Origin of the sequence: Pseudomonas sp. HMSC08G10, assembly GCF_001808425.1 — a bacterium.
Classification (GTDB): Bacteria; Pseudomonadota; Gammaproteobacteria; order Pseudomonadales; family Pseudomonadaceae; genus Aquipseudomonas; species Aquipseudomonas guariconensis.
Genome location: NZ_KV793335.1, coordinates 192,761 through 247,585 on the forward strand (window position 1 = coordinate 192,761; position 54,825 = coordinate 247,585).

Here is a 54,825-nt window from a genome sequence, read left to right on the forward strand (position 1 = left end):
ACCAACCTGCTGGCGCTCAACGCCGCCATCGAGGCGGCTCGGGCCGGCGAGCAGGGCAGGGGCTTTGCCGTGGTGGCCGATGAGGTACGCACCCTGGCGCGCCGCACCCAGGACTCCACCGAGGAGATCGCCCAGATGATCCAGCGCCTGCAGGCGGGCGTCGACGCGGCGGTCACGGCCATGGGCAGCAGCCACCAGATGGCGGCGGGGACGGTGGACGAAGCACGCCAAGTGCAACAGGCGCTGGGCAATATCCTCGGTGCGGTGGGGGGCATCGTCGCGCAGAACCAGCAGATCGCCGCGGCCGTCGAGCAGCAGACCGCGGTGGCTCATGACATCGACCTGAATATCGTGGCAATCAACCGCGCTGCCCAGGACACCACCCAAGGCGCCTGCCAGACCGAACAGGCCAGCCGGGCGTTGTCGAGCCAGGTGGACGAGCTCAAGCGACTGATCGGTGCGTTCCGCGTCTAGGCTGATTCGTGGCGACTGCTTCGCGGGTTTACCCGCGAATGGGGCTGCGATGGCTTACCAGCCGAACAGCTCACAGGCATTGCGGCTGCTGATCTGAGCCAGGCGCTCGGCGTCTATGCCCATCACCTCGGCCAGTGCGTGGGCGATTTCCGGGAGATGTTCCGGGCTGTTGCGTTCTCCGGGGAACATCACCGGCGCCATGTCCGGGGCGTCGGTCTCAAGCACTACGCTTTCCAGCGGCAACCGGGGCAAGGTCTTGCGCAGGCGCAGGGCTTGGGGCCAGGTGGCCGCGCCGCCCAGGCCCAGCCTGAAGCCGAGCTTGATGTATTCGCGCGCTTCTTCATAGCTGCCGGCGAAGGCGTGGATGATGCCGGCGCGCGCAGGCTTATAGCGCTTGAGGGTGGCGATCACCTGGGCATGGCTGCGGCGTACGTGCAGCAGGGCGGGCAGGTCGAAGTCGCAGGCCAGTTGCAACTGCGCCTCGAACAACGCCTGCTGGCGTTCCTTGTCCAGTTCCGGCAGGTAATAGTCCAGGCCGAACTCACCCACCGCACACAGACGCGGGTCGCCGCGCAAACGTTCGAGCCAGGCGCGCAGTTGTGCCAGGTGCTCGGGGTGGTGCTGGTCGAGGTACACCGGATGCAGGCCCAAGGCCGCGAACAGCCGCTGTTCGCCACAGACCAGATCCCACACTCGTTGCCAATTGGCCTGATACACCCCCAGCACCACCATGCGCTCCACGCCTCGCGCCGCCGCGTTGGCCAGCAGGCGATCGCGGTCGGCGTCGAAGTCGGGGAAGTCCAGATGGGTGTGGGTGTCGATCAGGCGCATGGTCAGCCTGCGTTGATGCGTTGCTTGAAGGTCCGGGCTACCGCATGCACGCCGGGTTCGTAGCGCTTGTCCTCGATCGCGGCCAGGGCCAGTTCCAAGGCGGTGGCCGCGATCAGGCCGTGCTGCTGGGCCATGGCATTGACAGGCAAGGGCAGGAAGTCCAGCAACTGGTTGTCGCCGAAGGTGCCCAGTTGCAGGTGGCGCGAGTCGGCCGGGCGCGCCTGCAGGGTATCGAACACGCCCTGGAGCAACACGTAGGAGGTGGTCACCAAGGCGTCGGGCAGGCCGCCGAAGTCCTCGATGAGTTGCTGCATCAGCCGCTGGCCACACTCGCGGCTGAAGGCTTCGCCTTGGTAGCGGCGCACCTGGCCGGTGAACGGTTGCAGGGCTTCGTCGAAACCGCCGGCACGGGCCTGGCTGACCGACAGCTCCGGGCGTGCGCCGATCAGGGCGATGGTGTCTGGGCGGGTATCCAGAAGGCTCTGGGCCAGCTGGCGGCTGGCGTCGCGGTCGTCGCTGATCACTGAGCAGAAATATTCCGGTGCCATCCGCCGGTCGATGGCGATGACCGGCAGGCCTTTGTCCTGCAGCTCACGATAGCTTTCGTCATCAGGCGGCAGGCAACTGGCGACGAACAGCGCATCGCAACGACGGGCGCGGAACAGCTGCTGCAACTGGCGTTCGCTGTCGGGCTGGTCATCGCTGCTTGCGATCAGCAACTGGTAGCCGCGGGCGCGGGCACCCTGCTCGAGTTGCTTGGCAATGCGGGCGTAGCTGGGGTTCTCCAGATCCGGGAGAATGAAGCCCAGGGTGCGGGTGTGCCGGCTGCGCAGGCCGGCGGCCTGGGGATTGGGCGTGAAGCCATGGGCCTCGACCACCGCACGCACGCGCTCGACGGTGCTGTTGCTGATGCGCTGCTGTTCGGCCTTGCCATTGATGACGTAGCTGGCGGTGGTTACGGACACACCGGCCAGACGGGCGATATCGCTGAGTTTCACCGAATTTTCCTTGTTATTACCGGGGCTGCCTGCGAGGCCGGACCGGGTAGTTTTACCTGGCGCCGGCGCCTTGGGCAGGCGACCATTGTCGCAATTGTCCGACAGGATGGGGCTTTTTCGTCGGAAGATTATCGAGTAACGTGGCCACTTGGTCAGGTTAAACGATTCAGCAGGCAAATTTTCTGCCCCGCGTACCGCCTGCGCAAGACCATTGAACAGACCCGATTCGTGTCATTCACAACAATACCTCAGGTCCCCGCCCCGGGGGCTGCAAAAGGAGAAGGTCATGCTGGAGCTCGCTCAGGAGCAGATCGCTATGGACCAAGTCGCTGCCGACAAAGCCGAGGCGCTGCGCCTTCTGGCCGATCGGCTGGTCGCCGATGGCCTGGTCGCCGAAGGTTACCTGCAAGGGCTCCTGGACCGCGAGGCGCAAGGCTCGACATTCCTTGGCCAGGGTATCGCCATCCCCCACGGCACGCCGCAGACCCGCGACCAGGTCTTCGCCACCGGCGTGCGCCTGTTGCAGTTTCCCGAGGGGGTGGACTGGGGAGAGGGTCAGATCGTCTACCTGGCCATCGGCATTGCCGCCCGGTCCGACGAGCACCTGCGCTTGCTGCAATTGCTGACCAGGGCCCTGGGCGAGACCGACCTGGCCGAGGCCCTGCGCCGTGCCTCCAGCGCGGAGGCGTTGCTCAAGCTGTTGCAAGGCGCACCCCAGGCCCTGGCGCTGGACGCGCAGCTGGTGGGGCTGAGCCTGGCCGCTGAAGACTTCGACGAACTGGCCTGGCGTGGCGCGCGGCTGCTGCAACGTGCCGGCTGCGTCGATGCCGGGTTTGCCAACGTGCTGCAACAGGCCGAGCCGCTGCCCCTGGGCGAGGGGCTGTGGTGGCTGCACAGCGAGCGCCTGGTGCGCCAGCCAGGTCTGGCCTTCGTTACGCCGCAGCAACCGCTGCGCTACCGTGACCAGCCGCTCAATGGCCTGTTCTGCCTCGCCAGCCTGGGTGTCGCTCATCAAGCTTTGCTCGAGCGCCTATGTGAAGTGCTGATCGAAGGCCGTGGGCAAATGCTCTACCAAGCGCCCAACAGCCGCGCCGTGCTGCAGGTGCTCGGTGGAGAGGCCCCGGCCGACTGGCCGAGCGTTTGCGTGGTGCTGGCCAATCCCCACGGTTTGCATGCCCGCCCAGCCAAGGTGCTGGCCCAGCTGGCCAAAGGTTTCGAGGGCGAGCTGCGTGTCCGTCTGCAGGACAGCGTCGAGCCGGCAGTGTCGCTCAAGAGCCTGAGCAAGCTGCTCAGCCTTGGGGCCCGGCGCGGCCAGACGCTGGAGCTGATCGCCGAACCCAGCATTGCCAACGACGCCCTGCCGGTCTTGCTGGCCGCCATCGAGCAAGGCCTGGGCGAGGTGGTGGAGCCGCTGCCCGAAGCGGCCTCGCCAAGTGTTCAAGTGCCTGTGCAGACGCTCCAGGCGCCGGCGGCCGGTAGCGTCGTCCAGGGTGTCGGCGCTGCGCCGGGCATCGCCAGCGGCCCGGCCTTTGTGCAGGTAGAGCGCCAGATCGACTACCCGCTACGCGGCGAGTCGCCTGCCCAGGAGCGGCAAAAGCTGCGCGATGCGCTGGCGACGGTGAATGCTGAGCTGCAGGCGCTGGTGGAGCGTAGCGACCCCTCGATCGGCGAGATCTTCGTCACCCACCAGGAAATGCTTGCCGACCCGGGCCTGAGCGATGAAGTCGAGCAGCGACTGGCCCAGGGCGAGAGCGCGGCGGCTGCCTGGATGGCGGTGATCGACAGCGCGGCGCGTCAGCAGGAGGCGTTGCACGACACCCTGCTCGCCGAGCGTGCTGCGGATCTGCGTGACATCGGCCGGCGCGTGCTGGCGCAACTGTGCGGTGTCCAGGACATCGCTGAACCTGAGCAGCCCTACGTGCTGGTGAAGGCCGAGGTGGGCCCTTCGGATGTGGCCCGCCTGGACCCGGCCCGGGTCGCCGGTATCGTCACTGCCCAAGGCGGTGCTACGGCCCACAGCGCAATCGTTGCCCGTGCGCTGGGCATCCCGGCGGTGGTGGGGGCCGGTGCCGCCATTCTGTTGCTGGAGGCCGGCACGCCATTGTTGCTCGATGGCCAGCGTGGCCGGGTCAGCGTGGCGCCGGCGGCCGATGACCTGCAGCGGGCCCTGGCCGAGCGCGGCCTTCGCGAGCAACGCCTGCAGGCCGCCTGGGCCAAGCGTCACGAGCCGGCGGTGACCCGCGATGGCCATGCGGTCGAAGTGTTCGCCAACATCGGCGAGAGCACGGGGATCGACAAGGTGGTGGAGCAGGGCGCCGAAGGCGTCGGCCTGCTGCGCACTGAACTGATCTTCATGGCCCACCCCCAGGCACCTGATATCGCCACCCAGGAGGCTGAGTACCGCCGCGTGCTCGATGGCCTGGGCGGGCGGCCCCTGGTGGTGCGCACGCTGGATGTGGGGGGCGACAAACCGCTGCCGTACTGGCCGATCGACGCCGAGGAGAATCCCTTCCTGGGGGTTCGCGGCGTGCGCCTGACCCTGCAGCGTCCCCAGATAATGGAAGCCCAGCTGCGCGCCTTGCTGCAGGCAGCCGATGACCGCCCCCTGCGCATCATGTTCCCGATGGTCGGACAGGTGCATGAATGGCGCGAGGCCAAGGCCATGGTCGATCGCCTGCGTGCGCAAATCCCGGTGGCTGACCTGCAAGTGGGCATCATGGTCGAGGTGCCGTCAGCGGCGCTGCTGGCACCGCAACTGGCGCGCGAAGTGGATTTCTTCAGTATCGGTACCAACGACCTGACCCAGTACACCCTGGCCATCGACCGTGGCCACCCGAGCCTTTCGGCCCAGGCCGACGGCCTGCACCCGGCGGTGCTGCAACTGATCGACATGACCGTGCGCGCCGCCCATGCCCAAGGCAAATGGGTGGGTGTGTGCGGCGAGCTGGCGGCGGACCCGCAGGCGGTCGCGGTGCTGCTGGGCCTGGATGTGGACGAGCTTAGCGTCGCGGCCCGCAGCATTGCCGAAGTCAAGGCGCTGGTTCGCCAGGCCGATCACCAGACGGCACGCGCCCTGGCGCGCGAGGCCTTGCAACAAGACAGCGCCGCGGCGGTCCGGGCGCTGGTGGAGCGTTATTGAAATGGCCAATATCCTCACCCTTACCCTGAACCCGGCGCTCGATATCACCGTCAGCCTGGATACCCTGCGACCCGGCCATGTCAACCGCAGCCACAGCCAGCACAGCCATGCCGCGGGCAAGGGGCTGAACGTTGCCCAGGTCCTGGCCGACCTGGGCCACAGCGTGACCGTGGGCGGCTTTCTGGGGCGCGACAACCTGGAACCGTTCGAGGCGCTGATCGCCTGGCGCGGCTTTGCCGACTGTTTCGTCCGGGTGCCGGGCGAGACCCGTAGCAACATCAAGTTGGTGGAGGCCGATGGCCGGGTCACCGACATCAACGGTCAGGGGCCGGCAGTTGACGAAGCGGCCCGCGTCGCCCTGCTGCGTCGTCTGGAACAGGTGGCGGTGGGGCACGATGCGGTGGTGGTGGCCGGCAGTCTGCCCCGAGGTGTCGATGCGCAGTGGTTCCATCAGCTACTGCTGCAACTGAAGCAGCAGGGTTTGAAGATTGCCCTGGACACCAGCGGCGAAGCCTTGCGTGTCGGCCTACAGGTCGGGCCCTGGCTGGTCAAGCCCAACACCGAGGAACTGGGCGAGGCGCTCGGTGCCAAGGTGGACACCGCGCAAGCCCAGCGCCTGGCAGCCGAGCGGCTGCTGGCCAGCGGCGTCGAGCACGTGGTGGTGTCCCAAGGCGAGCAGGGCCTGAGCTGGTTTGCCCAAGGTCGGCCACCCCTGCATGGGCGACCGCCGAAGGTGCAGGTGGCAAGCACTGTCGGCGCCGGTGATTCGTTGGTCGCGGGCATGGTCCATGGCCTGCTGCTGGATGAGCCGCGCGAGCACACGCTACGCCGGGCCACGGCCATCGCCGCTCAGGCGGTCACTCAGGTCGGCTTTGGGATTCGCGATCGCGAACAGCTGGCGCGCCTGGAAAACGCTGTGCAACTGACAGAACAACAAGAGGGTTGCCGATGAACATCGCCATCATCACCGCCTGCCCCAACGGCCAGGTGTCCAGCGTTCTGAGCGCGCGCTTGCTGGCGGCTGCCGCCCGGCAACGCGGCTGGAACCCCGTGGTCGAGGTGCAGGATGTCGAACGTGCCGAGGGACGCTTGAGTCCGGCGCAGATCGCCGAGGCCGACTGGGTACTGGTGGTCAGCACTGGCCCTGTGGATCTGGAGCGCTTCGTCGGCAAGCGGGTCTATCGCAGCACACCGGCCCAGGCCCTGGCCGATCGGGAGCGTTTCCTGGATGAGGCGGCGGCCCAGGCCCAGGTGCTGGAGGCGCAGACGCCTGCGGTGCCCACGGCGATCGGTACGCTGCCAAAGGTCGTTGCTGTCACTGCCTGCCCGACCGGTGTGGCCCACACCTTCATGGCCGCCGAAGCGCTGCAACAGGCTGCCAAGGACTTGGGCTATCAATTGACGGTGGAAACCCAAGGCTCGGTAGGGGCGCGCAATCCGCTCTCGGCCGAGGCCATCGCCGACGCCGATGTGGTATTGCTGGCCGCCGACATCGAAGTGCCCACGGCGCGCTTTGCCGGCAAACGCATCTACCGCTGTGGTACTGGTATCGCGCTCAAGCAGGCGCGCACCATCCTCGACAAGGCCCTGGCCGAAGGCAAGGTCGAGGTGGGGGGGGAGGCTGCCACTGAAACCGTGAAGAAAAGCGAGAAGAGCGGTGTCTACAAACACCTGCTCACCGGTGTGTCGTTCATGCTGCCGATGGTGGTGGCCGGTGGCCTGTTGATCGCTTTGTCGTTTGTCTTCGGCATCGAGGCCTACAAGGAACCTGGCACCTTGCCTGCGGCCTTGATGCAGATCGGCGGCGAGGCGGCATTCAAGCTGATGGTGCCGCTGCTGGCCGGCTATATCGCCTGGTCCATCGCCGACCGCCCCGGGCTGGCGCCGGGCATGATCGGTGGTCTGCTTGCCAGCACCTTGGGGGCGGGCTTCATCGGCGGCATCATCGCAGGCTTCCTGGCCGGCTACAGCGCCAAGGCCATCAGCCGCTGGGCGCGTCTGCCGAACAGCCTCGAGGCGCTCAAGCCGATCCTGATCATTCCGCTATTGGCCAGTCTGTTCACCGGTTTGGTGATGATCTACGTGGTCGGCCAGCCAGTGGCGGCGATGCTCGAAGGCCTGACGCGCTTTCTCGACAGCATGGGCACCACCAACGCCATTCTGCTTGGGCTGTTGCTGGGCGGCATGATGTGCGTGGATCTGGGCGGGCCGATCAACAAGGCGGCCTACGCCTTCTCGGTGGGGCTGCTGGCCTCGTCCAGCTATGCACCGATGGCGGCGACCATGGCTGCCGGGATGGTGCCGCCGATCGGCCTGGGCATCGCCAGTTTCCTGGCCCGGCGCAAGTTCGCCCAGAGCGAGCGCGAGGCGGGCAAGGCGGCATTGGCCCTGGGGCTGTGCTTCATCTCCGAGGGCGCGATTCCGTTTGCCGCCAAGGACCCGCTGCGGGTGATCCCGGCCAGTGTCGCGGGCGGTGCGCTGACCGGGGCGCTGTCGATGTACTTTGGCTGCAAGCTGATGGCGCCCCATGGCGGGCTGTTCGTGCTGCTGATCCCCAACGCGATCAACCATGCGTTGCTTTACTTGCTGGCGATCCTGGCGGGCAGCCTGCTGACGGCGGTGGTGTATGCGCTGATCAAGAAGGGCGAGCGTGTGGAGTTGGCGATAGCGCCGGCAAAAGGCTGAAGAAAGCTGGAGCCTGGGGCCGTACCGCGGCTCCAGGCGGGTTCAGCGGCGGTGTTTCTGGCGCAACGGTGTCAGCAGTTCACCCAGCCCGTTGTGGTCGATCTCGTGCATCAACGCCAGCAATCCACCCAGCTCCCCAGGAGGGAAGCCCTTGCGGGCGAACCAGGCCAGGTAGTCGCCGGGTAGGTCGGCGATCAGGCGGCCTTGGTACTTGCCAAAGGGCATGGTGCGGGTGACCAGCAGTTGCAGGGTTTCAGGTTTCATCGCTAGCCCTTACCGAACAAAGCGCCGACCATACTGCAAACTGCACGAACACCCAAGCGGCGATCATGCAGAACGCCGCCCAAGGTGTTGCTCGGCAGTTTCATAACTCATTGAATTAGCGAAGAATTATCCTTTTGGTCGATTTGGCACGATGCCTGCTCCATTCCAAGTGACTATCACCTGCCAAGGAGTTCGCGCCATGAGTCATCCAAACAACGACGTGATCGATGTGCTCAACGACCTGATCGAGTACAGCAAGGACGGCGAAAAGGGGTTCAAAGAGTCGGCCGAAGACGTCAAGAATACCGAGTTGAAGGCATTCTTCGTGCAGCGCGCCGGTGAATGCGCCAGCGCTGCCGCCGAGCTGCAGAGCGAGGTGCGTCGTCTGGGCGGCGACCCGGAAACCTCTACAAGCCTCAGTGGCGACCTGCATCGGGGCTGGGTCAACTTGAAGTCCATGCTGACCGGCAAGAGCGAGGAAGCGGTGCTCAACGAGGTCGAGCGCGGCGAGGACTTCGCGCTCAAGGCCTACAAGGACGCCCGCGAGAAACTGGTCAAGCTCGGCCGCAGCGCCAGCGACCAGACCTACGCGTTGGTAGAGAAGCAGCTGCAAGGTGTGCAGCGTAACCATGACCAGGTCAAAGCGCTGCGCGACGCCGCGCGCGCTCGGTCCTAAACCTCCGGGCCCTCGACACGGTTGCGGCCGTTGGCCTTGGCCCTGTAGAGCGCCTCGTCCGCACTGCCCAGCAGGCCCGTCAGGTCCTGCTGGGTGCCAGGGACGTGCACGCCGATACCAATGCTGACGGTCACCGGTCGTTCGTCGCCTGCGAAGGTCGGTAGCGCCTCGACCTGAGCGCGGATGCGCTCGGCGAGCAGGCGCGCACCGGCCAGATCCGTCTCCGGTAGCACCACCTGAAATTCCTCCCCACCATACCGCGCCGCCAGATCCGCCGGGCGGCGAATACAGTGTTCGAGCGTATGGGCGACTTCACGCAAGGCATGATCGCCCCCAGCATGGCCGTGGCGCTGGTTGAACGCTTTGAAGTGATCCACATCCACCATGAGAATGGCCAGCGGCTGACGATTGCGCTGGGCCCGCGCCCATTCTTGTCGCAGCACCTGATCGAGATGCCGGCGATTGGCCAAGCCTGTGAGGCTGTCGGTGGCCGCCAAAGTCGCTAGGCATTGTTCGGCTTCGTGACGACGGCGCAATTCGCGGCCTAGCAGTAAGGTCAGCCAAAGAATGCCGATGCACAGCATGCCGGTCGCTACGCTGACCAGGATCGCAGTGCGTCGCCAGGACTGAAACACCTCTTCGGCCGAGTCCACCACCAGGACGATCAACGGCAGGTCGGCGACCCGGGCGAACGTATAGATATGCGGCGTGCCGGCCGACCCGGAGCGCGCGGTGAAACTGCCGCTGCGTTCGCTGAGGATGCGCTGGAAATTGGGCCGTTCGCGGTAATTGCTGCCGATCATCGGGTCTTGCGCCCGGGAGGGCTGGCGGGCCAGTAACTGCCCTTCGGTGTTAAGCAGGTTGATGCTGCTGTCGTTGCCGATGTCCAGGCGTTCGAACAGCTCGCTGAAATAGGACAGGCGCAGGGCACCGGAGGCGATGCCGGCGAATTCGCCATCAGGGCCGGAAATGCGCCGGCTGAAACTGATGCACCAATCCAGATCCCCCAAACGCGCTTTGAATGGCGGGCTGATGAACAACCCAAGGCCAGGGCGGTCGCGATGGGCCTTGAAGGCAACGCTGTCGCTCAGATCTCCTTGCCTTGGCGGCATGCTGAGCGAGTCACCGAGCACCTTGCCCTGGGCATCGACCCAGAGGATATCGCCCCGTACGGGGGCGGCGAAGGTCTGGTTGAAGAGGATTTGTTGGCGCAGCTCAGGCGAGGTATCCAGCAGTTCAGGGTGCTTCACCGCCCAGATCAGGCCGTGCAGGGTCTGGTCGTAGAGTTCGACGTTGCGCAGGATATCGCTTTCAATGAGCTGGACGATGTTGCTGGAGGAACGTTTGGCCGATTGTTCGACACTGTCGCGTTCGCGGCTCAGCAGGTAGCTGACGATCGCCACGATGGCGAGCACGGCAAGGCAACTGCCCAGGTTGAGGATCAGTTCGGGGTGCGACCTGTACAGGGTAAAGCGCGATGATCGGGTGGGCATGTTCGCTACTGCACAGGCGGGGCCATTATGCGGCGGCGGTATTCTAGGGAAGCCAGGATTGTCGGACAAGATTCGTTCGACGGAAAAACGAGGCCGGCCGCTGTACGGCCTATCGTAGGTCTGGCCCGCTCCTGCAGAGGCTACGGTGTCCTTTGCAGGTGCGGGCTTGCACGGCGAATGAGGGCCAGGCCCTCGCCAGATCTTTAGGTCAGAAGATGTTCAACGGATAGTCGACGATCACCCGGACTTCATCGTTGTCGCTGTTGCCATCGATGGCGGCATAGCCCTGGCTGCCGCGATGGCTGGCGTAGCGCAACAGCACCGACAGGTCCTTGAGGCTGCCTTCCTGGAAGACGTACTTCACGTCCAGGTCGCGTTCCCAGTGCATGGCGTTCTTGCCTTCGGGGTTGTAGTAGGCGTAGTGGGTGGTGTCCTGGTCGGCCTTGGTCAGGTCCGCTTCACCGCGCGAGTACGACAGCGAGGTGCTCAGGCCGGGCATGCCGAGGCCGGTGAAGTCATAGTCGTACTGCAGTTTCCAGGACCGCTCGTTGGGCGCGTTGAAGTCCGAATACATGCGCGAGTTGTCCAGGTACACGCTGTCGCCCAGGTTGATGTAGTCGAACGGCGTGTTGCCATTCACGCGCTGGTAGGCGGCCGTGATGCTGTGGTAGCCGGCATTGACCGTGAAATGCAGGCTGTAGGTGTTGTTGTCGATGTTGCCCAGCAGTGCCTGGCCGGTGTCCTGGGTGTGATAGAAGTGCAGGCCCGGGTTGAGGCTGACCAGGTCGTTGACCACATAGGTGTAGTCGAAGTCGACGTAGTACTGGTTCCAGATGTCCTTCAGTTCGGCGGCATAGAGATTGGTGGTGACGTTCTCGGTACCGCTCCAGGACAGCCCGGCCCAGGTCAGGTGGTCACTCTTGGTGCCATCGTCCAAGCTGCCGTAGTAGGTATCGATACGACGATGCCCGCTCTGGTTGTACGGCTTGGTGAAGCTGGCCTGGCCACCTTCGAGCAGCAACCCGTCGATGCTGGTGTTGGTCAGGCTCACGCCGCGGAAAGTCTGCGGCAGCATGCGCGACTCGCCACCGGCGATCACCGGGTTGGTGAGGAACAGGTCACCGGCCTTGAGCTCGGTGTCGAAGGCCTTGAACTTGACCGCTGCGCCTGCAGTGGAGAACGAATGCGGGGCTGCCCCCGGTTCGCCATCGTCTTGTACGTGTTTGGGCAGGATACTGGTGCCGGAGTGGCCGCCACCGCCGTCGAGCTTCAGGCCCAGCATGGCATGGGCATCGACACCGACGCCGATCACGCCGGGGGTATAGCCGGACTCGAAACGCGCAACGAAGCCTTGGCCCCATTCACGCAGGTCGCGCTCTGCGGGGTTGAGGTTGTTGCGATTGAAGTAGGCATTGCGAAAATGCAGGTTCAGGGAAGAACCTTCGATGAATCGATCAGCCTTGTCTTCATCGGCCTGGACAGCGAACGGCATCGTTGCAGTCAATGCAACGAACAGCGGGGTAAAACGAAACGCGGAAGGCACCGGTACGAGCTCCTTTGATCTGGCGGTGGGGTCGTTGTTGTTCTGGGGAGTGCAAGTTTCTTGTTATGTACGCAACAGCCTGGCTGATAGTTTTGGCACATAAAAAAAGCCGCTGATCGGCAGCGGCTTTGAAAGGCTAACATATTGGCGCACGGGGCGCCCGTGTGAGAGCCAAGGGAAAAAACAGGAGCGGAAAACAGTCGATCAGCTATCGGCACTGTCGTCGGCGACGGCCTTGGAAGCGGTCTGCTGTACGTCTTTGGCAGCATCTGCCTTCTGCGCGGCATAGGCTTCGCGAGCCTGTTGATGGACAACTGCAAGTTCTGCGTTACGGGCAGCGAAGGCCGGCGATTCTTCAGCCATGGCCAGAGGCGACAACAACAGGGAAGACAGAATGAAAACGCTGGCAACACCCATACTGTTGGACATTTAAAACAACCTTCTTGCGATGCAAGTGTTAACGAGGACAGGCATAAGTTAGTCCCTTCATCCATGTAGAAACAGGCTGAAGTTGGATAAGCACTGTTACGCAAAAAGTAATGATTGGCGGCGAAAACGCTAGGATCCAACGCGCAAACCAGCGTCCTTGAGCGTCCGGCAGGCAAAATGCCGAAGGTGTTGCCGCCCTGCGCGCTGCAAACGAAAAAGCGCCCCCTGCTGTACATCAAGGCTGACAGCCCCATCGGTTTCAGGTGGTTGGTGGCCAATTGCCAATATGCTGCTCTGGATCAATGTTTTGTCAGTCATTGGCCCTAGAGTCGAACGCCCTGCCGATTTTCCCCACAACAACAACGAGTGCCTCCGATGAAGTGCAATTTGCCTGTTACCGGTCGCCAAGTGGATTACCCCGGCGATGCCAACATCCTGTCCACCACCGATCTGGACAGCCGGATCACCTATGCCAACGACGATTTCGTGCGAATCAGTGGGTTCACTCGCGATGAATTGTTGGGCCATGCGCACCATATCGTGCGCCACCCGGACATGCCGCCCGAGGCGTTCGAACAGATGTGGGGGGCGCTCAAGGCTGGGCGCTCCTGGATGGGGTTGGTGAAGAATCGCTGCAAGAACGGCGACCATTACTGGGTCAGTGCGTTCGTTTCTCCGATCAGCAGCGGTGGCAGAACCATCGAGTACCAGTCGGTGCGCACCCGGCCCAGCGCCGAGCAGGTGGCGGCGGCCGAGCGCTGCTATCGACAACTGCGCGAAGGGCGGCGCAACTGGCGCGCGCGCCTGCCGGTGCTCGGCCTGGGACTGCGGCTGTCGTTGGGCGTCGCAGCGGCGCTAGCGCTAGTGGTCGGCGTCGGACATGGCTGGCAGGGTGTGCCGGTGTGGCGTTCGCTGGCGGAAATCATGCTTGCAGCCGGGGCCAGCAGTGCGCTGTTGATCTGGCAGCTGCGTCCCTTCGAGCGCTTGCGCCAGCAGGCCTTGGCGATTGCCGACAACCCGCTGAGCCAGCAGTTGTACACCGGGCGGCGCGATGCCATTGGCCAGATCGAATTCGCCATGCGCATGCTCAAGGCCCAGCTGGGTGCGGTGGTGGGGCGCATCGGCGATACCTCGGCACGCCTGGCCGGGCATTCCGGGTCGTTGGTGCAGGCGCTTGAGGTCAGCCATGCCAACAGCCTGGAGCAGCAGGAAGAGGCGGACCAGGTGGCCACCGCCATTCACCAGATGAGCGCCAGTGTCGCCCAGGTGGCCAGCAGTGCGCAGTTGGCGGCCGTGGCCGCCAACCAAGCCGAAGATGAAACCCAGGCCGGCCATCAAGTGGTGGACCGCAATCGCTGCGCGATCCAGGACCTGGCCGGGTCACTGGTCGAAGCCAGTGATGCGGTCCATCAACTGGAACAGCACAGCAGCGAGATTTCCGGGGTGCTCGATGTGATCCGAGGCATCGCCGAGCAGACCAACCTGCTGGCGCTCAACGCGGCCATCGAGGCCGCACGTGCGGGCGATCAGGGCCGAGGCTTCGCCGTGGTGGCCGACGAGGTGCGTGGCCTGGCCCAGCGCACCACGCAATCGACCCACGAGATCCAGCGCATGATCGGCACGCTGCAGGAAGGAGCTCGTGCCGCGGTGCAGGTGATGCGCCAGAGCAGCAGCCACGCCGGGCACAGCGTCGAGCAGGCGCAACTGGCCAGTGGTGCGCTCGATGGCATCAGCGCACGGGTCAACCAGATCAATGAGATGAGCCTGCAGATTGCCGCTGCGGTGGAGCAGCAGAGCCAGGTGAGCGAAAACATCAACCGCAACATCATCAGCATCCGCCAGGCCAGCGAAGCGACGGTCGATGTCGGCCAGCGCAGCCACGCCAATGCGACCGACGTGGCGGACCTCGCCATGGACCTGCGGCGTCTGGCTGATGAGTTCTGGCGCCGTTGCCAGTGAGTCAGAAACCGATGAAGGCGTAGTAAAGCGGCGGCTCGGCGGTGGTCGACAGGCCGAGTGCGGCCAGTTCATGTATCAGAGGCGGTGCTTCGATGTGCAAGGTCCAGGTCGCCTGGTTGTCGACCGGCACCTGTTCCAGGGCCGCAGCGAACGCCTCCATGGCGGGCAGGTAGGCCGTGAAGCCGTTGCCCTTGAGGGCGCTGGTGGTCATGCCCAAGGCCTGGCAGAGGATGACCTTGGCGGCGATGTCGTCACGGTCGGCCTGGCGCGAGGCTTCGATCAGGGCGCGCAGGTGCGGGTCCACCAGTGACTGGCCGTGGATCAGTTCAGGGCCTTGGCTCCAGGCGTCGGGCGGACAGTCCTTGTTTTCCGGACGCAGGGGTAGGTGCGGGTTGATCTCGGCCGGGTAGATGCGGCAAACCAACGGGCGGGTCTCATAGATAGTGCACAGGTCGTTGTCGTCCAGGTTGCGGCAACGGCCCGGGTTGAAGGCGGCGAACGTCACCGACACGTGCAGCCGGGCTGTGCCGCAGACAACCGGGTAGGCCCGGCGCAGGACATGGTCGCGTTGTTCTGCCGGCATGCCGGGGCCGTCGCAGACGAACCCTTCGATCAGCACCACCACCTGGCCGCCGTTGGCCGCCCATTGGCGGGTTTCGTCCAGGGTCAGCGGCACATGATGGCCGGTGCAGCACTTGCCGCAACCGGTGCAGGCGAAACGAATGCTGTCGCTCACGGCGCGCCTGGGCTCCATTCGCTGACGAAGGCCTGGTGACGCTGGCGGTCATACAGGCACAGCTCGGTGCCGGTGCGCTGCTGCATGTGCTTTTGCGGGTAGATGCCTTCGATCAGCAGGGCGCTGTAGCCCACCTGGTCGTCGAACTCCGCGGGTTTTCCGCGGGCATGGGCATCCTTGAGCTGGCTGGCGGCCAGGCAGCCCTTGAGCATCTGTTGGCGTTGTTCATTCCAGGCTTGACTGCTGGAAGCCTGGGCCATGCCGCTGGCGAGGGCACAGGCGATCAGAAGGGTGCTGAGAAACTTCATACAAGGTACCGGCAACAAAACAACCGAAGGGCGCGAATTATGCCCGAGTCGTCCCGGGCAGCAAGCCAGGGAAATTGTCGCTGACTATATCAGTGCTCGGCAAAGACCACGGCCCGCGCGGCCACCACCAGACAATCGGTCAGCTCGGGCGAAGAGAACTTGGTGAGAATCGCGTTGGCGCCGGCCAGCTTGGCTTTTTCGCCGCTCATGGTGCTGTCCAGCGAGGTGTGCAGCAGTACATAGAGGTGCTGGAAGTCCGGGCTTTCCCGCAGGGTGCGGGTGAAGGCGTAGCCGTCCATCTCGGACATCTCGATGTCCGAGACGATGATGTTGATTTCCCGCTCGGTGCCTTGCAGCTCCAGCAGCACATTGATTGCATCTTTGGCGCTGCGCGCGGTGTGGCATTCGATGCCCAGGTTGCGCAGGGTATGGATCGACTGCTGCAAAGCCACTTGGCTGTCATCCACCACCAGAATGTTGGCGGCCGCCAGCAGACTGGCGTCTTCTTCGCTGAGCTCGCCTGGGTGTGGTTCAGGCTCGGGCGGGGCGATGGCATGGATAACCTTTTCGATGTCCAGCACTTGCACCAAGGTGTTGTCGACCCGGGTCACGCCGGTGATGAACGAGCGGTTGCCCGAGCCGTAGGGTGGCGGCTTGATGTCGGTGCTCAGGCAGTGAACGATGCGGCTCACCGCCTGCACATGTAGGCCCTGGCGCGAACGGCTGATCTCGGTGACGATCAGGCAGCCGCCGGATGGATCGGCCAACGGCTGCTCGCCGATGGCGCGGGACAGGTCGATCACCGACAACGGGTTGCCGCGCAGCGTCGCCACGCCTTTGACGTGCGGATGCGACTCCGGCAAGCGGGTCAGCGGCGGGCAGGGGATGATCTCGCTGACTTTGAGCAGGTTGATCGCCATCAGCTTGCCGCTGCGCAAGGTGAACAGCAGCAGGGACAACGAGTCCGCACGGGCGTTTTGCGTGGCCATGGGCAACCTTCGAGTCTGTCGGTAATAAAAGGAGGATGCCGGGTTATCGGCCTGTTGGGGCCAGGCTTTAGGTCGCGGTGCGGTCAATCGCAGGCGTTGCCTGGGCAGGTATCGCCTGCGTTGACCCTTTCGCGGGTAAATCTGGGTGCCGAAGGTCGTTTCGCGGTGGCGGGACTGGGCGCAAGGGTCAGCGCAACCCCAGGCGCTTGGCCAGGCGGCTGAGATTGGCGCGATCGAGCCCCAGCTCGCGCGCCGCTGCCGCCCAGTTGTCCTGGTGGCGCTCAAGGCAAGCGCCGATCACCTGCCGTTGATAAGCGTCCACCGCTTCGCGCAAGCCACCCTCGGACAGGTTGAGCAGTGGCTGAACCGGGGCAGGAGTGGGTGCGTGGTGGGGCGCAAGGGCGGTGTGCAGGTCCAGGTCGCTGGCTTCCAGGGTCAGAATGCGAGGACGCTCGGGATGCTGGCCGAGGGCTTTGAGTGCCGAGCGGCCAATTAGATGCTCAAGTTCGCGCACGTTGCCAGGCCAGTCGTAGGCCAGCAAGGCGGCTTGGGCGTCGGCGCTCAGGCGCAGGCTGTTCAGGCCCAGGCGGGAGCGGTTCTGCTCGAGGAAGTATCCGGCAATCAGCAACACATCCCGGCCGCGCTCCCGCAGCGGCGGGACCTGCAGCGGATAGACGCTCAGGCGGTGGTAGAAGTCGGCGCGGTAATGGCCGTTGCGCACTTCCATGGCCAGGTCGCGGTTGGTGGCAGCGATCAGGCGCACATCGACCTGGTGCTCGCGATCTGAGCCCAGGCGCTGCAACTGCCCGCTTTGCAGGACCCGCAGCAGCTTGGCCTGTACTGTCAGGGGCAGTTCGCCCACCTCGTCGAGAAACAGCGTGCCGCCATTGGCCAGCTCGAATTTGCCGCGCCGCTCGCCATGGGCACCGGTGAAAGCCCCGCGCACGTGGCCGAACAGTTCGCTCTCCACCAACGTGTCGGGCAGGGCGGCGCAGTTGAGGCTGATTAGCGGTTTGTGGGCGCGGTTGCTGGCCTGGTGCAGGGCCTGGGCCACGAGCTCCTTGCCGACACCGGTCTCGCCGGTGATCAGCACAGTCAGGTCGCTGCCGCCGACCAGGCGGATTTCTTCCAGCAAGCGTTTGTGCGCCTTGCTCTGACCGATCAGCTCTTTGGCTTGCCCGCTGGCCTGGCGATAGACCTCGGCGCGTTGGTGTTCATCCTCGGCGCGTAGGGCCAGGTCCTCGATGCGCTCGGCCACGGTGACAGTGGCCGCGGCGAGGCTGGCGAAGGCTTGCAGGGACTCGAGTTCCAGGCTTTGGAAACGCCCGGGCGTGAGGGCATCGAGGGTGACCAGGCCCCAGGGTTGTTCATCGACCATCAAGGGGCAGCCCATGCAGTCGTGCACGTGCAGGTCGGCATGCGGCGCGTTGACCAGGCCGTCGTACGGGTCGGGCAGTTCGCTGTCGCTGGCGAAGCGGGTCGGGCCGGGACGGCTGAGCAGGATCTGGAAGCGCGGGTGTTCACTGACCCTGAAGCGTCGACCCAGCGTATCGGGTGACAGGCCATCGACCGCCAGCGGCACCAGCCATTCGCCATCCAAACGCAATAAGGCGGCTGCATCGCATGGCAGCAGGTTGCGCATGGCTTGCAGCAGGCGGCGATAGCGCTCCTGGTCCGGAAGATCACGGGATAGATCGCTGACCAGAGGGAGCAGGGTGGTGAGCAGAGGTCGTGTAGTCATATGGACTCCTGTTGGTCGTTATGACTATACGCGCATTGGTGTCGTTTTGACTCGCATTGCTTGAAAACCCCGTAAACACAGGGTTCAGAAGTTGGCACGGTTGATGAAATACCGAGGGCAGACCAGTTCAAGCCCTAGGCTCAGGAGTCGTACCAAATGCTCAATGCCGAACAACGCGCAATCATCAAAGCCACTGTCCCGCTGCTCGAAAGCGGTGGCGAGGCCCTGACGACGCATTTCTACAAGATGATGCTCAGCGAGTACCCCGAAGTGCGCCCGCTGTTCAACCAGGCCCACCAGGCCAGCGGCGATCAGCCGCGCGCACTGGCCAACGGTGTGCTGATGTATGCCCGCCACATCGACCAGTTGGAGCAACTCGGTGGTCTGGTCGGGCAGATCATCAACAAGCATGTCGCCTTGCAGATCCTGCCCGAGCATTATCCGATCGTCGGCAGCTGCCTGCTGCGCGCTATCGAGGAAGTCCTAGGCAAGGACATCGCCACCGCTGAGGTGATCGCTGCCTGGGGCGCGGCCTACGGGCAATTGGCCGATATCCTGATCGGCGCCGAAGAAAGTCTCTATAAACAGAAGGAAGAAGCCGCCGGTGGCTGGCGCGGTACCCGTGAGTTTCGTCTGGTGCGTCGGGAGCAGGAGAGCAGCGAGATCGTCTCCTTCTATTTCGCACCGGTGGATGGCAAGCCGGTCCTGAAGGCCGAGCCTGGCCAGTACATCGGCCTGCAGCTGTTCATCGACGGTGTCGAGCAGCGCCGCAACTATTCACTGTCGGCCCTGTGCGATGGCGAGCAGTACCGCATCAGCGTCAAGCGTGAAGTCGGTGGCAAGGTGTCCAATTACCTGCATCACCAACTGCAGGTCGGCCAGACCCTGCAATTGTTCCCGCCGTCCGGAGATTTCACCTTGACGCACAGCGACAAGCCGCTGGTGCTCATCAGCGGAGGCGTAGGCATTACGCCGACCCTGGCGATGCTCCAGGCCGCCTTGCAGACGCAACGTCCGGTGCATTTCATCCATTGCGCGCGCAACGGGGCGGTGCACGCCTTCCGTGACTGGATCGATGGCCTGGCGGCGCGTCATCCACAGCTCAAGCGCTTCTACTGCTATGCCGAGCAGGACGGCAAGGGCGAAGCCGACGCGGTCGGGGTGCTGAGTCAGGAGCAACTGGGCCAGTGGCTGCCGGCCGAGCGTGATGTGGATGCCTACTTCCTGGGCCCGAAAGGCTTCATGGCGGCGGTCAAGCGCCACCTCAAGGACCTGGGTGTGCCCGAGCAGCAAAGCCGTTACGAATTCTTCGGGCCGGCGGCGGCGCTGGAGTAAAGCCTCGATAATCTGGTCAGTCCGCTTCGGGGGGCAACCCTCGAAGCGGACGACGCAGGATTTCCATTCCAATCGCTGGCAAGCCAGCTCTCGTATGCGGTGCTCCGGACGTGGGTAATCGAGACGAAGCGAACGCGACATCGTTCGTGCGGGGGCTGGCTTGCCAGCGATTGGACCTGTAGGTCACGTCTTATATATAAGGAGATGAAATAAGCGAGGCCAATTTCATCTTTAATCTTCCTTTAATCACTGTATCCTTCACTCCCGGGTGTCGAGGGGCGTTCGCCTGTCCGGCATCCGGGTTGCCGCTTTTTGGTGGCTGATGTTGAACCGACGTCGCCCCGGCTGGTCTGAAGACGTCATCGGATAGCCCCGCGCAGTGCTATCACGCCGCTTCCTCGACGCACGTGTAGACTGTCGCCCAGGCAGGCCATTGCCCCGACAGGCTCGGCGCTGCCTCTATCCATCGAAGGAATCGGTAATGAACGAACAAACATCGCGCCTGAATCGCGAACGGCGCTTCCTGGTTCTGCTGGGTGTGATCTGCCTGTCGTTGATCGGCGGGGCGCTCTACATGCAGGTAGTGCTCGGCGAGGCCCCATGCCCGCTGTGTATCCTGCAACGTTATGCGCTGCTGTTGATCGCGGTGTTCGCTTTTCTTGCCGCCGCCATGCCGGGAAAACGCAGCCTGACGTTCTTCGAGGCGTTGGTGGTGCTCAGCGCAATAGGCGGAATCGTTGCGGCCGGCAACCATGTGTATATACTCGCGCACCCGATGGTCAGCTGCGGTATCGACACGCTGCAGCCGATCGTCGATGACCTGCCGCTGGCGCAGGTCTGGCCACTGGCGTTCCAGGTCGATGGATTCTGCAGCACGCCATACCCGCCGATCCTTGGATTGTCCCTGGCTCAGTGGGCGCTACTGGCGTTCGTCCTCACTGCCGTCCTGGTGCCGCTGGGTATCTATCGGAACCGACGCAAGGCTTAGACAAAAGTCCCGCTTCCGACCTCTTCTGTTGCACGGCGAGAAACCAAAAGAAACTTGCCTCCCGCTTGACCCAGATCAACCACGAAGCCTTGTGCAATGCGGGCTTCAGGGCTATCAAGCGGGGTGCGACAAACTGTCGCGAAGTTGATTTTCCCTTCTGTATTGTTACCGAATTGGTAAAAGACTGTTGCGCAATAAGTCATAGTCAAGGGTGGGCGACCTATCTACAATCGCCCCCAATTTCCGTTCGGCACTGCTTGCAAGTCGCAGGATTGAAGGAAGCCGAGGCTCCTTTTTGCTGACTTCGTCAAGTTTCGCCCAACGGCGATACCGGGCGGACCCCCCTCCGCGTTTTCCCGCACCAAATGGACTTGGTCTGAAGTACAGGCCTGTTGCCTACGAAACCATAAGCACCGCTAACCCGCTTGACGCCAAGGTCCTGCAGTCGGACCTCCGGCAGGAGCGAGTACGGGCGCGAAATGCCTCACTTGGCAGGACGAAGTGTTGGCTACCAAAACACAAATTGCATTGAAGCAAGCTGATCTAGAGGTCGTGAGATGAGTAAAAAGCGTTACCCCAGACTGTTTGGCATATTGCCCTTTTTAGGCATGCTTTTACTCAGTGGGTGCAACTGGACCCTGCTCGACCCGAAGGGCCAGGTCGGCATTGAGCAAAAGAACCTGATCCTGATCGCCACTGGCCTGATGCTGCTGGTCGTCGTACCGGTCATCATCATGACCATCGCGTTCGCCTGGAAGTACCGTGCTTCCAACAAGGCTGCCACCTACACGCCCGACTGGTCGCACTCGACCAAGATCGAAGCGGCTGTCTGGATCATCCCGATCCTGATCATCATTGCCCTGGGCTACGTCACCTACCACTCCACCCACAAGCTGGACCCGTACCGTCCACTGGATTCCGAAGTGAAGCCGGTGCAGATCGACGTGGTCGCACTGGACTGGAAGTGGCTGTTCATCTACCCGGAGCAGGGCATCGCCACCGTCAACAAGATCGTCTTCCCGGCTAACACCCCGGTCAACTTCCGCGTGACCTCCGACGCCGTGATGAACTCCTTCTTCATCCCGGGCCTGGGCGGCCAGATCTACGCCATGGCCGGCATGACCACCAAACTGCACCTGATCGCCAACGAGAACGGCGAATTCGACGGTATCAGCGCCAACTACAGCGGTGCTGGCTTCACCGGCATGAAATTCAAGGCTACTGCCACCTCTCAGGAAGACTTCGACAAGTGGGTCGCCGAGGTCAAGCAGTCGCCGAAGAAGCTGGACAAGGCTGAATACGACGCCTTGGCCAAACCAAGCGAAAACAACCCAGTCGCGCTGTATAGCGAGGCTTCGCCTGACCAGTTCCAGCTGATCGTCGACAAGTACGAAGGCATGAACCGCGGTCGTCCGAGCCACGAAGAAGCAGGCAGCAAAGATCTGGCCACTACCAAGGGTGTGGAATCGAGTATGCAACCAGCTGCCGGTGCAGAGGAGTAAGAGATGTTCGGTAAATTAAGCCTGGAGGCGATACCCTATCACGAGCCGATAGTCATGGTGACGCTTGCCATGATTGCGCTCGGTGGTATCGCTTTGGTCGGTGCTATCACCTATTTCCGCAAGTGGACCTACTTGTGGACTGAGTGGCTGACCACGGTCGACCACAAGAAAATCGGGGTGATGTACATCATCGTCGCGATGGTCATGCTGCTGCGCGGCTTCGCCGACGCCATCATGATGCGTACCCAGCTGGCTGCCGCTACCGGCGGCGCCGAAGGCTACCTGCCGCCTGAACACTATGACCAGATCTTCACCGCCCACGGTGTGATCATGATCATCTTCATGGCGATGCCGTTCTTCACCGGCCTGATGAACCTGGCGGTTCCTCTGCAGATCGGTGCACGTGACGTTGCCTTCCCGTTCCTGAACTCCCTGAGCTTCTACCTGCTGCTGGCAGGCGTGCTGCTGGTCAACATCTCCCTGGGCGTTGGTGAATTTGCCAAGACCGGTTGGGTTGCCTATCCGCCGCTCGCGGGTATCCAGTACAGCCCTGGCGTGGGTGTGGACTACTACATCTGGGCGCTACAGCTATCCGGCTTGGGTACGACGCTTACCGGTGTGAACTTCCTCGTCACCGTGATGAAGATGCGCGCGCCTGGCATGAAGCTGATGGACATGCCGATCTTCACCTGGACCTGCACCTGGGCCAACGTGCTGATCGTCGCTTCCTTCCCGATCCTGACCGCTGCACTGGCTCTGCTGACTGTTGACCGTTATCTGGACTTCCACATCTTCACCAACGAGCTTGGTGGGAACCCGATGATGTACGTCAACCTGTTCTGGGCCTGGGGTCACCCTGAGGTTTACATCCTGATCCTGCCGGCCTTCGGTGTGTTCTCGGAAGTCACCTCGACCTTCGCTGGCAAGCGTCTGTTCGGCCACCACTCGATGATCTACGCATCGGGCGCGATCGCCGTTCTGGGCTTTGCCGTCTGGCTGCACCACTTCTTCACCATGGGTGCAGGCGCGAGCGTCAACACCTTCTTCGGTCTGGCGACGATGCTGATCTCCATTCCGACCGGTGTGAAGCTGTTCAACTGGCTGTTCACCATCTACCAGGGCCGTCTGCGCTTCACCGCGCCGATCATGTGGACCCTGGGCTTCATGGTCACCTTCTCGATCGGTGGTATGACCGGCGTTCTGCTGGCTGTTCCAGGTGCTGACTTCGTTCTGCACAACAGCCTGTTCGTTATCGCCCACTTCCACAACGTGATCATCGGTGGTGCGGTGTTCGGCTACATCGCCGGCTTCGCCTACTGGTTCCCGAAAGCCTTCGGTTTCACCCTGAACGAGAAGTGGGGCAAGGCTGCCTTCTGGTTCTGGATCTCTGGCTTCTACGTAGCGTTCATGCCGCTGTACGCCCTGGGCTTCATGGGTATGACCCGTCGTCTGAACCACTCGGACAACCCGGCTTGGGAACCCTACCTGTACGTTGCCGTCGTCGGCGCCGTGCTGATCCTGTTCGGTATCGCTTGCCAGCTGATCCAGCTGTACGTATCGGTCCGCGACCGCAACCAGAACCTGGACGTCACTGGCGATCCATGGGGTGGCCGTACCCTGGAATGGTCGACTTCGTCGCCACCTCCGTTCTACAACTTCGCCCACATGCCTGAGAAGGTTGGCCTGGACGCCTGGCACGAAGCCAAGGAAGCCGGTGTCGCCTACAAGCCTGCGGCCAAGTACGAAGCGATCCACATGCCGAGCAATACCTCCACCGGTTTGTTCATGGGCCTGTTCCTGACCGTCTTCGGCTTCGCATTCATCTGGCACATCTGGTGGCTGGTTGGCGCGAGCCTGGTTGCAACCATCGCTGTCTTCGTTCGCCACGCCGCGCGTGACGACCAGGGCTACATGGTTCCGGCCGAAGAAGTGGCGCGCATCGAAGGCGAGCGCATGAAAGCGCTGGCCAAAGCAGGTGCTCTGCCTGCCGGCGCACGTGTCGAATCGTTTGAGCGGGTGTAATCAATGTCCAGTCAAGTAATCCACGCCGGCGCTCATGGTCACGACCATGGGCACGACGATCACCACCACGACTCGGGCCAGATGACCGTACTCGGTTTCTGGCTGTACCTGATGACCGACTGCATCCTGTTTGCGTCGCTCTTCGCCACCTACGCGGTGCTGTCCGGCAGTTTTGCCGGCGGCCCGTCGGGTCATGACATCTTCCAGCTCGATTTCGTAGCTGTTGAAACCGCACTGCTGCTGCTGTCCTCGATCACCTTCGGCTTTGCCATGCTGCAGATGTTCAAGGGCAACAAAGGTGGCGTGCTGGGCTGGCTGGCCATCACCTTCCTGTTCGGTGCTGGCTTCATCGCGATGGAAGTCTATGAGTTCCATCACCTGATCGGCGAAGGCTTCGGCCCGAACCGCAGCGGCTTCCTGTCGGGCTTCTTCGCCCTGGTCGGCACCCACGGTCTGCACGTGACTGCCGGTCTGATCTGGATGGCTGTCCTGATGTATCAGATCAGCACCAAGGGCATCACCCCGACCGCCAAGACCCGCATGAGCTGCCTGAGCCTGTTCTGGCACTTCCTGGACGTGGTCTGGATCTGCGTATTCACCGTCGTCTACCTGCTGGGAGTTCTGTAATGGCTAGCGCACACGACACTCATCACGAAGGCAACCACGGCAGCGTCAAGTCGTACGCGATCGGCTTCATCCTGTCGATCATCCTGACCGCGATCCCGTTCGGTCTGGTGATGTACCCGAGCCTGCCGAAGAACCTGACCGTCCTGATCGTGGTGGCCATGGCCGTCATTCAGGTGGTGGTGCACCTGGTGTACTTCCTGCACATGGACCGCTCGAAAGAGCAGCGTTCGAATGTGTCGACGTTCCTGTTCACCACTCTCGTAATCGCTCTGTTGGTCGGCCTGTCGCTGTGGATCATGTTCAGCATCCACATCGAAATGATGGCCAAGTGAGGTAAGACTGCATGTCCGTGAAGCACTTTATCCAAATCACCAAACCGGGGATCATTTTCGGTAACGTGCTTTCCGTGGCAGGCGGTTTCTTCCTTGCCTCGAAGGGCCATGTGGACTTCGCCCTGTTCCTGGCGGTAGTGGTGGGGACCTCTCTGGTCGTCGCGTCCGGTTGCGTGTTCAACAACTGCATCGATCGCGACATCGACCAGAAGATGGAGCGCACCAAGAACCGCGTCATGGTTCAGGGCGGCATGTCGCTGACCCTCGCGCTGATCTACGCCACCCTGCTTGGGGTGGCGGGCTTCAGCCTGTTGTATGTCCAGGCCAATCCGCTCTCGGCGTTCTGCGCAGCTGTCGGCTTCGTCGTCTACGTCGGCTTCTACAGCCTGTGGCTCAAGCGCAAGTCGGTGCACGGCACCTTGGTCGGCAGCCTGTCCGGTGCCATGCCTCCGGTGATCGGTTACTGCGCCGTCAGCAACAGCTTCGACCTGGCTGCAGTGACGCTGCTGGTGATGTTCAGCCTGTGGCAGATGCCACACAGCTTTGCCATCGCCATCTTCCGCTTCAAGGATTACAGCGCTGCCAACATTCCGGTCCTGCCGGTGGCACGCGGTATTCTCGCGGCGAAGAAGCAGATCGTGCTGTACGTACTGGCCTTCGTGCTCGCCACCCTGATGCTGACCTTGGGCGGTTACGCCGGCCTGGGTTACTTCGCCGTGGCGGCTGCCATGGGCCTTTACTGGCTGTACATGGCCTGGGGCGGCTACAAGGCTGAGGACGACAGCAAGTGGGCCCGCAAGGTCTTCGGTTTCTCCATCCTCACCGTCACTGCCCTGAGCGTGATGATGTCGGTGGACAGCCAGACTGCCGCGGACGTGCTGATGACCTACGCACGCTGATACAGACGCCTGTTACACGAAAACCCCGGTCTTGTGCCGGGGTTTTTTTATGCCTGTGGTGTGTGTTGCGGCTTCTTCGCGGTTTACGGTGAAAGGGCCAGCCCAGGCAACGTAAATCTAATGAATTCGATAAATAAGCCTAAAAAGATCTAATAAAACAGGAAATCATCCTTTACAGGTTGTATGTCTCGGCACTATCTTCTGATTCGGCCGCCGCAGCGGCCCACGTCGCTCGGACGGTTCCGGGCGCTTACGTCATTCGAGGAAGCCATGGCCAACCCAGGTTCGCCGCGCCGCTTTGCGCGCATCGATCGTCTCCCCCCTTACGTCTTCAACATCACAGCCGAGCTCAAGATGGCCGCCCGCCGCCGTGGCGAGGACATCATTGACCTGAGCATGGGTAACCCCGACGGCGCCACGCCACCGCACATTGTCGAGAAGCTGGTCCAGGTCGCCCAACGGGAAGACACCCACGGTTATTCCACCTCCCGCGGTATCCCGCGTCTGCGCCGCGCCATCTCGCGCTGGTACCAGGAGCGCTACGAGGTCGAGATCGACCCGGAAACCGAAGCCATCGTCACCATCGGTTCCAAGGAAGGCCTGGCTCACTTGATGCTCGGCACTCTCGACCATGGCGACACGGTACTGGTGCCCAATCCCAGCTACCCGATCCACATCTACGGCGCGGTGATCGCTGGTGCCCAGGTGCGTTCGGTGCCGCTGGTGCCGGGCGTGGACTTCTTCAACGAGCTGGAGCGGGCGATTCGCGAATCGATCCCCAAGCCCAAGATGATGATCCTGGGCTTCCCGTCCAACCCGACCGCCCAGTGCGTCGAGCTGGACTTCTTCGAGCGTGTGGTCGCGCTGGCCAAGCAGTATGACGTGTTGGTCGTTCACGACCTGGCCTACGCCGACATCGTCTATGACGGCTGGAAAGCCCCCTCGATCATGCAGGTGCCAGGCGCCAAGGACATCGCGGTGGAATTCTTCACCCTGTCCAAGAGCTACAACATGGCCGGCTGGCGCATCGGCTTCATGGTCGGCAACCCGGAGCTGGTCAGCGCCTTGGCGCGGATCAAGAGCTACCACGACTATGGCACCTTCACCCCGTTGCAGGTGGCGGCCATCGCCGCGCTCGAAGGCGACCAGCAGTGTGTACGCGATATCGCCGAGCAATACCGCCAGCGCCGCAACCTGCTGGTCAAAGGGCTGCACGAGATCGGCTGGATGGTCGAAAACCCCAAAGCCTCGATGTACGTGTGGGCGAAGATTCCCGAAGCTTATGCTCACCTGGGCTCGCTGGAGTTCTCCAAGAAACTGCTCGCCGAGGCCAAGGTCTGTGTGTCGCCCGGGATCGGCTTTGGCGACTATGGCGATGACCATGTGCGCTTCGCCCTGATCGAGAACCAGGACCGTATTCGCCAGGCCATTCGCGGCATTCGGCAGATGTTCAGGGCCGATGGCTTGACGCGAAAATAAGCTGCAAGCCGCAAGAGGGCCGCGTGAGCAGCGGCCTTTTGCGGCTTTTCAATCTTGATGCAGCAAGTCTCTTTGCCGCTTGCTACTTGCCGCTGACAAGCGGTGGTTTTTTTTTGCTTTCCCCCTCTTCTCAGCCACCCCTGCTTGGACTGAGAATGGCGCGCGGGCCTAGCCCTCATAACAACAACCCTCCCTCCGTGCCATCATGTCCGAATACAACCCTTGCCTTGACTGCGGCGCCTGCTGCGGGTACTTCCGTGTGTCTTTTTTCTGGGGCGAATGCCAATCAGCCGGGGGCGTGGTGCCCGACGATCTGGTGGTTCAGATCAACCCGACCCGGGTCGCCATGATCGGCACCGACGCCAAACCTTGCCGCTGCACGGCCTTGGGCGGCGAGATCGGCAAGCAGGTCGCTTGCACCATCTACGAAAACCGCTCGAGCCCATGCCGAGAATTCGAAGCTTCGTGGGTCAACGGTGTGCATAACCCCAGCTGTGACGCAGCCCGCGCGCATTATGGGCTGCCGCCGCTGGAGGCCAATGAGCCGCACTGGCCGGAGGATGACGGGGCCGAAGTGGCTTGACAGGGGCTTGTAGCGGGAACCACCTGTTGCGTGAAACACAGGTGCTGTATGGTTTCAGGTTCGTCCAAATACCCTGGAGCCTGAGGTTGTCTGCCTATTACCTGCCGTTGAGCCTGCTTGCGTACCTGATCGGCCTGTTTTTTGACGGCGCGTTGATGGGAGCGGGTCGGCACATGCCTGCCTTGCAGATGCTGCTTTACGGGCCCTGGGGCGTACCGTTCGGCCTGTATCAATGGTTTGCCAACCCGTTGCTGGTGCTAGCGGTGCTGGCCCATCGGCGCTTTCGCCGGCTGGCGTTGCTGTTGGGGGTGTGCGCCCTGTATCTGGCGCTCAGTAGCCTGGGTATCGAGCGGCTGCCGGACAACCACAGCTATGCCTTCCAGGACGTCACCGGCTTCGGTGCTGGCTTCTACTTGTGGAGCCTGGCGATCCTGGTGTTTTGCCTGGGGCAGGCCTGGTGGTGCTGGAAGGCACGGCGCGCCGACGACATGCCCGGCTGGCACTGGCTCGATGTGGCGCTGATTGCTGCGATAGCCGTCACGATGTATGCCGGCACTCAGATGCCTGCACTGCATTTCGATGTGGACAAGGTGCTGATGCCGCCGGAGTCGTCACAGTCGCTGTGACTGCAGCAGTGTTGCCTGCGAGCAAGACAGTGCGGACACCACATCAACGAGACGTACCCCACTGCACCACCAGCATACCCGCCACGATCATCCCTACGCCCGCCAGGCGCAGAGCGTTGACGGGCCGTTCCGGCAACCCCATCAGCCCCCATTGGTCGATCAGCAGTGACGACAGCACCTGCCCGGCGATCACGCAGACGATGAATCCCGCAGCCCCCAGCCGGGGTGTCAGCACCAGCGCTGCAGTGATGTAGAGCACACCCGCCACACCGCCAAACCAGGCCCACCAAGGCGCCTGGGCCAGGTTCTGCAACTGCGGCACAGGTGCTCGCATCAGCAGCAAGGCAGGGACCAGCATCAGCAGGCTGACGGTCAGCGATACCCCCGCCGCCCACAAAGGGTGGCCCAGCAAGCGACCGAGCGCGGCATTGCTGCCGGCCTGGAAAGGCACGGCGGCGCCTGCCAGCAGCGCAACGAGCAAAGGGAGGACGGCTGAGAAGGAGAGGGCGTGCGGCATTGAATGGCTCCTGTGGAAAAACACTAGGCGCAGTGTTGTTTATCCATTTCAATGATGGAAATTCGAAATTCACACAGGCTGTATTCGTCATATGGATGATTTGCGTCGTATCGACCTCAACCTGCTGTTGACCCTGCATGCCTTGCTCAGCGAGCAGCATGTTTCACGGGCTGCCGTACGCCTGCACCGCAGTCAGCCTGCCGTGAGCCATGCGCTGGCCCAGCTGCGAGACATCTTCGCTGACCCACTGTTGGTGCGCCGGGGCGGCCGTCTGCACTTGAGCAGCCGTGCCCAGGCCCTGCGTGAGCCGCTGGAGCAGGCCCTCGCACAGCTCGACGGCCTCTTGGGCAGTCCGCGTTTCGAACCGAACCGGGCGCGACGCACCTTTCGCCTGGCAATGTCGGACTATGGCGCGCGGGTGGTGTTGCCGGGGCTGATGCGCAAGCTCAGAGAGCAGGCGCCAGGCATCGACCTAGTGGTATCCCAAGGCAGCCGTGAAGCGATGGTCGGACAATTGATCGATGGTGAAGTGGACTTGGCCCTCGGGGTGTTCCCCGATTTGCCGTCAGAGGTGCAGGGACAGGTGCTGTTCGAGGAGTCGTTCATCTGCCTGGCGGATCGCCACAGTCTGCCGGCGCGCACAGGACTTTCGCTGGCCCAGTGGCTGGCGCGTCCTCACGTGCTGGTGGCCGTGCGACCGGGCATCGACAACGAGATCGACCTGGCGCTCCAGGCGTCGGGTCAGGGGCGACGGATCGCGCTCACCCTGCCGCACTGGGGCGTGGCCCAGGGCGTGATCAGCGGTACGGACCTCATTCTGACCGTGGCTCGCCGCAGCCTGGCGGGTACCCGGCTCGACCTTGGGTTGCGCTGCTTTGCGCCACCACTGCCGATCGCGCCGTTTGCCTTTACCCAGGCCTGGCACGCCCGGCGCGAGGGCGATGCCGGTCACCGCTGGCTGCGTGAACTCATCCGTACGCTTTGCGATGAACACGATGTGCCCAACTTAGCCAGTTGAGCGCAGGGTTCTGAGGGGCGCACCGTCGCCATGGGAGCGCCGCTCCGGCGCCCCTGGCTTATGCTGGGCAGGGCTCTAGGGCGCGAGGCGTGGCTCGCGTTTGGCCCGGGCCTTGAGGTATTCGCGCACCTCGACCCCGTCGCCGGCAAACTCGATACGCTCTGCCTTGGCTTGGCGTTGGTAGGCATACATCGGGTCGTAGTATTCGTTGAGCAATCCTTCGATCCAGCCCCGGTGCAGATCCACCGCGCCACTGCGCAGCTGCTCGTCCAGGGCCTGGCCCAACAGCGCCGACAACCGCTGGAAGCGCTCACCGCCCAAGCGTTTGTGGATATTGCCCATGCTTTGCAGCATGCGTTCGGCGAACAGCCGACGGCCGTCTTCTTCGCCATGCAAGGCGACGAACTCGGCGCACAGGTTGATCACGTAGTCCCGCAGGATGCGCTCCACGCGGTTTTCGAAGCTGTCTTCCAGCCACACCAGCGGGTACTGCTGCATGCCCTGGTACAGCTCCAGGGGCACCGAGCAACTCCCGACGATGCGCCCTTCATCCTCCAGAACGAACTGCTGCATCCCGCGGGCGCGCTTTTTCAGGATGTCGATGGCCAGCTGGTTTTCGAAATCGATCTGCGCCGGCTGCGCCGTGGCCCGCTTGCCGAAGCTCGAGCCGCGGTGGTTGGCGTGGCCTTCGAGGTCGAGCACGTTGTCCAACTGAAGCAGCACGTCGGTCTTGCCCGTGCCGGTAAGACCGCCCACCAGCACGAAGTCGCACTGCTCGACAGCTTGCAAGGTGGTTTCCAGCAGGAAGGTCCGCATGGCCTTGTAGCCACCCTTGACCTTCGGGTACTGGATGCCGGCCTCGTCCTTCAGCCAGCCCTGGACGATTTGCGAGCGCAGGCCTCCGCGGAAGCAGTACAGATAGCCGTCGGGGTGGGCCTTGGCGAACGCCGCCCAGGCTTCCAGGCGTGCCTGCTTGATGGCGCCGCCGACCAGTTGGTGACCCAGGGCGATGGCGGCGGCCTGGCCTTGCTGCTTGTAGCAGGTGCCGACCTTCTGCCGCTCCTGATCGTTCATCAGCGGCAGGTTGACGGCGCCGGGGAAGGCGCCCTTGGCGAATTCGATCGGCGCGCGCATGTCCATCATCGGCACGTCGTCGAGGAACAGTTGGCGGTAGTCGGTGCAGTCGTTGCGCATCAAAGCACCTCGACCGCGTGGGTCTGTCGCTCGACCAGCTCGCCGATCGGCGAGAGGGCCAGGTTCAGTTCTGCGGCTACGGCGAGGAATTCGGCCTCGCCCTCGGGGCTGACCGCCACCAGCAATCCACCGCTGGTCTGCGGGTCGCACAACAGGTGCTTCTGGTCTTCGGTCAAGGCTCCGATCTTGTGGCCGTAGCTGTCGAAGTTGCGCAGGGTGCCGCCAGGGATGCAGCCCTCGGCCAGGTAGTGATCGACGCTGGGCAGGCGTGGCACGGCATCGTAGCGCAAGTGCGCCGTCAGGCCGCTGCCTTCGGCCAGCTCCACCAGGTGGCCGAGCAGGCCGAATCCGGTGACGTCAGTCATGGCCTTGACGCCGTCGAGCTTGCCGAAGCGGCTGCCGGGGGTATTGAGGGTGCACATCCAGTCGCGGGCCAGGCCTTGGTCCTGGGTGCGCAGCTTGGCCTTCTTCTCGGCGGTGGTGAGGATGCCGATGCCCAGGGGCTTGGTCAGGTACAGGCGGCAGCCGACATGGGCGGTGTCGTTGCGCTTGAGGTGGCGCTTGCTGACCACGCCGGTGACCGCCAGGCCGAAGATCGGCTCGGGCGCATCGATGGAGTGACCACCGGCCAGCGGGATACCCGCTTCGGCGCACACGGCGCGCCCGCCGCGGATGACTTCGCGGGCGACTTCCGGCGGCAAGATGTTGACCGGCCAGCCGAGGATGGCGATGGCCATCAGCGGGTCGCCGCCCATGGCGTAGATATCGCTGATGGCGTTGGTGGCAGCGATGCGGCCGAAATCGTACGGGTCGTCGACGATCGGCATGAAGAAGTCGGTGGTCGAGACCACGCCGCGTTCATCGTCCAGGGCGTACACGGCGGCATCGTCGCGCGAGGCGTTACCGACCCAGAGTTTCGGGTCCAGGGCCTGGGTGCCGCTTTCGGCGAGAATCACATCCAGCACCTTGGGGGAGATCTTGCAACCACAGCCGGCGCCATGGCTGTACTGGGTCAGACGAATCGGTTCGCTCATACGCACCTCGGATTTTCGTGATGCGCGATTGTAGCAAAGCTGGCCTTTGCGCCAGCGGCTCTTATAATCCCCCGGTCGGCGCGTTGCCGGCCTTTTCCCCGCTATTGAACCGGAGAATCCCATGCTCAAACGTCCTCTGGCGGTCGCCGCCGGTCTCGTGCTGTCTTGCTGTGCCGTCATTGCCCAGGCTGCTGACACCCTGCGGGTAAGCGCCATCCCGGACGAAGCGCCGACCGAACTGCTGCGCAAGTTCAAGCCGCTGGGTGAATATCTTTCCAAGCAGTTGGGCATGGACGTGAAGTTCGTACCGGTGGCCGATTACCCGGCGGTGGTCGAGTCGCTGGCCTCCAATCGCCTGGACATGGCCTGGCTGGGCGGATTCACCTTCGTCCAAGTGCACTTGAAGGACCCGACTGCCACGCCGCTGGTGCAGCGCGAGCAGGATGCCCAGTTCACCTCCAAGTTCATCACCGCCAACCCGGACGTGAAGAGCCTGGCCGACCTCAAGGGCAAATCGTTCGCCTTCGGTTCGATTTCCTCGACTTCCGGCAGCCTGATGCCGCGTTACTTCATGCTCAAGGAAGACAACATCAAGCCTGAGAGCTACTTCAGTCGCGTTGCCTACTCCGGCGCCCACGATGCCACCGTGGCCTGGGTCCAGGCTGGCAAGGTCGATGGCGGCGTGCTCAACGCCAGTGTCTGGCAGAAGCTGGTCGATGCCGGCAAGGTCGACACCAACAAGGTCAAGGTCTTTGCCACCACTCCGACCTACTACGACTACAACTGGACCGTGCGCGGCAACCTGGACCCGGCCCTGAAGGAGAAGATCAAGGCCGCTTTCCTGGCGCTGGACCCAGCCAATCCGGAGCACAAGGCGATCCTCGACCTGCAGGCCGCCAGCCGCTTCATCGAAACCAAGCCTGAAAACTACGTAGGCACCGAGCAAGCTGCCCGTGAGGCCGGTCTGCTCAAGTGACTATCCATCTGCACGGCGCCGGCCTGCGCCATGGCCAGGTTCGCGCCCTCGATGCGGTGAGCCTGCGCATCGACAAAGGTGAGCGGGTGGCGATCATCGGCCCTTCCGGGGCCGGCAAGTCGAGCCTGCTGCACCTGATGGCGACGGCGGTCCAGCCCAGTGCCGGGCGCCTGGAGCTGCTCGGCCAGCAACCTTGGGCGCTGTCTGCCAGGGCCCGCCAGCGCCTGCGCGCGCGGGTGGGCCTGGTGCACCAGGCGCCGCCGTTGCCACCGCGCCAGCGCGTGGTCACGGCGGTGCTGGCCGGGCGCCTGGGGCAGTGGGGCCTCCTGCGTGGCCTGCTCAACCTGATCTACCCGAGCGATGTGCCTGGGGCTCGTCAGGCGTTGGCCGAGCTGGGACTGGCGGACAAACTGTTCGTTCAGTGTGGGCAGTTGTCCGGCGGTCAGTTGCAGCGAGTCGGCATTGCCCGAGCGTTGTATCAGCGGCCTGAAGTGTTGCTGGCCGATGAGCCGGTTTCGGCCATGGACCCGGTGCTCGCCGACCACAGCCTGGCTCTGCTCAATCGTCATGCCCAGGACAACGGCGTGACCTTGGTGGCCAGCCTGCACTCAGTCGATCTGGCACTGGCGCACTTTCCCCGAGTGATCGGGATCCGCGAAGGTCAGGTCGCATTCGACTGCCCTGCCCAGGCGGTGACCGAGAGCCTGCTCGATGCGCTTTATGCCAACGAACAGCTGGCCTCGCCGCCCACCCCTGGGCCGACCCTGACGGTACAGATCCCGCGATGCTGAAGGCCGACACACGCGACCCTGCGGCATTGCCCCGGCTGTTGCTGTCCTTGCTCGCTCTGGCGTTGCTGTGGCCTGGGCTGCGCTTGAGCGAGCTGAACCCTGGTGTGCTGCTGCAGGCGGAAAACCGTCAGCAGATGGGCAGCTTCGTCAGCGCTTTCTGGCCACCGGCGCACGATGGCGACTTTCTCTCGCTGCTCTTCGAAGCCACCTTGCAGACACTGGCCGTGGCCACTGCTGGCATGGCCTTGGCATTGCTGCTCGCGGTGCCGACCAGCCTTTTGGCCAGTCGCGCCCTGTCGCTAAGGGCCGCCTCACGCGGTGGTCGCCCGGGGCTGTGGTCGCGGCTGCTGCGCATGCCGGTGCGCGGCTTGCTGGTATTTTTGCGCAGCGTGCCGGAGATCGTCTGGGCTTTGTTGTTCGTGCGCGCCGTGGGCCTTGGGCCTACGGCTGGCGTGCTGGCGATTGCCATCACCTACGCCGGCATGCTCGGCAAAGTCTACGCGGAAATCTTCGAATCGGTCGACCAGCGCCCGGCCCATGCGCTGTTGCAGGCCGGAAGCGGGCGGTTGATGGCGTTCTTTTACGGCATCTTGCCCGGCGCTGCCGCGGAGGTGGTGTCCTACACCGTGTATCGCTGGGAGTGTGCGGTGCGGGCCTCGGTGGTGATGGGCTTTGTCGGTGCGGGCGGCCTGGGGCAGCAGATCGACTTGTCCATGCGCATGTTCGCCGGGGCCGAGGTCGCGAGCATGCTGCTGGCGTTCCTGGTGCTGGTGGTGCTGGCCGATCTGCTCAGCCGGGTGCTGCGGGGGAGGCTGGCATGAACCGGGTGATCAACCTGCTGATCGTCGTCGCGATTCTCGCCGCTGTGGTGGCGTCGTTCAGCTACCTCGAGCTGGACATGGCGTCGGTGGTCGGCAACGGCGGGCTGGCGCAGATGGGCGAATATGCACGCCGCTTCCTGAGCCCGGACCTGTCCACCGAGCACCTGCGAGCCGTAGGCAAGGGCGCACTGGAGACCCTGGCCATGTCTGGGCTTGGAACCCTGCTGGCAATGGTACTCGGCCTGTTGCTGGCGCTGCCGGCCGCCGGCCGCTTCGGCTGGCCGCTGCAGGGCGCTGCGCGGTTGCTGCTCAATGCCTTGCGTGCAATCCCTGAGCTCGTCTGGGCCGCTTTGACCGTGCTCGCTGCGGGCCTAGGCCCCAACGCCGGCACCCTGGCTTTGGCCCTGCATACCGCAGGCGTATTGGGCCGCCTGTTCGCCGAGGCCCTGGAAAACGCCCCCGCCGAGCCTGCTGCCGCCATCCGCCTGCAAGGTGGCAGCCAGGCTGCGGCGTTCTGCTTCGGCACCTTGCCCAATCTCTGGCCGCAATTGCTTGCCTACAGCCTCTATCGTTGGGAAAACAATATCCGCATGGCCAGCGTGCTCGGTTTCGTCGGCGCCGGCGGGCTGGGACAGATGCTCTACACCACCCTGAGCCTGTTCCAGGAGGCCCAGGCCAGCACCGTGATCATCGGCATGCTGGTGCTGGTTTTGCTGGTGGATGCCTTCAGCGACGTGCTGCGCCAGCGGTACGTGCGCGCCTGAGCCCTTGGTGGGCTGCGCTCACTAGGAAAGGTCCGGGGAAGAGGGGGTCAAGCGAGCACCTGCCTCATCTGCACCAATGCCACTCGGCTGCCATCCGGCGCCTGGCGCTCTTCGATGCCAAACGGCACGAAGCCCAGCTGTGGATAAAGCAGCAAACCCGCCGTGTTGTGGTTGAAGCACGATACCCACACCTCCCGTGCCGCGAATCGTTCCCGCGCCTGGTCAATCATGCATTGCACCAGATAACGGGCCACGCCGTGGCCTCGCGCGGCAGGGGCCACCACCACGTTGCCCAAGGCGCACACGCCACCATGCTCGGCCTTGTAAAAATTGGCAAAGCCCAGCACCACGCCATCGCCTTCGATCACCGTCGATCCGCTGCGCTGGGCGATGGCATCGCTCAGTTGGTCGGGCGTGAGCGGGTAGGTGGCCTTCGGGAACATGTAGAAGAGCTCGTCCGGGCCTTGAGGGAAGCAGCAGATAGCGGCGATGTCGTCGTGGCGTACGGGGCGGTGTGACAGCTTCATGGGGTATGCCTTGGATCAGTGGGGCTCACTTCAAGGATACATCGTTGAACTTGAGTGCCTGTGTGCCGTTATCCCGTGTTGAGAAGATCAGCTTGATCGAAGGCGAATGCTCGACCTTTCTATCCGTTTCCTGAAAGACGAGGCTCACTGTCGTGGGTACGTTACGCAACAGTTGGAAGTTGCTCCAATAACTTTGCTGTTGCTGACCGACCCGCAACTCCTTGATCTGGATCGGGGCGCCTGCCTCGTCAAAGAACCTGCTGGCATTCTCGAATCTGAACTCACGGTCCATATCCAGGTTGGTCAGGGTGAACGTGCAGTTGGGGAAACGGCCAATGCTTTCGCAACCGACCAGCTCGATACGAACGCTATCCACAACCTCCATGCGCTTGCCCAGCAGGTTATTGCCATCGTTCTCAATGACCATCGACTGCACCTTGGCGAACTCGAACGACGGTTTTGCGTATTCGGTCCCGAGAATGAAAAAGGCGAAGGATAGACCGGCGATCAGAAAGGTCATCACTGTGCCATGGATCATCTTGGGCAGGTTGCGGATCTGCCAGCAAACCGATAGCGCACCCAATACCGTGAACACGCTTACCAGCAGCACGATATTGCGCCAATTGATGAAGCCGAAGCCGAACACACTAGGGTCGGGCACCAGGTATGTAATGATCGCCCACATGCCGCCGAGGACGACGCCAAGGCCTGTCATGATCTTGGCGACCAGCGAGGTGATCTGATTGCTGCGGGTGGAAAGCTCAGGGGCTTGCGCTTGGGCCATTCGAACTCCATTTCGTGCATCGTGGCAGGACGGGTGATTTCAAAATGACATTATCCGATTGGTTGAAGCGCCGGTAAAGCTGCTGCGATGGCAGATGCCACGCCAGCCTGGTAGGAGCGGGCTTGCCCCGCGAACAAGGGCGAAGCCCTTGCCATGCCGGCGCGTTTCCAGGCCCGACCAACCGCGGGCCCGCTCCCACAGGGTTTCCCGAATCAAATGGCGATGCATCGTTCTATGAGAGAGCGGGCTTATCCGATGATGGGCCCATGGCTGTGCGCGCTGGCGCCCAACCTCCACGTCATCCATGATCGCCTTGGCCATATCGCTGAGCAGATGTGCCGCCCAGCCGAGGTCCGCCTCGCCATCGGTCGCCGCCAGCAGCGTCATCCGCCGCACACACTGCAGCATCGCCGAGGCCTGGTCCAACGCCAAGATCGCGTCCTGTCCCGGTTCCACCCGAAACAAAGGCGCATCACCCGTGCCGTAGCCAAAGCAGGTCACGCCTACTGTCTTGCTTGTCATCGTCATGCTCCTTGTCAGTGGCGTACCTGAACCTTGCTCAGCGCCATTTCCACCATACCGCGAGCCGCCTCGATCTCGTGCATCGTGGCCAGGGTCAGCGCCTGGGCGGATGAGTCCTGATGGACTAGGGTGTTCTGCTGGGCGATGGAGAGGGCGCAAACCAGGTATTCGGAGGTCTGCATCAGGATGTCTTCGAGAGAATGGGCGAGCTCGGTGGGGTAGGGTGGGTCGGGGACGATCTTTAACATGGTGGTCTCCTAGCTTCGAGAAGGCGCCACCACCATTTGCTGTCAAACAAGAGGGTGGCGGCAGTACGCGGGTTGACAGACCGAGGAAGCTAGGCACTCGGCGCGCCCGAAGGCGCCCCACGTACAACCGCCATAAAAGCGAATTGATGCGTCGGTAGCTTCGAATCGGCCTGTCAAAGCCGGTCGTTGAATTGGCAACGACAGGCCGAGACTAGAACCCGATCCAGAGCACCGCAATGGCTTGAAAGGATAGGGAGTATGTTTGGGAAACAGCCTACAGGGAATGCGGGAAATCTGAAAATATGAGGAGTCGCGCATACCTTGTGGGAGCGGGCTTGTCCCGCGATCAAGGTCGAAGTCCGTGCCATGCAAGCGCGTTTCCAGGCCCGGCCAATCGCGGGACAAGCCCGCTCCTACAGGAGACGCGCTATGGCCTTTGGAGAAGAGGCCAAATCCCAGGCACAAAAAAACCGACCATAAGGTCGGTTTTTTCCGGATCTTGGTGCCCCGAGGGAGACTCGAACTCCCACTCCTTTCGAAAACGGATTTTGAATCCGCCGCGTCTACCAATTCCGCCATCAGGGCTTGTGGGGGCGCAGTATAGAGAGCCGCCGTGGGTCGGTCAATCGGGTTTCATGGTCAATTTTCGTTCGTTGGGCTAAACTTTCCGACCCTGTCGAACCGAACACCATCATGCGCGTCGCCGATTTTTCCTTCGAACTCCCCGATTCCCTGATCGCCCGTCATCCCCTGGCCGAGCGCCATGGCAGCCGTCTGCTGGTCCTAGATGGGCCGAGCGGGGAGCTGGCGCACCGGCAATTCACCGACTTGCTGGAGTACCTGCGCCCCGGCGACCTGATGATCTTCAACAATACCCGGGTGATCCCGGCGCGGTTGTTTGGCCAGAAGGCCTCCGGCGGCAAGCTGGAAGTGCTGGTCGAGCGCGTGCTGGACAGCCACCGGGTGCTGGCCCATGTGCGTGCCAGCAAGGCGCCCAAGCCGGGCACGCAGATCCTCATCGATGGCGGTGGCCAGGCCGAGATGGTGGCGCGCCACGAGACGCTGTTCGAGCTGCGCTTCACCGAGGAGGTCCTGCCGCTGCTGGACCGTGTCGGGCACATGCCGCTGCCGCCGTACATCGACCGCCCGGACGAAGGTGCCGACCGCGAGCGATACCAGACGGTCTATGCCGAGCGCGCAGGCGCCGTGGCGGCGCCGACTGCAGGCCTGCATTTCGATGAGGCGCTGCTGGAAAAAATCGCCGCCAAGGGCGTGGAACGTGCTTTCGTCACCTTGCATGTGGGCGCCGGTACCTTCCAGCCTGTGCGCGTGGACAAGATCGAAGACCACCACATGCACAAGGAGTGGCTGGAGGTCAGCCAGGAGGTGGTGGACGCCGTCCAGGCCTGTCGCGCCCGAGGTGGCCGGGTAATTGCCGTGGGTACCACCAGCGTGCGCTCGCTGGAGAGCGCCGCCCGTGATGGCCAGTTGAAGGCTTTCAGCGGCGACACCGATATCTTCATCTACCCGGGGCGGCCGTTCCATGTGGTCGATGCCCTGGTCACCAACTTCCACCTGCCGGAGTCCACGCTGCTGATGCTGGTCTCGGCCTTCGCCGGCTACCCCGAGACCATGGCTGCCTACGCGGCGGCGGTCGAACAGGGGTACCGCTTCTTCAGTTACGGTGATGCCATGTTCATCACCCGCAATCCGGCGCCACGCGGCCCCGAGGATCAAGCATGAGTCGCACCTGTCGAATGTCGTTCGAACTGCTGGCCACCGACGGCAAGGCCCGTCGCGGCCGTCTGACTTTCCCCCGTGGCACGGTAGAGACCCCAGCGTTCATGCCGGTGGGTACCTATGGCACGGTCAAGGGCATGCTGCCACGCGACATCGAAGCCATCGGCGCCGAGATCATCCTGGGCAACACCTTCCACCTGTGGCTGCGTCCAGGCACCGAGGTGATCAAGAAGCACGGCAGCCTGCACGATTTCATGCAGTGGAAAGGCCCGATTCTCACCGACTCCGGTGGTTTCCAGGTGTTCAGCCTCGGCGCCATGCGCAAAATCAAAGAAGAGGGCGTGACCTTCGCCTCGCCGGTCGATGGCTCCAAGGTGTTCATGGGCCCCGAGGAGTCCATGCAGGTCCAGCGTGACCTCGGCTCGGACATCGTGATGATCTTCGACGAATGCACGCCATACCCGGCCGAGCACGATGTGGCGCGCACCTCCATGGAGCTGTCGCTGCGCTGGGCCCAGCGCTCGAAGAATGCTCACGCCGACAACACAGCGGCGCTGTTCGGTATCGTTCAGGGCGGTATGTATCAAGACCTGCGCATGCGCTCGCTCGAAGCGCTCGAAAACATCGGTTTTGACGGCCTGGCGATTGGCGGTCTGTCGGTGGGCGAGCCCAAGCACGAGATGATCAAGGTGCTGGACTACCTGCCAGGCCAGATGCCGGCTGACAAACCTCGTTACCTTATGGGGGTAGGCAAGCCGGAGGATCTTGTAGAGGGTGTGCGCCGCGGCGTCGACATGTTCGACTGCGTGATGCCGACGCGCAATGCGCGCAACGGCCATCTGTTCGTCGATACCGGGGTGATCAAGATCCGTAACGCGTTCCATCGTCATGATGATTCGCCGCTCGATCCGACCTGTGATTGCTACACCTGCACCAACTTCTCGCGCGCGTATCTTCATCATCTGGATAAATGCGGCGAAATGTTGAGCAGCATGCTGAATACCATCCACAACTTGCGCCATTACCAGCGCTTGATGGCCGGTTTACGCGAGGCTATTCAACAAGGTAAATTGGCCGCCTTTGTCGACGCCTTCTATGCCAAGCGCGGGCTGCCTGTGCCGCCTTTGGACTGACTGTTCGCATCCATTATTAGAAAATATCCATTAGGAGTGCCCAATGAGCTTCTTGATTCCCGCCGCCTACGCGGACGCAGCAGCCCCTGCCGCCGGCCCTGCCGGTACCGGTTTTGAATGGATCTTCCTGGTCGGTTTCCTGGTCATCTTCTATCTGATGATCTGGCGCCCACAGGCCAAGCGTGCCAAGGAGCAGAAGAACCTGCTGAGCAACTTGCAAAAAGGTGACGAAGTTGTCACCAACGGCGGTATCGCTGGCAAGATCGTCAAAGTCTCCGATGACTTCGTGGTACTGGAAGTGTCCGACAACGTCGAGCTGAAGTTCCAGAAGGGCGCCGTTGCCGCGACCCTGCCAAAAGGTACGCTCAAGGCTATCTGAGTTACCGGTTATCTTTTCCAGTCGGGGCGCGCAACGCGCCCCGCGTCTTGAACGGGCGGCGTGATGCTGAACAAATACCCTCTGTGGAAATACCTGCTGATCCTGGTGGTACTGGCGATCGGCTTTATTTATTCCGCTCCCAACCTCTACCCGGATGACCCGGCGGTGCAGATCAGCGGTGCGAGTTCCGCGCTGCATGTGAGCCAGGCCGATTTGGATCGCGCCACCAAGGCGCTGACCGATGCCGGTATCGCCGTCAAGGGCGGCAGCCTGGGTGAGAAGGGCAGTGCGCTGGTGCGCCTGACCAACCAGGAAGACCAGCTCCCAGCCAAGGATGTGGTGCGCAAGGCACTGGGCGATGATTACGTCGTGGCCCTGAACCTGGCCCAGACCACCCCGCAATGGCTGCGCAACCTCGGCGCCAGCCCGATGAAACTGGGCCTGGACCTGTCCGGTGGTGTGCACTTCCTGCTGGAAGTGGACATGGACAAGGCCATGAGCGCCCGTATGAAAGTCTACGAAGGCGAGGTCAAGACCTTGCTGCGCAAAGAGCGCATCCGCTATCGCAGCCTGCCCCAGCAGGACGGCGCGATCATGCTGGGCTTTGCCGACGATGCCACCCGCGAACAGGCTCGCAGCCTGGTCCGCAAGAATTTCAATGACTTCGACCTGACCACCACCGAGCGCAACGAGCTCGCCGTGCTGCGTCTGGCGCTGACCCCGGCCAAAGTCGCCGAGATCCGCGAATACTCGATCAAGCAGAACCTGACCACCGTCCGTAACCGGGTCAACGAGCTGGGCGTCGCCGAGCCGCTGGTTCAGCGTCAGGGGGCCAACCGTATCGTGGTCGAGCTGCCAGGCGTGCAGGACACCGCCGAGGCCAAGCGTATCCTGGGCAAGACCGCCAACCTGGAGTTTCGCTTCGGCGCCGAGCCAGGCGCGTCCAAGGCTACCACCGAGGTCTTCGAGTTCCGCGAAGGTGGCCGTTCCGCTGCAGTCGAGCGTGGCCTGATCATCACAGGCGACCAGGTGACCGACGCCCAGGCCAGCTTCGATGAGCATGGCCGTCCGCAGGTGAACATCCGTCTCGATGGTCACGGCGGCGAGCTGATGAGCCGCGCTACCCGTACCAACGTCGGGCGCAGCATGGCGGTGATCTTCATCGAGCAGAAGCCGATGACCCGCTACGAGAAGCAGATGGTCAACGGTGTCGAGAAAGACGTCGCGGTCCAGACCTTCAAGGAAGAGAAGAAGATCATCAGCCTGGCGACCATCCAGTCGCCGCTGGGCAGCCAGTTCCGTATCACCGGCCTGAACGGCCAGGGCGAATCGTCCGAGCTGGCCCTGCTGCTGCGCGCTGGTGGCCTGGCGGCGCCGATGTACTTTGCCGAAGAGCGCACCATTGGCCCGAGCCTGGGTGCCGACAACATCACCAAGGGTATCGATGCGTCCCTGTGGGGCATGCTGTTCGTCTCGCTGTTCATCATCGCCATCTACCGCGCCTTCGGCGTGCTGGCGACCATCGCCCTGGCGGGCAACATGGTATTGCTGTTGGCGCTGATGTCGCTGCTGGGCGCTACCCTGACCCTGCCGGGTATCGCCGGTATCGTACTGACCATGGGTATGGCGGTGGACGCCAACGTGCTGATCTTCTCGCGTATCCGTGAAGAGATCGCGGCGGGCATGTCGGTTCAGCGCGCCATTCACGAAGGCTTCAACCGTGCCTACTCGGCGATCGTCGATGCCAACCTGACCACGCTGCTGGTCGGCGGCATCCTGTTCGCCATGGGTACCGGTCCGGTTAAAGGCTTCGCCGTCACCATGTCCCTCGGGATTTTCACCTCGATGTTCACCGCCGTCATGATGACCCGTGCACTGGTCAACCTGACTTGTGGCGGGCGGGACATCAAGAAGCTGTGGGTTTGAGGGAGCTGACATGAAAACCATCAACTTCATGGGCGTACGCAACGTCGCGTTCGCCATCACTGCGCTCCTGACTGTCCTGGCGTTGTTCAGCTGGTGGCAAAAGGGCCTGAACTTCGGCCTGGACTTCACCGGCGGTACGTTGATCGAGCTGACCTATGAGCGTCCTGCGGACCTCAAGGCGGTCCGTGCCGAGCTGGTCGACTCCGGCTTCCACGAGGCTGTCGTGCAGAGCTTCGGCGCCACCACCGACCTGCTGGTGCGTATGCCTGGTGATGACCCGCAATTGGGTAATAAGGTGGCCGAAGCCCTGCAGAAGGCAGGTGGCGACAACCCGGCAACCGTCAAGCGTGTCGAGTTCGTCGGCCCTCAGGTGGGCGAGGAACTGCGTGACCAGGGTGGCCTGGGCATGCTCCTGGCGCTGGGGGGCATCCTGGTCTACCTGGCATTCCGCTTCCAGTGGAAGTTCGCCGTTGGTGCAATCGTCTCGCTGATCCACGACGTGGTGGTGACGCTGGGTATCCTGTCGTTCTTCCAGATCACCTTCGACCTGACGGTGCTGGCGGCGGTCCTGGCGATCATTGGTTACTCGCTCAACGACACCATCGTCGTCTTCGACCGGGTACGTGAAAACTTCCGCGTCATGCGCAAGGCCTCGCTGATCGAGAACATCAACGTTTCGACCACCCAGACCCTGCTGCGTACCATCGCCACCTCGGTGTCGACCTTGCTGGCTATCGCTGCGCTGCTGTTCTTCGGTGGTGACAACCTGTTCGGCTTCTCCCTGGCGCTGTTCATCGGTGTCATGGCGGGTACCTACTCGTCGATCTACATCGCCAACGTGGTGCTGATCTGGCTGAATCTGAGCAGTGAAGACCTGATTCCGCCCGCCAAGACTGACGGTGTGGACGACCGTCCGTAAGGTTGTTTCCTACGCCATTTGGCGTAAAGAGGGGCGCGAGTATTGAACTCGCGCCTTTTTTTTTGCTCCAAGGCTGGGAGAAGGCGGGCGCGAGCCCGCAGGTGCGATCAGGAGGTTCACGTGAATAAATCAATGCTGGTGGGTGCGGTTCTGGGTGCTGTCGGTGTAACCGCCGGAGGTGCTGTGGCGACCTACAGCTTGGTGAACAAGGGGCCGGAGTACGCCCAGGTCACGGACGTGCAGCCCATCAAGGAAACCATCAAGACGCCGCGTCAGGTCTGCCGGGACGTCGCGGTCACGCGTCAGGCGCCGGTCAAGGACCAGCACCAGATCGCCGGTACCGTGGTCGGAGCAATCGCAGGTGGCCTGCTGGGTAACCAGATCGGTGGCGGCACCGGCAAGAAGATCGCGACCGTGGCCGGTGCGGTCGGTGGCGGCTATGCGGGAAACAAGGTGCAGGAGGGCATGCAGGAGCGTGACACCTATACCACCACGCAAACCCGCTGCAACACCGTCAATGACCTGAGCGAGAAAGTGGTCGGCTACAACGTGACCTATTCCATTGGAGACAAGGTCGGGCGGGTGAAAATGAACCACGAGCCGGGTTCGACCATCCCGCTGGACAAGAACGGCAACCTGGTCCTTAGCGAAAACCAGGCAGGACAATGACGTTCACACCGGCACTCTGGCGCTGGCCGCTTCGCGGGTGAGCCCGCGCTCCCACAGGTTCTAGGCTTGCACAGCGCTTGTGGTCTTTCTTTGAACCATAAAAAAAGCACCCCGAGGGGTGCTTTTTTTATGCGGTAATCGGCGCTTAGCGTTTCATGTGCTCGGGCAGGTGTGGCTGGATGGCAGTCAGCACGGCCTTGAAGCACTTGATGTTGCCGGCGACGATGTGGCCTTTGTCGAGGAAGTCGTGGCCGCCATTGAAGTCGCTCACCAGTCCACCAGCTTCCTGGATCAGCAGTACACCAGCGGCCATGTCCCACTCGGACAGGCCCGACTCCCAGAAGGCGTCGAAACGGCCGGCAGCAACATAGGCCAGGTCCAGGCTCGCGGAGCCGGCCCGACGGATGCCGGCGGTCTGGCCAGTCAGGGCGCGGAACATACCCAGGTAGTTGTCCAGATCGGCCATCTGGTTGTCGCGGAACGGGAAGCCGGTACCCAGCAGGGCGCCTTCCAGGCTGGTGCGCGAGCTGACGCGCAGGCGACGGCCGTTGAGTTGCGCGCCGCGACCGCGGCTGGCGGTGAATTCTTCCTGGCGAACCGGATCGACGATGACGGCGTGCTCAAGGCGGCCACGGTACTTGCAGGCGATGCTGACGGCGAAGTGAGGGACGCCACGCAGGAAGTTGGTGGTACCGTCCAGTGGGTCGATGATCCACAGGTAGTCCTTGCCTTCCTCGCCGGAGCCGGCGTGCAGGCCGGTCTCTTCACCCTGGATGGAGTGGTTCGGGTAGGCCTTGCGCAGGGCGTTGACGATGGTCTGCTCGGCGGCGCGATCGACTTCGGAGACGTAATCCTTGGCGTCTTTCTCGTCGACCTTGAGGCTATCCAGGCGTTCGATGGAGCGGAAAATCAGTTCACTGGCGCTGCGAGCGGCGCGCAGCGCGATATTCAGCATAGGCTGCATGGGCGTTTCACCTGGGATGTTAAAGAAGAAAGCCGCACATTCTATCAGAAAACTGTTCCGGCAGAAGGGTGACATTTGCTTTCATGGCGTTACGTCTGTCGGTTCTGTAAGATCGACTCCCCCTTTTCCTGTCTCTGTGAGCTCTACACCTTGCTGCAAAATATTCGTGTTGTTCTGGTCAATACCAGCCACCCCGGCAATATCGGCGGCGCTGCGCGAGCCATGAAAAACATGGGCTTGTCGCGCCTGGTGCTGGTCCAGCCACTGGATTTCCCTGCGGTGGACGCCACCGCCCGCGCATCCGGCGCCGATGACGTGCTGGAAAACGCCCAAGTGGTCGACAGCCTCGAAGCGGCGCTGGTCGGCTGCAGTCTGGCGATCGGCACCAGTGCCCGCGATCGCAGCATTCCCTGGCCCTTGCTCGATCCCCGCGAATGCGGTGCAAAGACCGTCGAGCAGGCGGGGGCTGGTGAGGAAATCGCCCTGGTGTTCGGTCGTGAGCACGCTGGTCTGACCAACGAAGAGCTGCAGCGATGTCACTTCCACGTGCACATTCCCTCGAACCCCGACTTCAGTTCGCTGAACCTTGCCGCCGCGGTCCAGGTGCTCGCCTACGAGGTGCGCATGGCCTGGCTGGCGGCACAAGGTTCGCCAACCAAAGTCGAGAAGTTCGAAGCCAACTCGCTGCGTAGCGGTGAGCTGGCGACCATGGACGAAATGGAGCTGTTCTACGAACACCTGGAGAGGACTCTGGTGGAAATCGGCTTCCTCGACCCTGAAAAGCCCAAGCACCTGATGCCGCGACTGCGCAGGCTCTATGGGCGCAGCTCGGTCAATCGTTCGGAAATGAGCATTTTGCGCGGCATTCTCACCGAGACCCAGAAAGTCGCCCGGGGCGAGCCGCATAAACGGAAGGACTAGAAAGAGATGTTCGAGCGTCTGCGTGAAGATATCCAGAGCGTATTCCATCGGGACCCTGCGGCGCGCAACGCCTTCGAGGTGCTGACCTGCTACCCGGGCATGCATGCAATCTGGCTGCACCGCCTGGGCCATGCCTTGTGGATTCGTGACTTCAAGTGGCTGGCGCGCCTGGTGTCGAACTTCGGTCGCTGGCTCACCGGCATCGAGATCCATCCGGGAGCGACCATCGGTCGGCGCTTCTTCATCGACCACGGCATGGGCATCGTCATCGGCGAAACCGCCGAAATTGGCGACGACGTCACCCTCTACCAGGGCGTGACCCTCGGCGGCACCAGCTGGAACAAGGGCAAGCGCCATCCGACCCTCGAGAATGGCGTGGTGGTGGGGGCGGGCGCCAAGGTGCTTGGTCCGTTCACCGTCGGGGCCGGGGCCAAGATAGGCTCCAACGCCGTGGTCACCAAGGCAGTGCCTGCGGGCGCCACAGCGGTCGGCATTCCGGGGCGTATCATCGTCAAGACCGAGGACACCGAGGTCGAAGCCAAGCGCAAGGCCATGGCTGAAAAAATCGGCTTCGATGCCTACGGTGTCAGTGGCGATATGCCTGACCCGGTTGCCCGTGCGATCGGTCAGATGCTCGATCATCTGCAAGCGGTCGACGAGCGGCTGGAAGGTATGTGCGGGGCGCTGACCAAACTCGGTAGCGATTATTGCGGCAAGGAGCTGCCTGCGCTGCCCGAGGAAGACTTCGTCGAAGTCAAGCAAGCCGCACAGAGCGACACTCAGGCGCATTGATTACGGCGCCATGACACACGGGGCGTGTGCTCGCGCCCCTGGTCTGTTAAACTCGCGCCCGCCTCCCTGATGCAAACCCGACTAAAGCAGTAGGTCTAATAGTTGACTTAAATGCTCGGGAATCGCATACTCGCTCACATCCTGTAACTCCCGTGGTACCCATTAGCCATGCGACTGACTACCAAAGGCCGATATGCCGTGACCGCCATGCTCGATCTGGCGTTGCACGCGCAGCATGGGCCGGTGTCTTTGGCCGACATTTCCGAGCGCCAGGGCATTTCCCTCTCTTATCTGGAGCAGCTGTTCGCCAAGTTGCGCCGCAGCAGCCTGGTCTCCAGCGTGCGCGGCCCGGGTGGCGGCTACCAGCTGTCGCGGGGCATGGAAACCATCCAGGTGGCCCAGGTCATCGATGCGGTCAACGAATCGGTCGATGCCACCCGTTGCCAGGGCCTGGGGGACTGTCACGCCGGTGACACCTGTCTGACCCATCACCTGTGGTGCGACCTCAGCCAGCAGATCCATGAATTCCTTAGCGGTATCAGCCTGGCCGACCTCGTCATGCGCCGCGAGGTGCAGGAAGTCGCCCACCGCCAGGACCTGCGACGCGTCGCGGGCCGTACCGCCCAGCTGGACAAGATTGAGACGTCCGCCGTCGACTGATAGCAGCGACGAGCGACGCCACCGCCTGATAGGAGATACTCAATGAAGTTGCCGATCTACCTCGATTACTCCGCGACCACTCCGGTCGATCCCCGTGTCGCCCAGAAGATGGCCGACTGCCTGCTGGTCGACGGGAACTTCGGTAATCCGGCCTCGCGCTCCCACGTCTTCGGCTGGAAGGCCGAGGAAGCGGTCGAGAACGGCCGTCGCCAAGTCGCCGAGCTGATCAACGCCGACCCGCGCGAGATCGTCTGGACCAGCGGTGCCACCGAGTCCGACAACCTCGCCCTCAAAGGCGTGGCGCACTTCTATCAGACCAAGGGCAAGCACATCATCACCTCCAAGATCGAGCACAAGGCGGTCCTGGATACCGCTCGCCAGCTCGAGCGTGAAGGTTTCGAAGTCACCTACCTGGAGCCGGGCGAAGACGGCATCGTCACTCCGGCCATGGTCGAGGCTGCACTGCGCGAAGACACCATCCTGGTCTCGCTGATGCACGTGAACAACGAAGTCGGCTCGATCAACGACATCGCCGCCATCGGTGAGCTGACCCGCTCGCGTGGCGTGCTGTTCCATGTCGACGCCGCGCAGTCGGCAGGCAAGGTCGAGATCGACCTGCAGAAGCTCAAGGTCGACCTGATGTCGTTCTCGGCGCACAAGGTCTATGGTCCGAAGGGCATCGGCGCGCTGTACGTCAGCCGCAAACCACGTGTACGCCTGGAAGCCATCATCCATGGTGGTGGTCATGAGCGCGGCATGCGTTCGGGTACCCTGCCGACCCACCAGATCGTCGGCATGGGCGAGGCCTTCGCCATCGCCAAGCAGGAAATGGCCGCCGAGAACGCGCGCATCAAGGCCCTGAGCGACCGCTTCTTCGAGCAGGTATCCAACCTCGAAGAGCTGTACGTCAACGGCAGCCGCACTGCCCGCGTGCCGCACAACCTGAATCTGAGTTTCAACTACGTAGAAGGCGAATCGCTGCTGATGTCGCTCAAGGACATCGCCGTATCGTCCGGTTCGGCCTGTACCTCCGCTTCGCTCGAGCCGTCCTATGTGCTGCGCGCCCTGGGGCGCAACGACGAACTGGCGCACAGCTCGATCCGCTTCTCCTTCGGCCGCTTCACCACCGAGGAAGAAGTCGACTACGCCGCGCAGAAAGTCTGCGAGGCCGTGAACAAACTGCGTGAGCTGTCGCCGCTGTGGGACATGTACAAAGACGGCGTTGACATCTCCAAGATCGAGTGGGCCGCCCACTAAGCAGTCGCCAGCAAGAGCGGCTCCCTGATGAGGAAGGAATTGCACCATGGCATACAGTGAAAAGGTCATCGACCACTACGAAAACCCACGCAACGTCGGCAAGATGAACGCCGATGATCCGGATGTCGGTACCGGTATGGTCGGCGCGCCGGCTTGCGGCGACGTCATGCGCCTGCAGATCAAGGTCAACGAGCAAGGCGTCATCGAAGACGCCAAGTTCAAGACCTACGGTTGTGGCTCGGCCATCGCCTCCAGCTCCCTGGCCACTGAGTGGATGAAGGGCAAGACTCTGGACGAAGCCGAGACCATCAAGAACACCCAGCTGGCCGAAGAACTGGCGTTGCCGCCGGTGAAGATCCACTGTTCGGTACTTGCCGAGGACGCCATCAAGGCGGCCGTGCGCGATTACAAGCAGAAGAAAGGCTTGCTCTAAGTCGCCTGTCGCAAGGCCACTGACGTTGAGGAAAGAGTTCCGATGGCTATCAGCATGACAGAAGCCGCCGCCAACCACGTGCGGCGTTCCCTCGAAGGGCGCGGCAAGGGCGAAGGCATCCGCCTGGGCGTGCGCACCACCGGCTGCTCGGGCCTGGCTTACGTCCTGGAGTTCGTTGATGAACTGGCCGCCGAAGACCAAGTGTTCGAGAACCATGGCGTGAAGGTCATCATCGACCCGAAGAGCCTGGTGTACCTCGATGGCACCGAGCTGGACTTCGTCAAGGAAGGGTTGAACGAAGGCTTCAAGTTCAACAACCCCAACGTGCGCGGTGAGTGTGGCTGCGGCGAAAGCTTCAATGTCTGAGGCTTGACGTGGGTACTCCTTGCCATTTCGCTCTGTTTGACCTCCAGCCTGGTTTCCGTCTGGACCTCGATAAGCTGGCCAATCGCTACCGCGAGCTGGCCCGTGAGGTCCATCCGGACCGTTTCGCCGATGCCTCCGAGCGTGAGCAGCGCGTGGCGCTGGAAAAATCGGCGGCACTGAACGAAGCCTACCAGACTCTGCGCAGCGCACCGCGCCGTGCCCGTTACCTGCTGGCCATCAGTGGCCATGAAGTGCCCCAGGAAGTCACCGTGCACGATCCGGATTTCCTCCTGCAGCAGATGCAGTGGCGCGAAGAGCTCGAAGAGCTGCAGGACGAAGCCGATCTGGAAGGTGTGGCGGTGTTCAAGAAGCGCCTGAAGGCCGCGCAGGAGACGTTGAACGAGGACTTCGCCGCCTGCTGGGACGTGGCTGGCGAGCGTGACAGGGCCGAGCGCCTGATGCGCCGCATGCAGTTCCTCGACAAGCTCGCCCAGGAAGTGCGCCAACTCGAAGAGCGCCTCGACGATTAACTCCGGCGTTGCCCGTGACGACGCCTAAGGTACTCAGATAAGCATGGCCCTACTGCAGATCGCCGAACCCGGTCAAAGCCCTCAGCCGCACCAGCGTCGCCTGGCGGTGGGGATTGACCTGGGCACCACCAACTCCTTGGTCGCTGCCGTGCGCAGTGGTCGCAGCGAACCCCTGCCCGATGAGCAGGGCAACGTCATTTTGCCGTCCGCGGTGCGCTACCTCGACGGCCGCAGCGAAGTCGGCCTGGCTGCGCGCGAAGCCGCTTCCAGCGACCCGCTCAACACCATTCTTTCGGTCAAGCGCCTAATGGGGCGTGGCTTGGCCGACGTCAAGCAATTGGGTGAGCAACTGCCGTACCGCTTCGTCGGCGGCGAGTCGCATATGCCGTTCATCGACACTGTCCAGGGGCCCAAGAGCCCGGTGGAAGTGTCTGCAGACATTCTCAAAGTATTGCGCCAGCGCGCCGAGCAGACCCTCGGCGGTGAGCTGGTGGGGGCTGTGATCACCGTTCCGGCCTATTTCGACGATGCCCAGCGCCAGGCCACCAAGGACGCTGCGCGCCTGGCCGGTCTTAACGTCTTGCGCCTGCTCAACGAGCCTACCGCAGCTGCCGTGGCCTATGGCCTGGACCAGAACGCCGAAGGGCTGGTGGCCATCTATGACCTGGGTGGTGGCACCTTCGATATTTCTATCCTGCGTCTGACCGGTGGTGTCTTCGAAGTCCTCGCCACTGGCGGCGACACGGCCTTGGGTGGCGACGATTTCGACCATGCCATCGCCGGCTGGATCATCGAGCAGGCCGGTCTTTCGTCCGACCTTGACCCGTCTGCCCAGCGCCAGCTGTTGCAGGCTGCCTGTGCTGCCAAAGAAGCCCTGACCGACGCCGATGTCGTCAGCGTGCGTCATGGCAACTGGCACGGAGAGTTGAGCCGTGCCGGTTTCGAAGCGCTGATCGAACCGCTCATTGCACGTAGCCTCAAGGCCTGCCGCCGCGCCGTGCGCGACAGTGGCGTTGAGCTGGAGGAGGTCGGTGCGGTGGTGATGGTCGGTGGGTCGACCCGCGTGCCTCGCGTACGCGAGGCGGTGGGTGGCCTGTTCGGCCGTACTCCGCTGACTTCGATCGATCCGGACCAAGTGGTTGCCATCGGTGCTGCCATCCAGGCCGATACGCTGGCCGGCAACCGTCGTGAAGGCGGCGAACTGCTCTTGCTGGACGTCATCCCGCTGTCCCTGGGTCTTGAGACCATGGGCGGGCTGATGGAGAAGGTGATCCCGCGCAACACGACCATTCCGGTGGCTCGCGCGCAGGAGTTCACCACCTACAAGGATGGCCAGTCGGCCATGATGATCCACGTCCTGCAGGGCGAGCGCGAGCTGATCAGCGATTGCCGTTCGCTGGCGCGCTTCGAGCTGCGCGGCATCCCGGCCATGGTGGCGGGCGCGGCGAAGATCCGCGTCACCTTCCAAGTGGATGCCGATGGCCTGCTCAGCGTCTCGGCCCGTGAGCTGGGTTCGGGCGTTGAGTCCAGTATCCAGGTCAAGCCGTCTTATGGGCTAACCGACGGCGAAATCGCCCGCATGCTCAAGGATTCCTTCGAGCATGCCGGTTCCGACAAGCAGGCGCGCCAGTTGCGCGAGCATCAGGTCGACGCTGAACGCCTGCTCGAAGCGGTGCAGGGCGCCCTGGATGCCGATGGTGATCGACTGCTCAGCAGCGAAGAGCGCGAAGCGATCGAGTACCAGATGCAAGAATTGCGTGATTTGCTCAGCGGCACCGATGGCGCGGCCATCGAGCAGCAGACCAAGCGTCTGTCGCAGGTGACCGATGCATTTGCCGCCCGTCGCCTTGATTCGACGGTCAAAGCCGCACTGGCCGGGCGCAACCTGAATGAGATCGAGGAGTAACCGATGCCCCAGGTGATTTTCCTGCCGCACGAGAAGTTCTGCCCGGATGGGCTGGTGGTGGAGGTGGAGCCAGGCACCAATATCCTGGAGTTGGCTCACGAGCACCACATCGAAATGGAGAGCGCCTGCGGTGGCGTTTGTGCCTGCACCACCTGTCATTGCATCGTCCGCGAGGGTTTCGACTCGCTGGAGGAAGCCGATGAGCTGGAAGAGGATATGCTGGACAAGGCCTGGGGTCTGGAGGCGCAATCGCGTCTGGCCTGCCAGGTGATCGTCGGGGAAGAAGACCTGACCATCGAGATTCCCAAGTATTCGCTCAACCACGCCGCCGAAGCGCCGCACTGAGGTTCCAGCATGAGCCTGAAATGGATTGATGTACTTGAGATCGCCATCCAGCTTGCGGAAAGCAAGCCAGACGTCGATCCTCGTTATGTGAATTTCGTCGATCTGCACCGCTGGGTGCTGGCTTTGCCAGAGTTCAGCGACGATCCGTCACGCGGCGGTGAGAAAGTGCTTGAGGCCATCCAGGCGGCCTGGATCGAAGAAGCCGACTGAGCGTTACCTGCAGGTTAGGCAATCCCCTGGAACCCGCGTATAATTCGCGGGTTTAATTTTTCGCAACACTCAATTTTCTGGAGTTATCCATGGCTGTTCAACGTACTTTCTCCATCATCAAGCCTGACGCCGTTGCCAAGAACGTCATCGGCGAAATCACCACTCGTTTCGAGAAAGCCGGCCTGCGCGTCGTCGCTTCGAAAATGAAGCAACTGTCCAAAGCCGAAGCCGAAGGCTTCTACGCTGAGCACAAAGAGCGCGGTTTCTTCGCTGATCTGGTTGCCTTCATGACCTCTGGTCCAGTCATCGTTCAGGTTCTGGAAGGCGAAAACGCCGTTCTGGCCAACCGTGAGCTGATGGGCGCTACCAACCCGAAAGAAGCTGCTGCCGGCACCATCCGTGCCGATTTCGCCGTTTCCATCGACGAGAACGCTGTCCACGGTTCCGACTCGGAAGCTTCGGCTGCCCGCGAAATCGCTTACTTCTTCTCCGCTACCGAGCTGTGCGACCGCATTCGCTAAGCGAACCAGGTCTTGGGTGATTCCATGAGTGACATGACTGGCAAGATCAACCTGTTGGGCCTGACCCTGCAGGAAATGGAAAAATTCTTCGAGTCCATCGGAGAGAAGCGTTTTCGTGCCGGTCAGGTCATGAAATGGATTCACCACTTTGGCGTCGATGATTTCGCTGCCATGACCAATGTCGGCAAGGCCTTGCGCGAAAAGCTCGAGGCCGTTGCCGAGATTCGGGCTCCGGAAGTGGTCAGCGAAGACATTTCCGCCGACGGTACCCGCAAGTGGGTGGTCCGCGTTGCCTCCGGCAGCTGCGTCGAGACCGTCTACATTCCCACCGACGATCGCGGCACCCTCTGCGTTTCGTCGCAAGCCGGCTGCGCGCTGGATTGCAGTTTCTGCTCCACCGGCAAGCAAGGCTTCAACAGCAACCTCACTGCCGCCGAAGTGATCGGCCAGGTGTGGCTAGCCAACAAATCCTTCGGGACCGTCCCGGCCAAGATCGACCGCGCCATTACCAACGTGGTCATGATGGGCATGGGCGAACCGCTTTTGAATTTCGACAATGTCATCGCCGCCATGAAGATCATGATGGATGATCTGGGCTATGGCATTTCCAAGCGCCGTGTCACGCTTTCCACCTCGGGCGTGGTGCCGATGATCGACGAGCTGGCCAAGCACATCGATGTGTCCCTGGCCCTGTCGCTGCACGCGCCCAATGACGAACTGCGCAACCAACTGGTACCGATCAACAAGAAGTACCCGCTGAAGATGCTGCTCGAATCGTGCATGGGCTACATGTCGACCCTGGGCGGCAAGCGTGTGCTCACCATCGAGTACACCCTGCTCAAGGATGTCAACGACCAGCCCGAGCATGCCGCCCAGATGATCGAGCTGCTGCGCGATGTGCCGTGCAAGATCAACCTGATCCCGTTCAACCCGTTCCCGCATTCGGGCTACGAGCGGCCGAGCAACAATGCCATCCGCCGCTTCCAGGATCTGCTGCACCACGGTGGCTTCAATGTCACCACCCGCACTACCCGCGGCGAAGACATCGATGCCGCCTGTGGTCAGCTGGTCGGCCAGGTCATGGATCGCACCCGTCGCAGCGAGCGCTACATCGCCGTGCGCCAGTTGAGCGCCGATGCAGAGCGCCAAGACAACGCCCCACGCCACTGACGGTACCCGCCCATGACCTTGCGCGCCGCGCTGTCGATCCTGTCGCTTTCGCTGCTGGCCGGCTGCGTGTCTGGTGGCGCAGGCGATCCTCTGGCCAGTCGCCAAGGGCGCGAAGAGGCCGGGCGGGCCT

Annotated in this window: 57 protein-coding genes, 1 tRNA gene and 2 pseudogenes (1 of these 60 running past the window's edge); 41 read left to right on the forward strand and 19 right to left on the reverse strand. The window is 62.7% G+C overall.

What is annotated here, in order from left to right; all coding sequences use genetic code 11:
* Positions 1-474, forward strand: a 474-nt coding sequence (locus tag HMPREF3173_RS25180; protein WP_256544546.1) for a methyl-accepting chemotaxis protein, incomplete at its 5' end; no start/stop codon positions are given.
* Positions 475-528: 54 nt separating this feature from the next.
* Here the strand turns inward: HMPREF3173_RS25180 and HMPREF3173_RS22930 are convergent.
* Both HMPREF3173_RS22930 and cra read right to left on the reverse strand, forming a co-directional pair.
* Positions 529-1,305 (reverse strand): TatD family hydrolase, encoded by a 777-nt coding sequence (locus HMPREF3173_RS22930; RefSeq protein WP_070576991.1) that lies wholly within the window; start codon positions 1,303-1,305, stop codon positions 529-531.
* Positions 1,306-1,307: 2 nt separating this feature from the next.
* Positions 1,308-2,303, reverse strand: coding sequence for a catabolite repressor/activator (cra, locus tag HMPREF3173_RS22935; RefSeq protein WP_070576994.1), 996 nt, complete (start codon positions 2,301-2,303; stop codon positions 1,308-1,310).
* Positions 2,304-2,589: 286 nt separating this feature from the next.
* Here cra and ptsP point away from each other — a divergent pair, with 286 nt between their 5' ends.
* The 3 genes from ptsP to HMPREF3173_RS22950 are packed head-to-tail and all read left to right on the forward strand — an operon-like array spanning position 2,590 to position 8,127.
* A complete protein-coding gene (gene ptsP / locus HMPREF3173_RS22940) occupies positions 2,590-5,442 on the forward strand; it encodes a phosphoenolpyruvate--protein phosphotransferase (protein ID WP_070576996.1) in 2,853 nt (950 codons plus the stop codon).
* 1 nt (position 5,443) lies between these two features.
* Positions 5,444-6,394, forward strand: a complete 951-nt coding sequence (pfkB, locus tag HMPREF3173_RS22945; protein WP_070576998.1) for a 1-phosphofructokinase — start codon at positions 5,444-5,446, stop codon at positions 6,392-6,394.
* Positions 6,391-8,127: a PTS fructose-like transporter subunit IIB gene (locus HMPREF3173_RS22950; RefSeq protein ID WP_070577000.1), complete on the forward strand. Its 1,737-nt coding sequence runs from the start codon at positions 6,391-6,393 to the stop codon at positions 8,125-8,127. Before pfkB ends, HMPREF3173_RS22950 begins: the two co-directional genes overlap by 4 nt.
* Before the next feature lie 42 nt (positions 8,128-8,169).
* Here HMPREF3173_RS22950 and HMPREF3173_RS22955 read toward each other — a convergent pair whose 3' ends face one another.
* Positions 8,170-8,391 carry a DUF3820 family protein gene (locus HMPREF3173_RS22955; protein WP_070577002.1) on the reverse strand — a complete coding sequence of 74 codons (222 nt, stop codon included), beginning with the start codon at positions 8,389-8,391 and terminating at the stop codon, positions 8,170-8,172.
* A 199-nt stretch (positions 8,392-8,590) separates the two neighbouring features.
* On the opposite strand from HMPREF3173_RS22955, the gene HMPREF3173_RS22960 reads away from it, so the two are divergent.
* Positions 8,591-9,067, forward strand: coding sequence for a ferritin-like domain-containing protein (locus HMPREF3173_RS22960; protein WP_043208011.1), 477 nt, complete (start codon positions 8,591-8,593; stop codon positions 9,065-9,067).
* On the opposite strand, the gene HMPREF3173_RS22965 is transcribed toward HMPREF3173_RS22960, so the two are convergent.
* From HMPREF3173_RS22965 to HMPREF3173_RS22975, 3 genes are all read right to left on the reverse strand, one after another.
* Positions 9,064-10,560, reverse strand: a complete 1,497-nt coding sequence (locus HMPREF3173_RS22965; RefSeq protein ID WP_070577004.1) for a GGDEF domain-containing protein — start codon at positions 10,558-10,560, stop codon at positions 9,064-9,066. The two genes, HMPREF3173_RS22960 and HMPREF3173_RS22965, sit on opposite strands and share 4 nt — an antisense overlap.
* 208 nt (positions 10,561-10,768) lie before the next feature.
* Positions 10,769-12,103, reverse strand: a complete 1,335-nt coding sequence (locus HMPREF3173_RS22970; RefSeq protein ID WP_070577006.1) for an OprD family porin — start codon at positions 12,101-12,103, stop codon at positions 10,769-10,771.
* Positions 12,104-12,307: 204 nt separating this feature from the next.
* The gene (locus HMPREF3173_RS22975; RefSeq protein ID WP_043208017.1) at positions 12,308-12,532 is read right to left on the reverse strand and encodes a hypothetical protein; all 225 of its coding nucleotides are present in this window, start codon (positions 12,530-12,532) and stop codon (positions 12,308-12,310) included.
* Between the two features lie 375 nt (positions 12,533-12,907).
* Here HMPREF3173_RS22975 and HMPREF3173_RS25425 point away from each other — a divergent pair.
* Positions 12,908-13,189, forward strand: a pseudogene (locus HMPREF3173_RS25425) (PAS domain-containing protein); the annotation flags it as partial.
* A 309-nt stretch (positions 13,190-13,498) separates the two neighbouring features.
* A pseudogene (locus HMPREF3173_RS25430) lies at positions 13,499-14,491 on the forward strand (methyl-accepting chemotaxis protein); the annotation flags it as partial.
* A gap of 1 nt (position 14,492) precedes the next feature.
* On the opposite strand, the gene HMPREF3173_RS22985 reads toward HMPREF3173_RS25430, so the two are convergent.
* The 4 genes from HMPREF3173_RS22985 to norR form a co-directional block, all read right to left on the reverse strand.
* A complete protein-coding gene (locus HMPREF3173_RS22985; protein WP_070577011.1) occupies positions 14,493-15,227 on the reverse strand; it encodes a YkgJ family cysteine cluster protein in 735 nt (244 codons plus the stop codon).
* A complete protein-coding gene (locus HMPREF3173_RS22990; RefSeq protein ID WP_070577013.1) occupies positions 15,224-15,535 on the reverse strand; it encodes a hypothetical protein in 312 nt (103 codons plus the stop codon). Before HMPREF3173_RS22990 ends, HMPREF3173_RS22985 begins: the two co-directional genes overlap by 4 nt.
* Positions 15,536-15,624: 89 nt before the next feature.
* On the reverse strand, positions 15,625-16,524 hold the full coding sequence (locus tag HMPREF3173_RS22995) for a chemotaxis protein (protein WP_043208024.1): 900 nt from the start codon (positions 16,522-16,524) through the stop codon (positions 15,625-15,627).
* A 187-nt stretch (positions 16,525-16,711) separates the two neighbouring features.
* The gene (gene norR, locus HMPREF3173_RS23000) at positions 16,712-18,265 is read right to left on the reverse strand and encodes a nitric oxide reductase transcriptional regulator NorR (protein WP_070577015.1); all 1,554 of its coding nucleotides are present in this window, start codon (positions 18,263-18,265) and stop codon (positions 16,712-16,714) included.
* Between the two features lie 156 nt (positions 18,266-18,421).
* On the opposite strand from norR, the gene hmpA reads away from it, so the two are divergent.
* From hmpA to HMPREF3173_RS23050, 10 genes are all read left to right on the forward strand, one after another.
* Positions 18,422-19,600: an NO-inducible flavohemoprotein gene (gene hmpA / locus HMPREF3173_RS23005; RefSeq protein ID WP_070577017.1), complete on the forward strand. Its 1,179-nt coding sequence runs from the start codon at positions 18,422-18,424 to the stop codon at positions 19,598-19,600.
* 481 nt (positions 19,601-20,081) lie between these two features.
* A complete protein-coding gene (locus HMPREF3173_RS23010; RefSeq protein ID WP_043208029.1) occupies positions 20,082-20,588 on the forward strand; it encodes a disulfide bond formation protein B in 507 nt (168 codons plus the stop codon).
* A 557-nt stretch (positions 20,589-21,145) separates the two neighbouring features.
* Positions 21,146-22,090, forward strand: coding sequence for a ubiquinol oxidase subunit II (cyoA, locus tag HMPREF3173_RS23015; RefSeq protein WP_043208031.1), 945 nt, complete (start codon positions 21,146-21,148; stop codon positions 22,088-22,090).
* 3 nt (positions 22,091-22,093) lie between these two features.
* Positions 22,094-24,112 carry a cytochrome o ubiquinol oxidase subunit I gene (cyoB, locus tag HMPREF3173_RS23020; protein ID WP_043208033.1) on the forward strand — a complete coding sequence of 673 codons (2,019 nt, stop codon included), beginning with the start codon at positions 22,094-22,096 and terminating at the stop codon, positions 24,110-24,112.
* A gap of 3 nt (positions 24,113-24,115) precedes the next feature.
* Positions 24,116-24,739, forward strand: coding sequence for a cytochrome o ubiquinol oxidase subunit III (gene cyoC, locus HMPREF3173_RS23025; protein WP_043208035.1), 624 nt, complete (start codon positions 24,116-24,118; stop codon positions 24,737-24,739).
* Positions 24,739-25,071 carry a cytochrome o ubiquinol oxidase subunit IV gene (gene cyoD / locus HMPREF3173_RS23030; RefSeq protein WP_043208038.1) on the forward strand — a complete coding sequence of 111 codons (333 nt, stop codon included), beginning with the start codon at positions 24,739-24,741 and terminating at the stop codon, positions 25,069-25,071. The genes cyoC and cyoD overlap by 1 nt, the downstream gene beginning before the upstream one ends.
* Before the next feature lie 11 nt (positions 25,072-25,082).
* A complete protein-coding gene (gene cyoE / locus HMPREF3173_RS23035; protein ID WP_070577019.1) occupies positions 25,083-25,970 on the forward strand; it encodes a heme o synthase in 888 nt (295 codons plus the stop codon).
* Positions 25,971-26,240: 270 nt separating this feature from the next.
* Positions 26,241-27,449 (forward strand): alanine transaminase, encoded by a 1,209-nt coding sequence (gene alaC, locus HMPREF3173_RS23040; RefSeq protein ID WP_070577021.1) that lies wholly within the window; start codon positions 26,241-26,243, stop codon positions 27,447-27,449.
* A gap of 205 nt (positions 27,450-27,654) precedes the next feature.
* On the forward strand, positions 27,655-28,032 hold the full coding sequence (locus HMPREF3173_RS23045; protein ID WP_043208043.1) for a YkgJ family cysteine cluster protein: 378 nt from the start codon (positions 27,655-27,657) through the stop codon (positions 28,030-28,032).
* A gap of 86 nt (positions 28,033-28,118) precedes the next feature.
* Positions 28,119-28,658 (forward strand): hypothetical protein, encoded by a 540-nt coding sequence (locus HMPREF3173_RS23050; protein WP_070577023.1) that lies wholly within the window; start codon positions 28,119-28,121, stop codon positions 28,656-28,658.
* A gap of 43 nt (positions 28,659-28,701) precedes the next feature.
* Here the strand turns inward: HMPREF3173_RS23050 and HMPREF3173_RS23055 are convergent, their stop codons facing one another.
* Positions 28,702-29,175: a DMT family transporter gene (locus HMPREF3173_RS23055; protein ID WP_043208045.1), complete on the reverse strand. Its 474-nt coding sequence runs from the start codon at positions 29,173-29,175 to the stop codon at positions 28,702-28,704.
* A 91-nt stretch (positions 29,176-29,266) separates the two neighbouring features.
* Here HMPREF3173_RS23055 and HMPREF3173_RS23060 point away from each other — a divergent pair, with 91 nt between their 5' ends.
* Entirely contained in the window at positions 29,267-30,193 is a 927-nt protein-coding gene (locus HMPREF3173_RS23060; protein WP_070577025.1) for a LysR family transcriptional regulator, read from the forward strand.
* A 75-nt stretch (positions 30,194-30,268) separates the two neighbouring features.
* Here HMPREF3173_RS23060 and mnmH read toward each other — a convergent pair whose 3' ends face one another.
* Positions 30,269-31,387, reverse strand: a complete 1,119-nt coding sequence (gene mnmH, locus HMPREF3173_RS23065) for a tRNA 2-selenouridine(34) synthase MnmH (RefSeq protein WP_070577027.1) — start codon at positions 31,385-31,387, stop codon at positions 30,269-30,271.
* A complete protein-coding gene (gene selD / locus HMPREF3173_RS23070) occupies positions 31,387-32,421 on the reverse strand; it encodes a selenide, water dikinase SelD (RefSeq protein ID WP_070577028.1) in 1,035 nt (344 codons plus the stop codon). Before selD ends, mnmH begins: the two co-directional genes overlap by 1 nt.
* Before the next feature lie 121 nt (positions 32,422-32,542).
* Here selD and HMPREF3173_RS23075 point away from each other — a divergent pair, with 121 nt between their 5' ends.
* The 4 genes from HMPREF3173_RS23075 to phnE are packed head-to-tail and all read left to right on the forward strand — an operon-like array spanning position 32,543 to position 35,773.
* On the forward strand, positions 32,543-33,397 hold the full coding sequence (locus HMPREF3173_RS23075; protein ID WP_070577030.1) for a putative selenate ABC transporter substrate-binding protein: 855 nt from the start codon (positions 32,543-32,545) through the stop codon (positions 33,395-33,397).
* Complete coding sequence (locus HMPREF3173_RS23080) at positions 33,394-34,188, forward strand: phosphonate ABC transporter ATP-binding protein (RefSeq protein WP_070577032.1); 795 nt, start codon at positions 33,394-33,396, stop codon at positions 34,186-34,188. The genes HMPREF3173_RS23075 and HMPREF3173_RS23080 overlap by 4 nt, the downstream gene beginning before the upstream one ends.
* Positions 34,182-35,009: a PhnE/PtxC family ABC transporter permease gene (locus tag HMPREF3173_RS23085; protein ID WP_070577034.1), complete on the forward strand. Its 828-nt coding sequence runs from the start codon at positions 34,182-34,184 to the stop codon at positions 35,007-35,009. Before HMPREF3173_RS23080 ends, HMPREF3173_RS23085 begins: the two co-directional genes overlap by 7 nt.
* On the forward strand, positions 35,006-35,773 hold the full coding sequence (gene phnE, locus HMPREF3173_RS23090) for a phosphonate ABC transporter, permease protein PhnE (RefSeq protein WP_043208061.1): 768 nt from the start codon (positions 35,006-35,008) through the stop codon (positions 35,771-35,773). The genes HMPREF3173_RS23085 and phnE overlap by 4 nt, the downstream gene beginning before the upstream one ends.
* A gap of 47 nt (positions 35,774-35,820) precedes the next feature.
* Here the strand turns inward: phnE and HMPREF3173_RS23095 are convergent, their stop codons facing one another.
* The 5 genes from HMPREF3173_RS23095 to HMPREF3173_RS23115 all read right to left on the reverse strand — a co-directional run bounded on the left by HMPREF3173_RS23095 (position 35,821) and on the right by HMPREF3173_RS23115 (position 38,439).
* Positions 35,821-36,300, reverse strand: a complete 480-nt coding sequence (locus HMPREF3173_RS23095; RefSeq protein ID WP_043208062.1) for a GNAT family N-acetyltransferase — start codon at positions 36,298-36,300, stop codon at positions 35,821-35,823.
* 25 nt (positions 36,301-36,325) lie between these two features.
* Positions 36,326-37,084, reverse strand: coding sequence for a hypothetical protein (locus tag HMPREF3173_RS23100; RefSeq protein ID WP_070577036.1), 759 nt, complete (start codon positions 37,082-37,084; stop codon positions 36,326-36,328).
* 39 nt (positions 37,085-37,123) lie between these two features.
* Positions 37,124-37,606, reverse strand: coding sequence for a DUF3077 domain-containing protein (locus HMPREF3173_RS23105; protein ID WP_070577038.1), 483 nt, complete (start codon positions 37,604-37,606; stop codon positions 37,124-37,126).
* A 14-nt stretch (positions 37,607-37,620) separates the two neighbouring features.
* Positions 37,621-37,854, reverse strand: coding sequence for a hypothetical protein (locus HMPREF3173_RS23110; protein WP_070577040.1), 234 nt, complete (start codon positions 37,852-37,854; stop codon positions 37,621-37,623).
* 500 nt (positions 37,855-38,354) lie between these two features.
* Positions 38,355-38,439: transfer RNA gene (locus HMPREF3173_RS23115), tRNA-Leu, on the reverse strand.
* Positions 38,440-38,547: 108 nt separating this feature from the next.
* On the opposite strand from HMPREF3173_RS23115, the gene queA reads away from it, so the two are divergent.
* The 6 genes from queA (at position 38,548) to HMPREF3173_RS23145 (ending at position 44,620) form a co-directional block, all read left to right on the forward strand.
* Positions 38,548-39,597 (forward strand): tRNA preQ1(34) S-adenosylmethionine ribosyltransferase-isomerase QueA, encoded by a 1,050-nt coding sequence (gene queA, locus HMPREF3173_RS23120; RefSeq protein ID WP_070577042.1) that lies wholly within the window; start codon positions 38,548-38,550, stop codon positions 39,595-39,597.
* A 14-nt stretch (positions 39,598-39,611) separates the two neighbouring features.
* The gene (gene tgt, locus HMPREF3173_RS23125) at positions 39,612-40,727 is read left to right on the forward strand and encodes a tRNA guanosine(34) transglycosylase Tgt (protein ID WP_167358102.1); all 1,116 of its coding nucleotides are present in this window, start codon (positions 39,612-39,614) and stop codon (positions 40,725-40,727) included.
* A 43-nt stretch (positions 40,728-40,770) separates the two neighbouring features.
* On the forward strand, positions 40,771-41,106 hold the full coding sequence (yajC, locus tag HMPREF3173_RS23130; protein ID WP_023382222.1) for a preprotein translocase subunit YajC: 336 nt from the start codon (positions 40,771-40,773) through the stop codon (positions 41,104-41,106).
* Between the two features lie 63 nt (positions 41,107-41,169).
* Complete coding sequence (gene secD, locus HMPREF3173_RS23135) at positions 41,170-43,032, forward strand: protein translocase subunit SecD (RefSeq protein WP_043208070.1); 1,863 nt, start codon at positions 41,170-41,172, stop codon at positions 43,030-43,032.
* 10 nt (positions 43,033-43,042) lie between these two features.
* Entirely contained in the window at positions 43,043-43,951 is a 909-nt protein-coding gene (gene secF, locus HMPREF3173_RS23140) for a protein translocase subunit SecF (RefSeq protein WP_043208072.1), read from the forward strand.
* Positions 43,952-44,071: 120 nt separating this feature from the next.
* Complete coding sequence (locus HMPREF3173_RS23145; protein ID WP_043208074.1) at positions 44,072-44,620, forward strand: glycine zipper 2TM domain-containing protein; 549 nt, start codon at positions 44,072-44,074, stop codon at positions 44,618-44,620.
* Positions 44,621-44,765: 145 nt separating this feature from the next.
* On the opposite strand, the gene suhB is transcribed toward HMPREF3173_RS23145, so the two are convergent.
* Positions 44,766-45,584 (reverse strand): type III secretion system regulator SuhB, encoded by an 819-nt coding sequence (gene suhB, locus HMPREF3173_RS23150; protein WP_043208077.1) that lies wholly within the window; start codon positions 45,582-45,584, stop codon positions 44,766-44,768.
* 150 nt (positions 45,585-45,734) lie between these two features.
* On the opposite strand from suhB, the gene trmJ reads away from it, so the two are divergent.
* From trmJ to pilW, 13 genes are all read left to right on the forward strand, one after another.
* Positions 45,735-46,505, forward strand: coding sequence for a tRNA (cytosine(32)/uridine(32)-2'-O)-methyltransferase TrmJ (gene trmJ, locus HMPREF3173_RS23155; protein ID WP_070577044.1), 771 nt, complete (start codon positions 45,735-45,737; stop codon positions 46,503-46,505).
* 6 nt (positions 46,506-46,511) lie between these two features.
* Positions 46,512-47,297, forward strand: coding sequence for a serine O-acetyltransferase (cysE, locus tag HMPREF3173_RS23160; RefSeq protein ID WP_070577046.1), 786 nt, complete (start codon positions 46,512-46,514; stop codon positions 47,295-47,297).
* Positions 47,298-47,465: 168 nt separating this feature from the next.
* Complete coding sequence (gene iscR, locus HMPREF3173_RS23165; protein ID WP_043208084.1) at positions 47,466-47,957, forward strand: Fe-S cluster assembly transcriptional regulator IscR; 492 nt, start codon at positions 47,466-47,468, stop codon at positions 47,955-47,957.
* Between the two features lie 42 nt (positions 47,958-47,999).
* Positions 48,000-49,214 (forward strand): IscS subfamily cysteine desulfurase, encoded by a 1,215-nt coding sequence (locus HMPREF3173_RS23170; RefSeq protein WP_043208086.1) that lies wholly within the window; start codon positions 48,000-48,002, stop codon positions 49,212-49,214.
* A 46-nt stretch (positions 49,215-49,260) separates the two neighbouring features.
* Positions 49,261-49,647 (forward strand): Fe-S cluster assembly scaffold IscU, encoded by a 387-nt coding sequence (gene iscU / locus HMPREF3173_RS23175; protein WP_043208088.1) that lies wholly within the window; start codon positions 49,261-49,263, stop codon positions 49,645-49,647.
* Between the two features lie 42 nt (positions 49,648-49,689).
* Positions 49,690-50,013, forward strand: a complete 324-nt coding sequence (iscA, locus tag HMPREF3173_RS23180) for an iron-sulfur cluster assembly protein IscA (RefSeq protein ID WP_043208089.1) — start codon at positions 49,690-49,692, stop codon at positions 50,011-50,013.
* Positions 50,014-50,021: 8 nt separating this feature from the next.
* Positions 50,022-50,543, forward strand: a complete 522-nt coding sequence (gene hscB / locus HMPREF3173_RS23185) for a co-chaperone HscB (protein ID WP_070577047.1) — start codon at positions 50,022-50,024, stop codon at positions 50,541-50,543.
* Between the two features lie 43 nt (positions 50,544-50,586).
* Entirely contained in the window at positions 50,587-52,449 is a 1,863-nt protein-coding gene (gene hscA, locus HMPREF3173_RS23190) for a Fe-S protein assembly chaperone HscA (protein WP_070577049.1), read from the forward strand.
* Between the two features lie 3 nt (positions 52,450-52,452).
* Positions 52,453-52,794 carry an ISC system 2Fe-2S type ferredoxin gene (gene fdx, locus HMPREF3173_RS23195; protein WP_043208095.1) on the forward strand — a complete coding sequence of 114 codons (342 nt, stop codon included), beginning with the start codon at positions 52,453-52,455 and terminating at the stop codon, positions 52,792-52,794.
* 9 nt (positions 52,795-52,803) lie between these two features.
* Positions 52,804-53,004, forward strand: a complete 201-nt coding sequence (gene iscX / locus HMPREF3173_RS23200; RefSeq protein WP_023382209.1) for a Fe-S cluster assembly protein IscX — start codon at positions 52,804-52,806, stop codon at positions 53,002-53,004.
* An 89-nt stretch (positions 53,005-53,093) separates the two neighbouring features.
* Positions 53,094-53,525 carry a nucleoside-diphosphate kinase gene (gene ndk, locus HMPREF3173_RS23205; protein WP_023382208.1) on the forward strand — a complete coding sequence of 144 codons (432 nt, stop codon included), beginning with the start codon at positions 53,094-53,096 and terminating at the stop codon, positions 53,523-53,525.
* Positions 53,526-53,549: 24 nt separating this feature from the next.
* Positions 53,550-54,695, forward strand: a complete 1,146-nt coding sequence (gene rlmN / locus HMPREF3173_RS23210; protein ID WP_043208097.1) for a dual-specificity RNA methyltransferase RlmN — start codon at positions 53,550-53,552, stop codon at positions 54,693-54,695.
* A gap of 12 nt (positions 54,696-54,707) precedes the next feature.
* A protein-coding gene (gene pilW, locus HMPREF3173_RS23215) for a type IV pilus biogenesis/stability protein PilW (RefSeq protein ID WP_070577051.1) crosses the window boundary here: on the forward strand, positions 54,708-54,825 show its start. It continues 644 nt past the right edge of the window; the window shows 118 of its 762 coding nt (coding positions 1-118); it begins with the start codon at positions 54,708-54,710; the stop codon falls past the right edge of the window.

Excerpts from the sequence above, each read along its gene's own strand:
- HMPREF3173_RS22930 (WP_070576991.1), bottom strand. The coding sequence starts at position 1,305 with ATGCGCCTGATCGACACCCACACCCATCTGGACTTCCCCGACTTCGAC.
- ptsP (WP_070576996.1), top strand. The coding sequence starts at position 2,590 with ATGCTGGAGCTCGCTCAGGAGCAGATCGCTATGGACCAAGTCGCTGCC.
- pfkB (WP_070576998.1), top strand. The coding sequence starts at position 5,444 with ATGGCCAATATCCTCACCCTTACCCTGAACCCGGCGCTCGATATCACC.
- HMPREF3173_RS22950 (WP_070577000.1), top strand. The coding sequence starts at position 6,391 with ATGAACATCGCCATCATCACCGCCTGCCCCAACGGCCAGGTGTCCAGC.
- HMPREF3173_RS22955 (WP_070577002.1), bottom strand. The coding sequence starts at position 8,391 with ATGAAACCTGAAACCCTGCAACTGCTGGTCACCCGCACCATGCCCTTT.
- HMPREF3173_RS22960 (WP_043208011.1), top strand. The coding sequence starts at position 8,591 with ATGAGTCATCCAAACAACGACGTGATCGATGTGCTCAACGACCTGATC.
- HMPREF3173_RS22965 (WP_070577004.1), bottom strand. The coding sequence starts at position 10,560 with ATGCCCACCCGATCATCGCGCTTTACCCTGTACAGGTCGCACCCCGAA.
- HMPREF3173_RS22975 (WP_043208017.1), bottom strand. The coding sequence starts at position 12,532 with ATGTCCAACAGTATGGGTGTTGCCAGCGTTTTCATTCTGTCTTCCCTG.
- HMPREF3173_RS22990 (WP_070577013.1), bottom strand. The coding sequence starts at position 15,535 with ATGAAGTTTCTCAGCACCCTTCTGATCGCCTGTGCCCTCGCCAGCGGC.
- HMPREF3173_RS22995 (WP_043208024.1), bottom strand. The coding sequence starts at position 16,524 with ATGGCCACGCAAAACGCCCGTGCGGACTCGTTGTCCCTGCTGCTGTTC.
- norR (WP_070577015.1), bottom strand. The coding sequence starts at position 18,265 with ATGACTACACGACCTCTGCTCACCACCCTGCTCCCTCTGGTCAGCGAT.
- hmpA (WP_070577017.1), top strand. The coding sequence starts at position 18,422 with ATGCTCAATGCCGAACAACGCGCAATCATCAAAGCCACTGTCCCGCTG.
- HMPREF3173_RS23010 (WP_043208029.1), top strand. The coding sequence starts at position 20,082 with ATGAACGAACAAACATCGCGCCTGAATCGCGAACGGCGCTTCCTGGTT.
- cyoA (WP_043208031.1), top strand. The coding sequence starts at position 21,146 with ATGAGTAAAAAGCGTTACCCCAGACTGTTTGGCATATTGCCCTTTTTA.
- cyoB (WP_043208033.1), top strand. The coding sequence starts at position 22,094 with ATGTTCGGTAAATTAAGCCTGGAGGCGATACCCTATCACGAGCCGATA.
- cyoC (WP_043208035.1), top strand. The coding sequence starts at position 24,116 with ATGTCCAGTCAAGTAATCCACGCCGGCGCTCATGGTCACGACCATGGG.
- cyoD (WP_043208038.1), top strand. The coding sequence starts at position 24,739 with ATGGCTAGCGCACACGACACTCATCACGAAGGCAACCACGGCAGCGTC.
- cyoE (WP_070577019.1), top strand. The coding sequence starts at position 25,083 with ATGTCCGTGAAGCACTTTATCCAAATCACCAAACCGGGGATCATTTTC.
- alaC (WP_070577021.1), top strand. The coding sequence starts at position 26,241 with ATGGCCAACCCAGGTTCGCCGCGCCGCTTTGCGCGCATCGATCGTCTC.
- HMPREF3173_RS23045 (WP_043208043.1), top strand. The coding sequence starts at position 27,655 with ATGTCCGAATACAACCCTTGCCTTGACTGCGGCGCCTGCTGCGGGTAC.
- HMPREF3173_RS23055 (WP_043208045.1), bottom strand. The coding sequence starts at position 29,175 with ATGCCGCACGCCCTCTCCTTCTCAGCCGTCCTCCCTTTGCTCGTTGCG.
- HMPREF3173_RS23060 (WP_070577025.1), top strand. The coding sequence starts at position 29,267 with ATGGATGATTTGCGTCGTATCGACCTCAACCTGCTGTTGACCCTGCAT.
- mnmH (WP_070577027.1), bottom strand. The coding sequence starts at position 31,387 with ATGCGCAACGACTGCACCGACTACCGCCAACTGTTCCTCGACGACGTG.
- selD (WP_070577028.1), bottom strand. The coding sequence starts at position 32,421 with ATGAGCGAACCGATTCGTCTGACCCAGTACAGCCATGGCGCCGGCTGT.
- HMPREF3173_RS23075 (WP_070577030.1), top strand. The coding sequence starts at position 32,543 with ATGCTCAAACGTCCTCTGGCGGTCGCCGCCGGTCTCGTGCTGTCTTGC.
- HMPREF3173_RS23085 (WP_070577034.1), top strand. The coding sequence starts at position 34,182 with ATGCTGAAGGCCGACACACGCGACCCTGCGGCATTGCCCCGGCTGTTG.
- phnE (WP_043208061.1), top strand. The coding sequence starts at position 35,006 with ATGAACCGGGTGATCAACCTGCTGATCGTCGTCGCGATTCTCGCCGCT.
- HMPREF3173_RS23095 (WP_043208062.1), bottom strand. The coding sequence starts at position 36,300 with ATGAAGCTGTCACACCGCCCCGTACGCCACGACGACATCGCCGCTATC.
- HMPREF3173_RS23100 (WP_070577036.1), bottom strand. The coding sequence starts at position 37,084 with ATGGCCCAAGCGCAAGCCCCTGAGCTTTCCACCCGCAGCAATCAGATC.
- HMPREF3173_RS23105 (WP_070577038.1), bottom strand. The coding sequence starts at position 37,606 with ATGACAAGCAAGACAGTAGGCGTGACCTGCTTTGGCTACGGCACGGGT.
- HMPREF3173_RS23110 (WP_070577040.1), bottom strand. The coding sequence starts at position 37,854 with ATGTTAAAGATCGTCCCCGACCCACCCTACCCCACCGAGCTCGCCCAT.
- queA (WP_070577042.1), top strand. The coding sequence starts at position 38,548 with ATGCGCGTCGCCGATTTTTCCTTCGAACTCCCCGATTCCCTGATCGCC.
- tgt (WP_167358102.1), top strand. The coding sequence starts at position 39,612 with ATGTCGTTCGAACTGCTGGCCACCGACGGCAAGGCCCGTCGCGGCCGT.
- yajC (WP_023382222.1), top strand. The coding sequence starts at position 40,771 with ATGAGCTTCTTGATTCCCGCCGCCTACGCGGACGCAGCAGCCCCTGCC.
- secD (WP_043208070.1), top strand. The coding sequence starts at position 41,170 with ATGCTGAACAAATACCCTCTGTGGAAATACCTGCTGATCCTGGTGGTA.
- secF (WP_043208072.1), top strand. The coding sequence starts at position 43,043 with ATGAAAACCATCAACTTCATGGGCGTACGCAACGTCGCGTTCGCCATC.
- suhB (WP_043208077.1), bottom strand. The coding sequence starts at position 45,584 with ATGCAGCCTATGCTGAATATCGCGCTGCGCGCCGCTCGCAGCGCCAGT.
- cysE (WP_070577046.1), top strand. The coding sequence starts at position 46,512 with ATGTTCGAGCGTCTGCGTGAAGATATCCAGAGCGTATTCCATCGGGAC.
- iscR (WP_043208084.1), top strand. The coding sequence starts at position 47,466 with ATGCGACTGACTACCAAAGGCCGATATGCCGTGACCGCCATGCTCGAT.
- HMPREF3173_RS23170 (WP_043208086.1), top strand. The coding sequence starts at position 48,000 with ATGAAGTTGCCGATCTACCTCGATTACTCCGCGACCACTCCGGTCGAT.
- iscU (WP_043208088.1), top strand. The coding sequence starts at position 49,261 with ATGGCATACAGTGAAAAGGTCATCGACCACTACGAAAACCCACGCAAC.
- iscA (WP_043208089.1), top strand. The coding sequence starts at position 49,690 with ATGGCTATCAGCATGACAGAAGCCGCCGCCAACCACGTGCGGCGTTCC.
- hscA (WP_070577049.1), top strand. The coding sequence starts at position 50,587 with ATGGCCCTACTGCAGATCGCCGAACCCGGTCAAAGCCCTCAGCCGCAC.
- fdx (WP_043208095.1), top strand. The coding sequence starts at position 52,453 with ATGCCCCAGGTGATTTTCCTGCCGCACGAGAAGTTCTGCCCGGATGGG.
- iscX (WP_023382209.1), top strand. The coding sequence starts at position 52,804 with ATGAGCCTGAAATGGATTGATGTACTTGAGATCGCCATCCAGCTTGCG.
- ndk (WP_023382208.1), top strand. The coding sequence starts at position 53,094 with ATGGCTGTTCAACGTACTTTCTCCATCATCAAGCCTGACGCCGTTGCC.
- rlmN (WP_043208097.1), top strand. The coding sequence starts at position 53,550 with ATGAGTGACATGACTGGCAAGATCAACCTGTTGGGCCTGACCCTGCAG.